Annotated in this window: 48 protein-coding genes, 1 pseudogene and 1 CRISPR repeat array (1 of these 50 running past the window's edge); of the genes and pseudogenes, 12 read left to right on the top strand and 37 right to left on the bottom strand. The window is 41.9% G+C overall.

What is annotated here, in order from left to right; genetic code table 11:
• Positions 1 to 894 carry the 3' portion of a 2-dehydropantoate 2-reductase gene (locus tag HWQ58_RS14000; RefSeq protein ID WP_292863221.1) on the top strand. It extends 84 nt beyond the left edge of the window, so only the last 894 of its 978 coding nucleotides appear in the window; the start codon falls outside the window, past its left edge; the stop codon is at positions 892 to 894.
• Positions 895 to 1,035: 141 nt separating this feature from the next.
• Here HWQ58_RS14000 and HWQ58_RS13995 read toward each other — a convergent pair whose 3' ends face one another.
• Positions 1,036 to 2,622, bottom strand: a complete 1,587-nt coding sequence (locus HWQ58_RS13995; protein WP_292863218.1) for an EAL domain-containing protein — start codon at positions 2,620 to 2,622, stop codon at positions 1,036 to 1,038.
• 629 nt (positions 2,623 to 3,251) lie between these two features.
• Here HWQ58_RS13995 and HWQ58_RS13990 point away from each other — a divergent pair.
• From HWQ58_RS13990 to HWQ58_RS13980, 3 genes and pseudogenes are all read left to right on the top strand, one after another.
• A pseudogene (locus tag HWQ58_RS13990) lies at positions 3,252 to 3,392 on the top strand (IS630 family transposase); the annotation flags it as partial.
• A 39-nt stretch (positions 3,393 to 3,431) separates the two neighbouring features.
• On the top strand, positions 3,432 to 4,922 hold the full coding sequence (locus tag HWQ58_RS13985; RefSeq protein WP_292863215.1) for an ABC transporter permease subunit: 1,491 nt from the start codon (positions 3,432 to 3,434) through the stop codon (positions 4,920 to 4,922).
• Positions 4,915 to 5,649 (top strand): amino acid ABC transporter ATP-binding protein, encoded by a 735-nt coding sequence (locus HWQ58_RS13980; protein WP_292863212.1) that lies wholly within the window; start codon positions 4,915 to 4,917, stop codon positions 5,647 to 5,649. Before HWQ58_RS13985 ends, HWQ58_RS13980 begins: the two co-directional genes overlap by 8 nt.
• On the opposite strand, the gene HWQ58_RS13975 is transcribed toward HWQ58_RS13980, so the two are convergent.
• Complete coding sequence (locus HWQ58_RS13975; protein ID WP_292863210.1) at positions 5,646 to 6,134, bottom strand: NUDIX domain-containing protein; 489 nt, start codon at positions 6,132 to 6,134, stop codon at positions 5,646 to 5,648. The genes HWQ58_RS13980 and HWQ58_RS13975 overlap by 4 nt on opposite strands.
• Positions 6,135 to 6,245: 111 nt before the next feature.
• Here HWQ58_RS13975 and HWQ58_RS13970 point away from each other — a divergent pair, with 111 nt between their 5' ends.
• Positions 6,246 to 6,830: an NAD(P)H-dependent oxidoreductase gene (locus HWQ58_RS13970; RefSeq protein WP_292863206.1), complete on the top strand. Its 585-nt coding sequence runs from the start codon at positions 6,246 to 6,248 to the stop codon at positions 6,828 to 6,830.
• Positions 6,831 to 6,873: 43 nt separating this feature from the next.
• A CRISPR array of direct repeats spans positions 6,874 to 8,492; the repeat unit is 37 nt; unit sequence GTTTCAATCCCTAATAGGGATTTTGATGAATTGCAAT.
• 268 nt (positions 8,493 to 8,760) lie between these two features.
• On the opposite strand, the gene cas2 is transcribed toward HWQ58_RS13970, so the two are convergent.
• The 5 genes from cas2 to HWQ58_RS13945 are packed head-to-tail and all read right to left on the bottom strand — an operon-like array spanning position 8,761 to position 12,204.
• The gene (gene cas2 / locus HWQ58_RS13965; RefSeq protein ID WP_069070563.1) at positions 8,761 to 9,048 is read right to left on the bottom strand and encodes a CRISPR-associated endonuclease Cas2; all 288 of its coding nucleotides are present in this window, start codon (positions 9,046 to 9,048) and stop codon (positions 8,761 to 8,763) included.
• Positions 9,049 to 9,061: 13 nt separating this feature from the next.
• Positions 9,062 to 10,066 (bottom strand): type I-D CRISPR-associated endonuclease Cas1d, encoded by a 1,005-nt coding sequence (gene cas1d / locus HWQ58_RS13960; protein WP_292863203.1) that lies wholly within the window; start codon positions 10,064 to 10,066, stop codon positions 9,062 to 9,064.
• Between the two features lie 57 nt (positions 10,067 to 10,123).
• Positions 10,124 to 10,717 carry a CRISPR-associated protein Cas4 gene (gene cas4, locus HWQ58_RS13955; protein WP_292863200.1) on the bottom strand — a complete coding sequence of 198 codons (594 nt, stop codon included), beginning with the start codon at positions 10,715 to 10,717 and terminating at the stop codon, positions 10,124 to 10,126.
• 31 nt (positions 10,718 to 10,748) lie between these two features.
• The gene (gene cas6 / locus HWQ58_RS13950; protein WP_292863197.1) at positions 10,749 to 11,594 is read right to left on the bottom strand and encodes a CRISPR-associated endoribonuclease Cas6; all 846 of its coding nucleotides are present in this window, start codon (positions 11,592 to 11,594) and stop codon (positions 10,749 to 10,751) included.
• On the bottom strand, positions 11,584 to 12,204 hold the full coding sequence (locus HWQ58_RS13945) for a 2OG-Fe(II) oxygenase (RefSeq protein ID WP_292863194.1): 621 nt from the start codon (positions 12,202 to 12,204) through the stop codon (positions 11,584 to 11,586). The genes cas6 and HWQ58_RS13945 overlap by 11 nt, the downstream gene beginning before the upstream one ends.
• 105 nt (positions 12,205 to 12,309) lie before the next feature.
• On the opposite strand from HWQ58_RS13945, the gene HWQ58_RS13940 reads away from it, so the two are divergent.
• Complete coding sequence (locus HWQ58_RS13940; protein ID WP_292863191.1) at positions 12,310 to 12,720, top strand: hypothetical protein; 411 nt, start codon at positions 12,310 to 12,312, stop codon at positions 12,718 to 12,720.
• Here the strand turns inward: HWQ58_RS13940 and cas5d are convergent, their stop codons facing one another.
• From cas5d to cas3, 6 genes are all read right to left on the bottom strand, one after another.
• Positions 12,721 to 13,428: a type I-D CRISPR-associated protein Cas5/Csc1 gene (cas5d, locus tag HWQ58_RS13935; RefSeq protein ID WP_292863188.1), complete on the bottom strand. Its 708-nt coding sequence runs from the start codon at positions 13,426 to 13,428 to the stop codon at positions 12,721 to 12,723.
• The gene (cas7d, locus tag HWQ58_RS13930) at positions 13,428 to 14,444 is read right to left on the bottom strand and encodes a type I-D CRISPR-associated protein Cas7/Csc2 (RefSeq protein WP_292863185.1); all 1,017 of its coding nucleotides are present in this window, start codon (positions 14,442 to 14,444) and stop codon (positions 13,428 to 13,430) included. Before cas7d ends, cas5d begins: the two co-directional genes overlap by 1 nt.
• A 66-nt stretch (positions 14,445 to 14,510) precedes the next feature.
• Complete coding sequence (cas10d, locus tag HWQ58_RS13925) at positions 14,511 to 17,795, bottom strand: type I-D CRISPR-associated protein Cas10d/Csc3 (RefSeq protein WP_292863182.1); 3,285 nt, start codon at positions 17,793 to 17,795, stop codon at positions 14,511 to 14,513.
• Between the two features lie 17 nt (positions 17,796 to 17,812).
• Entirely contained in the window at positions 17,813 to 18,841 is a 1,029-nt protein-coding gene (locus HWQ58_RS13920; RefSeq protein ID WP_292863179.1) for a PDDEXK nuclease domain-containing protein, read from the bottom strand.
• A 275-nt stretch (positions 18,842 to 19,116) separates the two neighbouring features.
• A complete protein-coding gene (locus HWQ58_RS13915; protein WP_292863176.1) occupies positions 19,117 to 19,314 on the bottom strand; it encodes a hypothetical protein in 198 nt (65 codons plus the stop codon).
• Positions 19,315 to 19,626: 312 nt separating this feature from the next.
• Positions 19,627 to 21,810: a type I-D CRISPR-associated helicase Cas3' gene (gene cas3 / locus HWQ58_RS13910; RefSeq protein ID WP_292863173.1), complete on the bottom strand. Its 2,184-nt coding sequence runs from the start codon at positions 21,808 to 21,810 to the stop codon at positions 19,627 to 19,629.
• A gap of 124 nt (positions 21,811 to 21,934) precedes the next feature.
• Between cas3 and HWQ58_RS13905 the strand changes: the two genes are divergently transcribed.
• Positions 21,935 to 22,801 carry a WYL domain-containing protein gene (locus tag HWQ58_RS13905; protein ID WP_292863170.1) on the top strand — a complete coding sequence of 289 codons (867 nt, stop codon included), beginning with the start codon at positions 21,935 to 21,937 and terminating at the stop codon, positions 22,799 to 22,801.
• Between the two features lie 165 nt (positions 22,802 to 22,966).
• Here the strand turns inward: HWQ58_RS13905 and HWQ58_RS13900 are convergent, their stop codons facing one another.
• From HWQ58_RS13900 to HWQ58_RS13880, 5 genes are all read right to left on the bottom strand, one after another.
• Positions 22,967 to 23,194 (bottom strand): DUF5615 family PIN-like protein, encoded by a 228-nt coding sequence (locus HWQ58_RS13900; protein WP_292863167.1) that lies wholly within the window; start codon positions 23,192 to 23,194, stop codon positions 22,967 to 22,969.
• A 25-nt stretch (positions 23,195 to 23,219) separates the two neighbouring features.
• Positions 23,220 to 23,546: a DUF433 domain-containing protein gene (locus tag HWQ58_RS13895; RefSeq protein ID WP_292863164.1), complete on the bottom strand. Its 327-nt coding sequence runs from the start codon at positions 23,544 to 23,546 to the stop codon at positions 23,220 to 23,222.
• A 20-nt stretch (positions 23,547 to 23,566) separates the two neighbouring features.
• A complete protein-coding gene (locus tag HWQ58_RS13890; protein WP_292863252.1) occupies positions 23,567 to 24,430 on the bottom strand; it encodes a fructosamine kinase family protein in 864 nt (287 codons plus the stop codon).
• Between the two features lie 324 nt (positions 24,431 to 24,754).
• Complete coding sequence (locus HWQ58_RS13885) at positions 24,755 to 26,083, bottom strand: pitrilysin family protein (protein WP_292863162.1); 1,329 nt, start codon at positions 26,081 to 26,083, stop codon at positions 24,755 to 24,757.
• 24 nt (positions 26,084 to 26,107) lie between these two features.
• The gene (locus HWQ58_RS13880; protein WP_292863159.1) at positions 26,108 to 27,328 is read right to left on the bottom strand and encodes a transposase; all 1,221 of its coding nucleotides are present in this window, start codon (positions 27,326 to 27,328) and stop codon (positions 26,108 to 26,110) included.
• 51 nt (positions 27,329 to 27,379) lie between these two features.
• On the opposite strand from HWQ58_RS13880, the gene tnpA reads away from it, so the two are divergent.
• Positions 27,380 to 27,769 carry an IS200/IS605 family transposase gene (gene tnpA, locus HWQ58_RS13875; RefSeq protein WP_292863156.1) on the top strand — a complete coding sequence of 130 codons (390 nt, stop codon included), beginning with the start codon at positions 27,380 to 27,382 and terminating at the stop codon, positions 27,767 to 27,769.
• On the opposite strand, the gene HWQ58_RS13870 is transcribed toward tnpA, so the two are convergent.
• The 17 genes from HWQ58_RS13870 to gvpN all read right to left on the bottom strand — a co-directional run bounded on the left by HWQ58_RS13870 (position 27,757) and on the right by gvpN (position 52,190).
• Positions 27,757 to 27,975, bottom strand: a complete 219-nt coding sequence (locus HWQ58_RS13870; RefSeq protein ID WP_292863153.1) for a hypothetical protein — start codon at positions 27,973 to 27,975, stop codon at positions 27,757 to 27,759. The two genes, tnpA and HWQ58_RS13870, sit on opposite strands and share 13 nt — an antisense overlap.
• A gap of 76 nt (positions 27,976 to 28,051) precedes the next feature.
• Complete coding sequence (locus HWQ58_RS13865; protein ID WP_292863150.1) at positions 28,052 to 30,292, bottom strand: hypothetical protein; 2,241 nt, start codon at positions 30,290 to 30,292, stop codon at positions 28,052 to 28,054.
• 38 nt (positions 30,293 to 30,330) lie between these two features.
• Positions 30,331 to 31,599, bottom strand: coding sequence for a GAF domain-containing protein (locus HWQ58_RS13860; RefSeq protein ID WP_292863147.1), 1,269 nt, complete (start codon positions 31,597 to 31,599; stop codon positions 30,331 to 30,333).
• A gap of 29 nt (positions 31,600 to 31,628) precedes the next feature.
• Entirely contained in the window at positions 31,629 to 32,657 is a 1,029-nt protein-coding gene (locus HWQ58_RS13855; protein ID WP_292863144.1) for a chemotaxis protein CheW, read from the bottom strand.
• Positions 32,658 to 32,756: 99 nt separating this feature from the next.
• Positions 32,757 to 35,915, bottom strand: a complete 3,159-nt coding sequence (locus HWQ58_RS13850; protein WP_292863141.1) for a hybrid sensor histidine kinase/response regulator — start codon at positions 35,913 to 35,915, stop codon at positions 32,757 to 32,759.
• Positions 35,916 to 35,930: 15 nt separating this feature from the next.
• The gene (locus HWQ58_RS13845) at positions 35,931 to 41,177 is read right to left on the bottom strand and encodes a GAF domain-containing protein (RefSeq protein WP_292863138.1); all 5,247 of its coding nucleotides are present in this window, start codon (positions 41,175 to 41,177) and stop codon (positions 35,931 to 35,933) included.
• Positions 41,178 to 41,806: 629 nt separating this feature from the next.
• Entirely contained in the window at positions 41,807 to 42,340 is a 534-nt protein-coding gene (locus HWQ58_RS13840) for a chemotaxis protein CheW (RefSeq protein WP_292863135.1), read from the bottom strand.
• Positions 42,341 to 42,354: 14 nt separating this feature from the next.
• The gene (locus tag HWQ58_RS13835; RefSeq protein ID WP_104905242.1) at positions 42,355 to 42,717 is read right to left on the bottom strand and encodes a response regulator; all 363 of its coding nucleotides are present in this window, start codon (positions 42,715 to 42,717) and stop codon (positions 42,355 to 42,357) included.
• A gap of 146 nt (positions 42,718 to 42,863) precedes the next feature.
• Positions 42,864 to 44,192: a response regulator gene (locus HWQ58_RS13830; RefSeq protein ID WP_292863130.1), complete on the bottom strand. Its 1,329-nt coding sequence runs from the start codon at positions 44,190 to 44,192 to the stop codon at positions 42,864 to 42,866.
• Positions 44,193 to 44,624: 432 nt separating this feature from the next.
• Entirely contained in the window at positions 44,625 to 45,332 is a 708-nt protein-coding gene (locus tag HWQ58_RS13825; protein WP_292863127.1) for a gas vesicle protein GvpC, read from the bottom strand.
• Between the two features lie 75 nt (positions 45,333 to 45,407).
• Entirely contained in the window at positions 45,408 to 45,629 is a 222-nt protein-coding gene (gene gvpA / locus HWQ58_RS13820; RefSeq protein ID WP_163931998.1) for a gas vesicle structural protein GvpA, read from the bottom strand.
• Positions 45,630 to 46,264: 635 nt separating this feature from the next.
• Entirely contained in the window at positions 46,265 to 46,954 is a 690-nt protein-coding gene (locus HWQ58_RS13815) for a GvpL/GvpF family gas vesicle protein (RefSeq protein ID WP_292863123.1), read from the bottom strand.
• 425 nt (positions 46,955 to 47,379) lie between these two features.
• Positions 47,380 to 49,215 (bottom strand): AAA family ATPase, encoded by a 1,836-nt coding sequence (locus HWQ58_RS13810; protein ID WP_292863120.1) that lies wholly within the window; start codon positions 49,213 to 49,215, stop codon positions 47,380 to 47,382.
• A 257-nt stretch (positions 49,216 to 49,472) separates the two neighbouring features.
• A complete protein-coding gene (locus HWQ58_RS13805) occupies positions 49,473 to 50,216 on the bottom strand; it encodes a GvpL/GvpF family gas vesicle protein (protein ID WP_292863117.1) in 744 nt (247 codons plus the stop codon).
• 36 nt (positions 50,217 to 50,252) lie between these two features.
• Positions 50,253 to 50,687: a gas vesicle protein K gene (locus HWQ58_RS13800; protein ID WP_292863114.1), complete on the bottom strand. Its 435-nt coding sequence runs from the start codon at positions 50,685 to 50,687 to the stop codon at positions 50,253 to 50,255.
• Positions 50,674 to 51,021, bottom strand: a complete 348-nt coding sequence (locus HWQ58_RS13795; RefSeq protein ID WP_292863112.1) for a gas vesicle protein — start codon at positions 51,019 to 51,021, stop codon at positions 50,674 to 50,676. Before HWQ58_RS13795 ends, HWQ58_RS13800 begins: the two co-directional genes overlap by 14 nt.
• The gene (gvpN, locus tag HWQ58_RS13790; RefSeq protein WP_292863109.1) at positions 51,018 to 52,190 is read right to left on the bottom strand and encodes a gas vesicle protein GvpN; all 1,173 of its coding nucleotides are present in this window, start codon (positions 52,188 to 52,190) and stop codon (positions 51,018 to 51,020) included. Before gvpN ends, HWQ58_RS13795 begins: the two co-directional genes overlap by 4 nt.
• Positions 52,191 to 52,402: 212 nt before the next feature.
• Here gvpN and HWQ58_RS13785 point away from each other — a divergent pair, with 212 nt between their 5' ends.
• The 4 genes from HWQ58_RS13785 to HWQ58_RS13770 all read left to right on the top strand — a co-directional run bounded on the left by HWQ58_RS13785 (position 52,403) and on the right by HWQ58_RS13770 (position 56,517).
• A complete protein-coding gene (locus tag HWQ58_RS13785) occupies positions 52,403 to 52,654 on the top strand; it encodes a gas vesicle protein GvpG (RefSeq protein ID WP_292863106.1) in 252 nt (83 codons plus the stop codon).
• A 311-nt stretch (positions 52,655 to 52,965) separates the two neighbouring features.
• A complete protein-coding gene (locus HWQ58_RS13780; RefSeq protein WP_292863103.1) occupies positions 52,966 to 54,984 on the top strand; it encodes a DNA methyltransferase in 2,019 nt (672 codons plus the stop codon).
• Positions 54,981 to 56,036, top strand: coding sequence for a DEAD/DEAH box helicase family protein (locus HWQ58_RS13775; protein ID WP_292863100.1), 1,056 nt, complete (start codon positions 54,981 to 54,983; stop codon positions 56,034 to 56,036). The genes HWQ58_RS13780 and HWQ58_RS13775 overlap by 4 nt, the downstream gene beginning before the upstream one ends.
• A gap of 40 nt (positions 56,037 to 56,076) precedes the next feature.
• Positions 56,077 to 56,517, top strand: coding sequence for a hypothetical protein (locus HWQ58_RS13770; RefSeq protein ID WP_292863097.1), 441 nt, complete (start codon positions 56,077 to 56,079; stop codon positions 56,515 to 56,517).
• 58 nt (positions 56,518 to 56,575) lie between these two features.
• On the opposite strand, the gene HWQ58_RS13765 is transcribed toward HWQ58_RS13770, so the two are convergent.
• Together HWQ58_RS13765 and HWQ58_RS13760 are read right to left on the bottom strand one after the other, a co-directional pair.
• Positions 56,576 to 56,860 carry a hypothetical protein gene (locus HWQ58_RS13765; protein ID WP_292863094.1) on the bottom strand — a complete coding sequence of 95 codons (285 nt, stop codon included), beginning with the start codon at positions 56,858 to 56,860 and terminating at the stop codon, positions 56,576 to 56,578.
• Between the two features lie 45 nt (positions 56,861 to 56,905).
• Entirely contained in the window at positions 56,906 to 57,616 is a 711-nt protein-coding gene (locus HWQ58_RS13760; RefSeq protein WP_292863249.1) for an ArsA-related P-loop ATPase, read from the bottom strand.
• Between the last annotated feature and the right edge of the window lie 55 nt (positions 57,617 to 57,671).

Below are 57,671 nucleotides of genomic sequence, written 5' to 3'. Positions count from 1 at the left end.
ATTGCTCGTGGTTCTCATTTGGAGGCAATTCAAAACAATGGGCTGAAGTTACTTATGGCAGACGGTTCCAGCCAAATTGTTACTCCGATGGCAACGAGTGATATTCAGTCAGCAGGGACACAGGATGTAGTAATTTTAACTGTGAAGGCTCACAGTGTATCTGCGATCGCACCTTTTCTCCCAGCACTCTACGATGCTCACACAATTGTGGTGACAGCCCAAAATGGCGTTCCTTGGTGGTACTTTCGCAAGTATGGCAGTGAGTATGAAGGTACGCGGATTCAATCTGTCGATCCAGATGGGATTATTGAAGCTAGTATCGGTGCTGAACGTGCTATCGGTTGTGTAGTTTACCCGGCAACTGAGATAATTGAACCAGGTGTGATTAAACATATTGAAGGCGATCGCTTTACTCTCGGTGAAATCGACGGTACTAAAACTGAACGCATCCAATTATTGGCGCAGACTTTAAAACAGGCAGGATTCAAAGCACCAATCCGCAATCAAATTCGCACGGAAATTTGGATCAAGTTGTGGGGTAATGTGGCGTTTAATCCCATCAGTGCCCTGACTGGTGCTACTCTAGAGGATATTTGCCGCTATCCCCTCACCCGTGAATTAGCACTGCAAATGATGACCGAAACTCAAGCGATTGCTGAAAATTTGGGTATTAAGTTTGGCATCACTTTGGAACAGCGAATTAATGGAGCAGAAAATGTTGGTGCCCATAAAACCTCAATGTTACAAGATATTGAAGCTGGACGCGCTACGGAGATAGACGCGATTGTTGGCGCGGTGGCAGAATTGGGAAAACTCACTCAAATTCCCACACCTTATATTGATGCTATTTATGCCAGCGTTAAGCTGCTGGAGGCGACTAAAGTCAGAATTTGACAGTGCTGAAGTTTTATATAGTAGGTAAAAATTTTGGTTAAAAAATTCCTCTTTACTCTGTGTACTCTGCATCTCTGTAGTCTTCTCAAAAAAAAGTTAGCGATCGCCAAGAATTAACTAACGGACTTCCAAATAAAAAAATTAGCGAGCTTGGGTCTGAAGAAATTGCTCAAACTCCGCAAACGGTAGGGCGCGAGAGAATAGCCACCCTTGACCATAACGAACCCTGCGCGTTTTGAGGTACTGATATTGTGATTCAGTTTCAATACCTTCGGCCACGATGGTTAAACCAACCCGATCTCCAAAATCGATCAGGCTATCTACAAGCTGGGGTATTTGATTGCCGTATTCTAGCCCCTTAATAAATAGTTGATCCAACTTCAGTTGATCGATGTTAAGACTTTGTAAATAGGCAATATTTGAGTATCCGGTTCCGAAGTCGTCAATTGCAAAACGCGCTCCCCACAATTTGAGCCGAGCAATTGCATCCTGCACGACTTGCAGCTGTTTCTCAACCAGTTTATTTTCGGTAATTTCAAATGTGATCTGGGCTTTCTCGTGATTGTTAGCTTCTTTGAGTATCTGAATCAGGCGGTCTACATCACCGATGTTGAGTTGAGTGGGTGAGAGATTCACAGAGGTGTACAGATATGGGAACAAGGGTTCTAGAATGGCCCGATCTTGAATCACCTTTTTAAGCAGCCATTCAGTCATCGGCACGATCAAACCCGTTTCCTCGGCAATGGGAATAAAAAGACCTGGGTTAATAAGTCCCCTTTGAGGGTGATGCCATCGCAGTAATGCTTCTGAGCCTACGCACTGCCTTGTGTCTAAATCTATAATGGGCTGGTAATAAATCTCAAACTCCTTTTGGGCAAGTCCTCGTCTTAACTCATAATCTAGTGTGTTGAGCTTACGTATTTGGCGGATAAGAAGATAGATTAAAACCCCACTAATGAAGACACTCAACGGAACACCAACAATCAATTGTTGTAACCAATATCGCAATACCCACTTACGACCGAGCTCCCCCACAATTGTAATCCTGCCATTCCGAGTCGATTGAGTGACTTGCAATGTCTTAAAAGATGGATTTTGCAAGCCAGAATAAATGTTTGGAGGTAAAGAACCAATTCCACTGAGAAGACGTTCATCGCTTGCTACATAGGCAATAAAGCCGTTTGATCCTAAATCTAGATCGGGGATCGCCTCCAGAAAGTTGGTGAGAATGACTGGATCGACAAGCAGATAAATACTGCTGATTTTTCCAGAACCCTGTAACATCAAAACAATGGATTTTTCCTGCATGATCTGGGTTCTACCCAGTCCTAATATTTGCAGATCGGGATTTCTAGGGTCAAATTGAGCCTTTATAGGAGATATAGGTACGGACGCATTCATAACTCCCAAACTGGACAGAGTCAATAATCCTTTTGTATTGATGATGCCTGCTTCTCGAAAGCGAAAATCATTATAGATTTGTCGTTGCAGAATCTTGACTGAGGTTTGAGTATCTGCATTCTGAAGATCTACTTTACTGCGATGTAAGATTGCATCCGCATCTTCTAATAGTCGATCGGTCTTAATCGTTGCTAGTTTGATGATGCCTTCTAAATTTCCCTTTGCATAGGCAATCGCCTGCAAATAAGAGACGATCAATAAAACAACGGTTGGCAATACACTAACGACGATTACCAATAGCATTGGTTTGCGATATATGCCAAGCATTATAATACCATTTTTGTTGTATATTATTATGGGTTAAATTACTATTGGTCATCGATCGATACGGTATCTATATCGTTTCCAGTAACTGGAGCAATTGTCAAGGCTGATAGGGTCGATAGGCTAGCTAAAGCAAAATATAACAATTTTCATTTGATTTTAGGAAGAAAAGGTTATTTTAAGTAAGTTAATAAATTATCCAGGGTTTTCTGAAACTTAATATACCATGATTTTATCGTACCGACTTACTTATCTAATCTAACAATCAATACCTTTGCCAAAATAAGAGCCGACAAAAATGTTAGCAAAATCGGCAAAATGACTCGTAAATAAGCGTTTAGCTTATAAGGTAGCTTGAACTCTCAAACCTTTGATACTACTGGCAATACGTTAAAAAACCTTGCGGGAAACCTTAAAGGAATTTTTAGGACTTATTGTTTTTGCCAAGCTGTGGATAAGGTACTTGCATCCGCTTTGCTCCCAGGGCGAACGCACGGTATTTCTGAAACTCTTGCTGGATAAGGATATTGACGAAAAAATAGGTTAAATTTTAAAACGCCAAAACCCTTGCTATTAAAGGATTCTTATACTTTAGATGCGTTTGCCCTGGCTTTACTCCTAATTACCTATCACAAAATCCAATTGAGGATATTTGGTTACAAGCTAAAACATGGGTACGGCGTTTCTATGCTTTGATTCCTTCGTTCTCTGATCTGAAGTGGATGTTTGAGTGGTTTATCCGACATACTACCTTTAATTTTGCCACTCTTTAAATGTACGGAACTTTTTCAGAAATCAAATATTAGTCCTATATGAAGAAAAAAAAAGTATGGCTATTAACGATACTGGTTCTAGCAGCAGTAGTAATCAGCATCATTATCGGACATAGTAATTCTCTAAAAGCTGCTTCATCTTTAGGGAAAGATACGCTGACGATGATTACTTCCCCAGATTATCCTCCTTATGAGTTTTATAATACTAAAGGAGGCGATCGCCAAATCGTTGGCTTTGATATAGATATTGCCAAAACCCTTGCTGAAAAACTAGGGTTTAAACTTCAGATAATGGAATCCGATTTTAATGGATTAATTCCTGCACTCCAAGCAAATCGCGCTGATTTTGTCATGGCTGGGATGACTCCAACTCCAGAACGTCAAAAAAATATTGATTTTTCAATTATTTATTACGAAGCTAAAGATACGATTGTCGCTCCTAAAGGTAGTAACCTAAAGCAGCCCCAAAACTTATCAGGAAAAAAGGTTGGGGTACAACTAGGAACCATACAAGAGCAAAATGCCCAGAAAATTGCGAAAAAAGTTGCAGGTATTCAGCTAAAGCAACTCAACAAAGTGCCGGAAGTAGTTCAAGAAATCAAATCTGGGCGAATTGATGCAGCAATTGTTGAGGATACTGTCGCTAAGGGATTTGCCCAAGCTAACCCAGATTTAGAATTTAATATTATTCCTTCAGAGGAAGCAAGTGGATCGGCGATCGCTTTTCCTAAAGGTTCTTCTTTTGTAGAACCGTTTAACAAAGTCCTTCAAAAAATGAAAGACGATGGCACATTGGCTAAACTAGTAACCAAGTGGTTTTCACAGAACATTAGCGCCAATCCTGCATCTTCAACTCCTGCCAAAGGCGGATTGAATCTCGACTTCACCAGAATTCTTCCAGACATTCCCTTTATTCTGCGGGGAATCCCTTTAACTTTGTTGTTCACGCTATTATCTGTAACCTTGGGGTTAATCTGGGGAACAATCCTGTCTCTATTAAAAATTATTGGCATCAATTCGCTTACCTGGATTGCTAACGCCTACACTTCTGTTTTCCGAGGCACACCTTTGCTATTACAGTTGGCGTTGGTTTACTACGCAACACCCCAGCTTACAGGCTATGACATTTCCGCATTGGAGGCAGGGGTGTTAACTTTTACCCTGAATTCTGGTGCTTATATGTCGGAAACCATCAGAGGTGGGATTCAGGCGGTGGATAAAGGGCAAAGTGAAGCGGCGATGTCTATGGGTGTTCCCTATTGGTTGATGATGTGGGATGTGATTTTACCCCAAGCATTGAAGAACATTCTCCCCGCATTGGTAAATGAAACTATTGGATTGCTCAAAGATTCCGCGCTGGTGTCAACCATTGGGGTGGTGGAAATATTACGCAGCGCCCAAATCGTTGGTGCAAACAAATATATTTATTTTGAACCACTGCTATTTGCAGGGTTAATCTACTATGTTTTGGTAATGGGTATGACCTTGGGTGCATCCGCTTTAGAAAGGAGGTTACGGGAAAGTGAATAATGTAGTAATTCGCACAGAATTCTTATGTAAATCTTTTGGTAAACTCGACGTACTCAAAGATATTTCCACCGAGTTTTATCAAGGAGAAGTGGTTGCTATATTAGGCCCTTCTGGTTCAGGTAAGTCTACCTTTTTACGATGCATAAACTTACTAGAACAACCCACCAGAGGAAGAATCTACTTTCACGAGCAAGAAATCACCAAGCCTAAAGCAAACATCGCTAAGGTGCGCCAGCATTTGGTGATGGTATTTCAACATTTTAATTTGTTTCCCCACATGAGTGTGCTGCAAAATGTCACCTATGCACCCATCAAAGTGAAAGGAATAAACAAGCAAAAAGCAGAAGAACATGGCTTAGAATTGCTTGCTAAGGTAGGTTTAGAGCCAAAAGCGTCTGTCTATCCATCCAAACTATCGGGGGGACAGAAACAGCGAGTAGCGATCGCTCGGGCATTAGCAATGGAACCAGAGATGATTTTGTTTGATGAACCCACTTCTGCCCTAGATCCAGAAATGGTTAAGGATGTGTTGGAAGTGATGAAAGCTTTAGCGCTATCTGGAATGACAATGGCGATCGTCACCCATGAAATGGGCTTTGCAAGAGAAGTTGCTAATCGGATTATGTTCCTCGACCAGGGAATTTTAGCAGAAGATACTACTCCTGGCGAGTTTTTCCAAAATCCTAAGTGCGATCGCGCTAAACAGTTCTTGGAAAAAATGCTTTAAAACAATTGAAATTCGCCGCTTTTTTTATATTCTTGAAACTTTTCTAAAACAGGGCGATCGTTTGACGTTAACGCAGGTAAGTCTGCCAAATCGAAAAATTCCAGTGCTAACGATTCTCCATCTAGGCAAGCAAGACTGCCTTCCCATTCAACAGATCGCAAAATCAAATTGAAGGTTTGGACGCGATCGCCGTTAGGATAAGTTACAGTTTCAAAGGCTGGGTTGGAAGAAAACCCCACAGCTGCAAAACGCTTAACCGTTAAACCAGTTTCTTCAAAAACCTCTCGTGCTGAACATTCTTCGGCAGATTCACCTACTTCTGGATAGCCACCAGGTAGCCCCCAAAGTTTAAAATCACTTCGTTTTTGCAACAGAACGCGCCCCAAGTTATCCTCGATAATCACGTATACGCTAAATAACAGAAGTAGGCGATCGCCTACAATTTGTCGTAACTTGCCGAGGTAAGAGTCTGACCAATTCGCCATAATCTGAGAGAAAGTTTGTAAAGAAAATCTAAAGGTAGCAAATAGCGATCGCCTGAAAACAGGATAATGCAGCTGAACAGGTTAATTCTTCTCATTCAACCTAGTAGAATTATGGCATCTACACCCAAAATCCTCGCCTTTGCCGGCAGCACCCGGATTGATTCTTACAACAAAAAATTGGTAAAAATCGCGGCAGATGGTGCTAAGGCAGCAGGCGCAGAAGTGACTTATCTAGACCTCCGCGATTTGCCTTTACCTCTGTATGATGAAGATTTGGAAGCTCAAGAAGGACTACCTGCCAACGCCCGCACGTTTAAGGACTTGATGATTTCTCATCAAGGATTGCTGATTGCTTCGCCGGAATATAACAGTTCACTCACAGCAGTTTTGAAGAATGCTATTGACTGGGCATCTCGTCCATATCCAAATGAAGCACCTTTGGCTTTGACTGCTTTTGTAGGGAAGGTTGCTAGTATTATGAGCGCTTCCCCAGGCGCTCTTGGTGGTTTGCGGGGGTTAGTTCACCTGCGGTCTATCTTGGGAAATATCAAAGTTTTGGTACTTCCCGACCAAGTAGCAGTACCCAAAGCTTATGAAGCCTTTAATGCTGATGGCACGTTAAAAAATCCCAAACAGCAAGAATCTATTGAGCGGTTAGGCGATGGCTTAACAAAGATATTGCTGAAGCTTAATTAAATTCTTCAGGTGTTCAGTAAATAACGAACACCTATAAGTAAATGTTTGAATTCCTAATAGGGATTTTGATGAATTGCAATCAAAAAGATCAGGTGAGTTATTAGTTAGATAATCGTTTCAATCCCTAATAGGGATTTTGATGAATTGCAATTGTATACGGTTGCCAGATTCCTTGCAATTAATTTGTTTCAATCCCTAATAGGGATTTTGATGAATTGCAATGATCCAAGCATGACCAAAGCAGTACCGCCAAACAAGTTTCAATCCCTAATAGGGATTTTGATGAATTGCAATCGATCAGATGCGATCGCAGTACGCCGACGTGCCAAACGTTTCAATACCTAATAGGGATTTTGATGAATTGCAATGCTTGATACTTGGATTCCAGTTTCTATTGCTGGGTTTCAATCCCTAATAGGGATTTTGATGAATTGCAATTTTTTTATCCGCACCACTGCTAACAAATCTAAGCAAGTTTCAATCCCTAATAGGGATTTTGATGAATTGCAATCCGGTTCAGTTAAAGTATGACCAGTCATTTGTTCAGTTTCAATCCCTAATAGGGATTTTGATGAATTGCAATTATATTGTAACTTGTAATTAAATTGTTATTCTATGTTTCAATCCCTAATAGGGATTTTGATGAATTGCAATTCATAGTCCTCTTCGGTTAGCCCGAAGTCATCTATGTTTCAATCCCTAATAGGGATTTTGATGAATTGCAATTCCTTATGGTACGAAGATTTAGAAGAGGCTTCGGTAGGTTTCAATCCCTAATAGGGATTTTGATGAATTGCAATACAGTTAGGGATTACCGCGTGTTTAGATGCATCTGTTTCAATCCCTAATAGGGATTTTGATGAATTGCAATTAAATCTTGTTTTGAGCAGTAATCAAAGCATTAAGTTTCAATCCCTAATAGGGATTTTGATGAATTGCAATGGGTACACAATGAATCTACTCAGGAGTTTACTTACGTTTCAATCCCTAATAGGGATTTTGATGAATTGCAATTAGGAATACGTTTGATGGTGGAAGACAAGGTAATAGTTTCAATCCCTAATAGGGATTTTGATGAATTGCAATAACTCTATTATCAGTTACACTTATATATGTGTATGGTTTCAATCCCTAATAGGGATTTTGATGAATTGCAATAAATTCTTTGTAATAGTCACATTTTTCTGGGCAGTTTCAATCCCTAATAGGGATTTTGATGAATTGCAATGCTGTAGGCACCGAGCTTATGGCGCAATTTTTTGTGTTTCAATCCCTAATAGGGATTTTGATGAATTGCAATCTTGCTATGGATACTTTGGGAAATCGATAGGCTTAAGTTTCAATCCCTAATAGGGATTTTGATGAATTGCAATAATGCAAATGCAACCGATGCTAATTGCTTAGTCCAGTTTCAATCCCTAATAGGGATTTTGATGAATTGCAATTGCTGATTACTGCGTTAAAATACAGTCAGATTTTGTTTCAATCCCTAATAGGGATTTTGATGAATTGCAATGCGGTGCATACTCTCCTCTCTCTTGTAATCTTTTTGTTTCAATCCCTAATAGGGATTTTGATGAATTGCAATTTGGCGAGTCAGTGGAAAGGGGTTTCAATCAAACTATGTTTCAATCCCTAATAGGGATTTTGATGAATTGCAATGGCGGGAGCCTGAAAGTCAAGCTGTATTTAGTTTTCAAGGTGCGGTTGCGCGATTCTGGAGCAATCATAGCATTAGAGAATTCGTTTGGAAAGAGCGCCAGGAAAATTTAAAGGCTGAAATCGTATTTTGATAAGCATTTCAGAGATTGCGCGGATGAGGATTAGGCGAATAATGGCTTGAAAGCCTTACTGGAGTTGGGATAGAAGCACTTTTTTATGGCTGTAAAATTTCTACACCTACCTTTTCGCGCATTTGATATACAGAAACCTAGCTAGAAGGAGACTCAGCAAAGAAAATTGTTTCGTCTCGTGGCTGTTCTCCGCCAATGCGTTCGACTTTTCGCTGACAACAGCCACAGAGAAAATAAAAACGAACGCTGTCAGTGTCGGGTTTAATCAATTTAGCCAAACGCGATCGCAGTTTAGCATACTGAGTGGGAGTGATATCGCACTCAAAGACACTCAGTTGCATCCATTGTCCGTAGGATTTCAGAATCGAATGGATTTTAGTCCGACGTTTATCTTCTGGAATGTCGTAGCTGACAACAATATACATGGGAGTGGGGGAATTATTTGAGAATTAAAGGAGGATATTTATCGATTTCGTTCATCAGGTATTTCGCCAGTAATCTCGCTTGAATTTCAAAGGATTCTTGGTAGGTGCATTTGTTTCCCATGACTGGATGCTTGAAACTCGATTGTTTCTTTTGTTCGTAAGCGCGAAGAAATGTATGCAATCCTTCTTTGGTTAAAGACACAGCACCACTGAGCGGTTCGGTGGTAAAGTCAGTTAGGGTTAGCGATCGCTTGTTAATCAGCGACAACACTACAGCATCTACTATTAAAGGACGAAATTCTTCCATCAAGTCTAAAGCTAGGGAAGGTCTACCATAACGCTCAACGTGTAAGTATCCTAGATAGGGATCGAAGCCAACAATATTTAAAGCACTTTGCACATCATGACGTAGCAATGAATACCCAAAACTCAGCAGGGCATTAACTGGATCGGTTGGTGGGCGGCGGCGTCTGGCTTCAAATTGAAATTCTGAGGTTTTAATTAGCTGTTGAAAGCAACCAAAATAAGCTGCACTACCAGCACCTTCTAAGCCTCTGAGGGAATCAATATTGTTTGTGTTTTCAATTGGTGCGATCGCCTGTTCCAATCGAGTGATGTTATTATTCAAATCAACATCAGGATGTTCTCGTTGAGTGCGAAGTAAGCTATGGCGGTAATTTTTTAATTTCCCCCGCACAAATCCTTTGACTAAGTGTATTGCTGATTGTGATTCTCCCACAGCTTGCCATTGGGCTTTACGAACAAAGATATTTTTGGTAACTTCTGGTTCTAAACGTCCTAAATATCGTCCGTTTTGTGTGAGAAAAGTTAAACAAATGTGACGTTCTAAAAGTTCACTGACAACGGAGGGGGAAACGGTAGCCCGTCCTAGTACTACAATTCCCTCTATTTTAATTAAAGGGATATCCAAAATTGTTTTTTGTTCAGCTTTGACGGTGAGACGTTCGTCAACTTTGCCGATAAAAGCATCGGCTTGTGTTACGTAAACTGTTCCCATTTTTGATTATTTCTAGTAATAATTGGTGCTGGGTAATAGAATTCGCCAGAGTATAATTTAATTGACTTCTTGATAACTTTTGACTTTATCGGTTGCTTTGGGTAAACATTGCGAATAAAGACTGCATCCTTGGCAGCGTTTGCTGTAAACTGGTTTTGGCATTATCCCTGTTTCTAGGAGATTTGTAACAGATTGAATAGTTGCGATCGCACTTTGCCGTAACTCTTGATTAATCTCTACTAATTGCCGTTGATGGGAGTGGGCATAATAGATATATCCAGTAGTAACAGCTTGTCCTGTCATCTCTTCTAAACATAAAGCTTGGGCACAAACTTGCAACTCATCGTTATCCCATTCGCCTTTGCGTCCTCGTTTGTATTCAACTGGATAAATTTGACCAGATTCTGCTTCAATTAAGTCAGATTTGCCGATGAGTTTGTATTGCTCAGACTTTAGCCAAATTGCTCGAATTTGCCAAGTTTCTCCTCGTTGTAAATCGCCTGTTGTGTGGACGCGATCGTGTAATGTAGTGCCTTCAATTGTATATTGATTATCGGTAAATTCGCCTGTACAAAACATTCGCCAGCAACGATGCGGACAATAGGCATATTGATTCAATGCCGCGATTGAAATATATTCGGTTTGATTCATAACTGAGGTGGTTTTTAAATGATTATTAGAATTATGGAGAATATAGCCGCCGTGTCATTCCCATTCCCATAGTTGTTTTGCGACCAATTCCTGCATACAAAGCAAAGTCAGCTAAGGCATTGATTTGCTTAATTTGTATAGGTTCAATTTCTCCCAAAATCTTATAGGTAACTTCGCCAATAATGCCAATGAATTTGCTGCGGGAGTCGGCTAATATTTCTGTGTGAATGTTGACAAAAGAAGGAAAGATTGACTCGATCGCAATCTGAGAAAATTCTATGCCACTGTATTTATTCCACCGCGAAAGTAGGGAATTAAACACAGATTCTCTGGTAGGAAGGGTAGTATCATACTGTCCTTGACGGAAGGCGGTAGGCGTGCAGAAGCTAAGGTTAATGGAAGAATTGCGCTCGCTAGCTTCTTCGTATAATTGAGCGTAAGTAGTGGCATTTGCCCAAGGTTGAATAGATTGGGGTGTGCCTTGAATGCTGGTAATATACAAGTCAGCCGGGCCAAGATGCCAAGGGCGATTGGGATTAAGATTTAGCCAGAGTTGAGTAAGTTTGCCAAATAAAGTGTCATCTAATAAAGAGATGCGCCACCAACAAGGAGTCCCGGCGGAGATGGGTTGTTGATGTGAATATTGCAACTTAGATCCCCCCCTACCTTCCTTCAATACGGGGGAGTTTGTATTACTAATTTGTAAAGGTGAAAGAGTGAAAGCTTTGTCAGCAGTGGAATCATGCAAGCGATCGCCCAATGTCGTATCTACTGAACTAACAAGGGTTAAAAATAGAGCGTGGAGATGTCTACCTGTAAGATACTGTGGTGGAATGGGCGATTGAGGTAGCAAATTCAACACTAAACTATGAGGCATACTTTCTCTTTTTGGTTGTAGACTGAGTGCTTCTTGACTCTACAGTAAACTCAGGGATTTCCTGGAGTTCAGCATCACTCAAACTATACTGTTCACAAACTAAACTTAAGCGATTTCCTGGGGTTTTGACAGCGTTAACCGAATGGGTTAAATCACCTTGAAAATAAACTAAAGTATTGAATTGGGGCTTAATTTGCCCAAGTTGGCGTTTGTGCGATCGCAATACCAGTTCTCCCCCTTCCATATCTGCTGGTACTCGCACATAAAGCACACTAACAACCGCAGGCGGTTCAATGGTTTTGCTGTAGGAACGTAAGGAGCGATCAATATGCGCATCGACGCGGGAGCCTTCCTTTAGCTGTAAAGGATTGAGGTAAAAAGCATTACAATTCGGCTGGAGAGCCAAATCAAGGTAAGGCTTGAAGTAGGGAAACTGCTGTTCTACTTTTGCTAATCCAGAACGCTGAAATACTACGGAAAATCCTTTAGTGGCGACAAAATCGCGGTTAAGGTTGTTGATCGCAAAATAAGGACAAGCTTGGATTTCTCCCCACAAGTTGTTTAGGTAATCGCTGGGGAAGGCGTTGGATTGTTGTTGATAGTGTTTCACGGGTGGGGAGCGATCGCTGAATGTGGTATCTAAAATTTTAAGGGCTGTCGAGTGATGATAGTAGTATTCTTTTAGGTGAGGAAAACTGCATAGGGAGAAAAACCAATGAGAATTGATGATTACAATGCAGCAAAGGCACTAACTGAAAAACTTAAAGAGAACTTACCCATTAAAGCACGAGCAGGGAAAGAGTTTTTAAAGACATTAAAGCAAAAAGGGGAAAACGCCGATCCAGACAGAGAGTTTGAAATTGATTTCGTTGGTTATTCAGGAGATGAAGGCGGGATTATGTGCGGACTAAAAGAGCCAAATAATCCCGAAAGTAAAGAAAAATATGTTTCTTCTATTACTCACCTAAAAATTGACTCTAATCATCCTCTAGCTGCTGAAGTGCAAGCTTACCAAAGCAAGCGAATACGTAAGTTAATATTGCAAGATTCCAAAGGTTTTAAAGCAGAGCTAATGACACTAGAGCCAGTAAAAAATAAAAACCGTGGTAAAGGTTTTGGGAAGTAATTAACTCCGAAACCGATATTCCATCCGTGCTGGAATTTTCAAGTTTTGAATGCCATCAAATTGATAGTATTGACCTCGCATTTGAACATTCTGAATTAAGCTGACTGGAGGCATATTCACAACATCATAGCTAATCACTTGATTGGTGAACATGACATCTAAAGGATTTAATGGATGGGTACAAGTGAATATACCTTCAACAATTTTAGGTTTCGGTAATTGTTCAACCGTCACTTCAGCCTTGCTCATCCATTTACCCAAGCGAATCCACCTTGATAGTTTGAGTTCTTTTTGAGATATGACAAAAAACTCAAATAGACTTTCTGCGGCTATTTCCTTTGCTCTGCCAAAACTAGGGATATTTTTTTGTGTTTTCTCCATTTCAACGTGGTAGTTGTTGTTAGCATACTTCCAGGTGTTGAGAATGGCAGAATGATTGAGCGATCGCGCCGGAGTTACATAAATTTGCTGTTGATTTAGTGGCGTTAAATGCTCCTCATATTTTGGCACTTGTTCAGGACAAAAATAGCGATAAGAATGTTCTTCAGCAACGGTAGTAAAGTAGATTTTGCTATCAACTAATCCCAGTGCATAACAGAGAGCGTAATTGTGAATTTTTGGCTCTGTTTCATACAATCGTCCGATTTCACGAGTTGCAAAATACAGGCTGTCATGCAACTCCAATTGACAGCGATAAATAAACACCATTACTCTTTCCCCACTTTAGCAGCAGTTTTCTTCTTACTGATATGCTTCTTGGCATAATCTTTAGCTTCTGCATCAGCCTTTTGCAAAATTGCCTGAATTCCTTTCTCACTTCCTGTTAAAGTTTTGACTTCATTAATGAGGGATACAAAAGTATCACCAACAAAATCTGTATGAACAATAAACTCATCAGCCATTAACGCCTCAATAGCATTTTTAGCAGCAGTGATTACATCATCTTCATCTAGCGGATCGGGAGGATTTAAAGTATTATTAGATTTCATTTGGTCATATATTGCCTGAGTCCAACGCAGGTTACTGGTGATTTCTCCATCAGCAAATACAACACCAATTAACTCGTTTCTAACGCGACCTGTACGGGTTGTTTGTGCTCCATAATGACGAGTTCGCAGAATGTTATTAAAAACGTAAAGAAAGCTAGCCTCGGTAGGGTCTTTTAAAGTAACAATACTAGGAAAGAAAACTTGCGGTCTAATGTGGTCTTGTTGATTAATTCGACTGGTAACTTCACCAGGTTTAGAATTATTTTCACCCTTGGAAGCCATCGTGCCATTTTCATAAGGAGCGTTGAGAGTGAATGTTTCGTGTGATTCATCAAAAGCTGTAATTGAAAATGCTGTGTCTACCACAACTTTTGATTTTTCCGATCCAGAGTCACCAATAGCAAATCCGTAAATGATGCAATCAGGGTTATCCATTGCGAAATTCACATTGTATTCGCATTCTTCAGCCGTCATTAAGCCATAGTTACGCAGTAATTCCCGACCGACTAAACGCTCTGGAGTAGACTGTTTGCGTTTGAACATTGACAAACGGCTAATTGTGGTTTTATCTTTAACTCCTGCTCTTACCCGTGCTTTATTCAGTTCTGCATCTGTCTGGAATAGTGGATAAGATTCTGTAATGCGGATGGTTAAAAAATGAACATATTTCCCCATTGGTTTATAAGGAATTTCAGCTTGAAAAAATTTTGGTTCAACAGTTTTTAAAAGTACCATGATTTATCTCCAAAGAATTATTCATTACTTGTTTACGTTTCCAGTAAAAATGGTTAGGGTAAATTCCTACTCATTCTCGTTATCTATTTCCGCAGATTTTTCATTTTTGCCTGCATTCTCTTTATCATCTTCAAGACGATAAAGAAACTCGCAGGTATCTCGAATTAAGTTGAGTTGACGGCCTGCCAAACGAGCGCGATCGCCTGCAAATGATTTATCAAATACCTCCACTACAAAATACTTGGCAAAATCTAGAACAGCTTGCCGTTCTTCTTCTCGTTTGCTCATGCTCCAACGTCCTTCAGCAGTAGAAGAATGAACACGATCCATGAGTTTAAAAACTTCTGCTGCAACAGCCGCAACTAATGTTTCTCCTTGAAACACACTTGACTCAGCTTTGAGTATAGTTTCAGCCGCAATATCAATTGGTTTTAACACAGCATTAGACTTGGGATTATAACGCTTATTAGCTCGGTAAAATCGGCGGTATAAATCTGTTAATTTCTTAGGATGATTCAGGCTTGATACTTCTCCCACAATTAATTGCTCCATATTAGTGTCATATTTTATATAAGGGTCAAAACAAGGATAAAAATGATAGGCATAAAGCCGGATTTTCTCGATTCGTGCTGTTTCCGAACCCTGGTTACGCACCCAGCGATTGAGATAAGAAAAGACGTACAGTGGACTGGTTTCAAAATCTTTAGCCAGTTCTGTAAATCTCCCCCAGTTGGCATCGTAACCAGACTTACCCTGCTTAGCATTCACATCTAAATGAATGGCATAAGCGGCGGTAAGCACATTTAAAGGTGCTGGGTATTGGATGCCGTTTTCGTTCCAACCTTCGAGGATGTAGTCAAGACGGAAGCGATCGCGCCTTACTAAAGCACGGAAAGCATGAGGCGCACTATCAAGGAAAACGCTTTCCTCAAACTCAGCACCATCATTAAAGGGTGGAATCGGTGACTCAGAGACTACAGTTTTAACATCTAAAATCATCGGGAAAGCAAACGCTAACCAAGTTGGCATTACCCAAGATTCTGTATCGGTGCTGTCTCTTCCTGGCGGGAGTGCCATGAAGTAAAATGTTAAAGGCTGGTCTTCAGGATAGGAAAGCTTAAAGGTGCGATCCTTGTCACGCTGGAGGTTTTCATCAATTAAGAAACTATCTACACTTTGGTAGCGATCGCGCCCCAAGTTAGCCTGTAAATCCTTACTGATAAAATGATTGCGAACGCTCGTATCAAAGCGAGTTTGAGCAATACCATTGTAAGCTTTCTGCAAAAACTTGTTCGTTTCTGGAGTAAAGTAATAAGTGGGATAAAAGTAGAGATAACGATATTTACCATCTTCAAATCGCTTACCTACAGCTTGAGTTTGATTCATCAAGATTTGCCTTAGCATCATCTCCACACTTGCAATACTGGAGATATTACGTTTAGCGTTAGAACCTCCTAACATTTGCTTGTTTGTATAAACTTGAGGTGTAAATAAAACTGCTGATTCCATTTGCTCAGTAACCGTGTAAGCAGAATGAGATATTGAGCAGATTAATTGTTTCCCTCGCCCTGCTTTTTTAGCAGCATTGTAATTACTTAACTCATTTAGGAATGTTTCAACTTGAGTTTTAACAGATAACTCTTGATTAGTGCCTGGTAACATCACCACTCGTTTTACCCAAAGCCTTAAATCATCCCAACCATCAGGCAATTCATACTGAGAAATTATCGGGAAAATTAAGGTTGTCAAATAGTCAATGACTTGCTGACAAGGTTCGCGTACATCTTCAATTCCTGGATGATGTTCTAAATATTTAGCTGCCAGATAATACCATTCATAAGGTACTCCTCCAGTATTCCCCTTTAACTTGTTTTCTTTGAGACTTTCATTAATGCGTTGAATTTCTCTAATTTGGGGTAAACATTCTGCTAAATTCCAAAATTCTGCAACTTTGTGAGTTAAATCAAAATCGGGAACTGCTGGCAGCTTTTTATCTTTTTTACGAGCAGAATCAACCCGATTAACTGTTTCTTCCCAAATCTTCCGGCTAACTAAATCACCAAATTCTGCTATTTGGTCAATGCGAATATCGTCTTCAAATTGAAAGTCATAATCAGCAGATAAAACATTTTGTTGCTGAAACTTATTCAGATTTTCGCTGCGACTTTTAGCGACAGAGCCTTTATTAGGGTTTAAGATGCGTAATGTAGCATTTAAGGCTACTTTCATCAAGTTTATATCATCAAAAAATAAGTTGTAATATTCGGCATATTTCATGCCTTTGCCATCTCTACCAAATCCTGTTTGTCTGAGGCGTAATTGACCTGCACAAAGCGATTTAATACTGTTAACTACACGGTCTGGTAAATCTTCTGGCGAGATAGCTGGAGCATTGCGCGAAGCCAAGTATATTACGCCTATTGGCAGATATAACAAAGGTTCATAGTAGGTATGCTCATCAGTATTGAGACTAGTATGAGCCTGAATTAAAGCATTATTCACCACATTAGTTAAAACACCACGATTCTCAGCAATGCTGTGATAGGTAAATTTTAATTGTCCATCACTGAGGCTGTGGATGATTTCTTTGAGTCTAGGATGTTCTGCATCCTGGGGATGTTTAACAATTGAGGCGAGAGAATCAGCTAAACAAGTTAAATCAGATAAACTGCGAAGGGTACGGTCTTTGAGAAGAGGATTCAACCCAAACTCCGAAAAATTCCAGTTAGTATCCCAGCGACGTTGAGCATTATAAGCCATGCACAATAAATCATCTAGATACTCTCGATAAGCTTCAGGATTTTCTGGATTTATAAAGTTATCTAGTCCTAACTGGTGAACTTTTTTATCAATAATTTCACGATGTTCTGCTAACGGTAGCTTGCGACAGTTTTCAGGTACATCAGGAAACTTTTCAAAATCATGTAAAATAAATCCAGCGATTACTAATCTACGCTCTCGCTCTTTCACCACTCGCTGCACTGTGGTATTGAGTTTTTCTAAACGTTTCTCAATTAAATTAGCGGGGAATAAACCATTGAGTAAGTGAGTATTCAGTGATTGATCAGCCGCGTTATCTCGTCTGACTTTAGTTTTTCCTTCAGCTTCTCGCTGTTGGTCAATTTCATCAAAAAACTTACCGCCTTTCGCTGTTACACCAATCGCTATTCGCAACAGATTTGGTAAAACATACTCACTAAAGTCTGCCATTACCTTATCATCAGGATTTTGAGATTGAATTGCTTCTCGTAATAACTTGAGTGTTAGTAACTCACCTTCAGTTTCAATAGTGCGGTCTGAAGAATCACCATCAAAACCAAAATCACCTGATAACCAATCATCATTAGACATTTTTAAACTCCATTTTTTTACTCCACGCCTTCTAGCAACTTGGCAACTTGCTCTGGAGCGGGAAGCTGATTTTTTAATTCTTGAGGCAATGTTGAAACCACTTGATAAGTTCCTACACCAATTGGTTTATTAGATTCCTTCAGGGCATATTCAACAATCGTTCTCTGCTTAGACTTGCAAAGAATAATTCCAATGGAAGGATTTTCATCAGTTAGCTTTACCGTGTCATCTAAAACAGCTAAATAAAACTGCATCTTGCCAACATATTCAGGTAAAAACTTACCTATTTTAAGTTCTATCGCTACCAAACACTTTAAGCGGCGATGATATAATAAAATATCTATGAAATATTCCTCTTCATCAATTTCTAGCCGATATTGACTACCGATAAAAGCAAATATCCCGCCCATTTCTTGTAAAAATGGTTCAACTCTTGCCAAAATCGCCTGTTCTAGCTGTCGTTCACTGTGTTCATCTGCTAGTTCCAAGAAATCAAAAGTATATTCATCTTTGACAGCTAGTTTTAATTGGTTACGGATTTCTGCTGGAACAGTTTTATCAAAGTTAGTCTGATTCAACAGAGTCTTTTCATAGGTTTGATTTTCAATTTGGTGAATCAAAACATTCTTTGTCCAGCCAAATTTACGAGTCATTCTGATATAAAATTCTCGTTCTAGGTCATCTTTGCATTTCTCTACAATGACCAAATTGTGACTCCATCCAATTTCTCGCACCATTGGTGCGAGTTTTTCATTGTTGACATAGGATTCATAAAAAAGCCTCATCCGCCAGAGGTTAGCAGCAGAAAATCCGCTAATTCCTGGAAACTCTGCTTGTAAGTCTTTTGCTAACTGTTCTACTTCAGATTTGCCCCAACTTGCTTTTTGTTGCTGAGTAGCAATCATTTTTCCAATATTCCAATAGAGTGCGATAATTTTTTTGTTCACTGCTTGCAGCGCCTCATACTGGGCAGTGCGAATTTGCTGCTTAACTTCAACTAGCAGATATTTGTAATCGTCTGAAAAATTTTTCTGCTGGCCCGTCATAGAGGGGGACTCCGGTAGAAACTACCTTAATCCAGCTCTGTGTTTGGTTTAACAAGTAACTTACTTAACCAGCCGTTAGCGAAAAGTCTAATTTTTTAGCTTCAGGGGGTTGAGATGACTTATGTTTGGACTTAATGCCGCAAGCTAAAAAAGTGTAAAAACACCGCAAGCAGATAGAATCCTGTAACCTCACACAAAGCTCTCTAGCTAGTACCCCTCTTTAACAGAGAATTTGTCTAATTAGAGGTAAGTCCTTATGAGATCGCTAGAATTAGTCAATCTTTCAGCATCCGATATCTGTGTTTAAGCCCAAGCCGCTCTCTAATGATTGGATAGCCTCTTTCCCTAGCTTTGTCAACAGGATCTCCAAAACGCCAGCCTACTTTTACTGCCAACTCGTCACCCCAATGCCACTCGCCATCCGATAAAACTTCTAGTAATAGATCAACCTTAGTTCTTTTTAGGTTTCGCATCTTTGTATTCTCAATAACAACTTTTACATCCAATCTCTACAGGCTGTTTGCTTGTTTACTTGCCTTAGTGATCGTTTAGTCAGACGCTATCGCAAACGATAGCCAATGTAAAGCCATTAAGTTAAGAGTTATTTGACTAGTTAAATATGTCCGTAACTTAATGATGCTAAAATCAAACTAGACGGAGTACAGTTCTTTCCAAAGAATAGTGAAACTGAATCCCTACCAGGGATTGAAATAAATACGTCTGAACTTACTGGCGTAAGCTTTTCTCCGTCACATTAACTAAAATCCCTATCAGGGATTGAAACCTCAAACAACCCATATCTCATCTCCTTTGCTTTTAAACGTGTAAGCAAGCGTATCCAGCAGCAGCGCAGAGTGACCAAAAGCGATCGCATAGGGCGCAGTAGCATCATGAAAGCTATACTGATCGCTGATGCCATAAATCTGAAAATTCATCGGTAGTCTTAGCCGCATCCGCACTTCAGCAAGAGGACGGCGAATCACGTAACAGACCAAACCCTTTTTTTTGAGTTGTTTGCTAATTTCTCTAAGTCCTGGCAAGGGGTTGTCAGCCTGCCAAATTTCCACACCAGTCAAAACCTGAACTTTCCAAGCGTCAGCAATTGGCTGCAAGTTACCAGAATAGGTAAACTTCCAATTCAGCCGTTCCTCTCGGTAGTCACGCAATTTCATAAATGCTAGACAATGAGCAAATCTACCTTTGGCAATGGGTTGTCCTGTGCGTTCTGCGGTTTCTGTCAAACTTCGCATAAACGCTTCTTTAGTCCACATTTCAATTTCTAAGTTGCCCAAAATTCCAGGTAAATCATAAGTTTTAAATCTATCTGCCTTATTTTCTTCCTGTTCATCGTATAAACCACATTGCAGAGGACTTGAACCTCGAAAACTAGCAGCATCCTCAGCAATAGGATTTGCTGATTTACCTGAAAGCGCTTGCCAATCTTTGGCCCAGCCTTGAATACGTCCAGCTTGTGACTTCAGACTAGTTTCAAATACTTCCTCACAGGCTGCTTGAAACTTGTCTCGGCTTTGTGCATACTGTTGTTTAATTGTGCGATCGCTCAGTTGGTAATATAGCCAAAATGATTGCACAGCCCCCCATCGACGATAATAACCACGAAAATCATTGATTTGTCGATAATTCTCAGTAATTGTATTGTGAAAAGAGGGGCGATCGCAAATACTATTCATTTCTAACGGTGGAGTATCCCCTTTAAACAAACGCTCTACTAAAAAGTTAGGAACTAGAGAAAAAGCTGTGAAGTTCTCAAACTTAATTTTTTGACCATCTTTTTCATATTCATCATGCCTTCCTAAGCGTCCTAAACGTTGAATAAAGTTACCTGCATCGGATGATTCAAAAATTAGGAAATTGATTTTGAAATCAACTCCAACATCAATTGTGCTAGTACCAATAACCAAATCAGCAGCAAGACTCCGCTCCTTTTCTCCTTTTCCCGATAGCCCTGTATTCTCTCCAACTTTTAATCCGTAAGGCTGTAATATTTCCCGAAAAATTTGAGTTAGGCGTTTGACTGCTGCGATTGAGTTAAGGATGATTGCGCCTTTACTTCCTGGATACTGCTGAAACTGAGCCAAAATTAACTCACTATTTTCTTTTAGCCAGGTTTCCGAAGCTTTAAATGACGATTCCAAAGGAATAAAATTCAACAAAATTGTCCGTGCTACCTGCCGCCATCCCTGTGTTTGCAGTTGCTGTTGTTGTTCTGATGTATCGGCAAATTGATATTTATTTTGTTTTAGAGGATCAATTTCTTTACAACGAAATCCTGCTTTTTCTAATCGCCCAATTAAGTTTGTATTAGGTGTGGCTGAGAGAAACAGAAATTTTTTGCGGCGATTTGTGCAGCGAATTAACAACATTGTGTTAATCACACTAGCAATTTGGGGAGCAGCAAAAACATGAAATTCATCAAAAATAAATAAGTCGAAATCTTTATCAATTCTGCCCCATAACTTATCTGGACTATCGCCACGAATTATGTAAGCACCTCTATGCAAGTAGTGAAAAATATCAGGGTTGGTTAATAATGCTTCTCTCTGGTTAGTGAGAGTTGCGATCGCAGCTCCTTTTTTCAATCCTTCATTTTCAGCATAAATCTCTAAATCAGCCCCACTCAGGCGCACTACACGCGGCTGATTTTCTGGCTGGAATTTCTCAACATATCCTCTAATCTGCGTTTCTTGATCGCGGGCGAGTTCATTGGTTGGGTAAAGTCCAATCGCAGAAAATTCTCCCTGAAGCACCTCTAGATAAGCCGCTAGACTTTTACCATCGCCAGTCATCGCAGTGTTGAACACGACATCAATATTTGGATCGCGCAACGCTTCTAAAGTTGCGGCTTGATGCCAAGAAAGCGACCAATCTTTAGGTAATTTCACCCCGTCAAGTGTAGGGACGGTTTGGGAGTAAACAGGTTTGAGAGTAATGCGATATTTAAACTCCATAATTCTGTCCGTATGGAAATTTTATTTATCCGTATTAGACTTATTTACCTAATATTGCAGACAAAATAAAAAATGACAAGGGCAAAAGATAAAATTGTCCGTGTAGGAGGCAAAAGGAGTGCTAATGAGCCGCAAAGGTCAGTCCATTACTTTGTCTATTTCTGACGAAGACAAATCTCAGCTTGAAGCGATCGCTCGTGAGTTAGGTGTGATGCGGGGTGAGCGGCCGAATATTTCTGCATTGGTAGAAGCGATCGCTCGTCAGCAATTTCTAGTTGCCCCAAATAACAACTGGTCAGAAAACCGTATTCGAGTATTAGCCCAGGCTATCCAAACCTTAACGGATACAGGACAGCTTGAAGAGGCCCAAGTCATTGCTAGTTTGCTCTTAGAACGTAGTGAAGTTTCTCTTCCTCTACGAAAACAAATAGAACGTTTCTTAAAAACTCCGCCTCCACCTTGGCAGATGGAAATTGAGCGTTATATCCTTCGCCAGCAACCCTTTCAGATTTCCTACCACGACGCTGCTGATCGCTTTTGGAGCTTCAGTATTCGTTATGCTCAAATTACTTTGCACGAGCGACGACAATATTTAGACTGTTGGTGTGATGAGACGGAAGGTAATCAGGACTTACCAGAACTGATTCATAATTGGTGCTTACGTCTAGACCGCATCCCTGAAGCAGCAATCGTACCAATTGAGGGGGAGTGGCACTCAAATTTAGATCGGATCGAAGTCGAGATGCACTTATTTGCTGGCTTGGCTTTTGCCTATCAAGCTAAACCAGAAGACAATATTAATGAATGGCTACCAGATAAAGCGCGAGTCCGGCGAGTTGTCAGGCGAGTATCTAGTACATTTTGGTTTAGCCGCGAAGTCATGCAGTATGCGCCAGATTGTGTAGTGATATTACCTGAAAATGTGCGCGATCGCCTCAAACAAAAACTCCTCACCTTATGCCAGTTATACGATATCGAAACTAGGAGTTAAGTCTTGTGGGGTAGGTCGAAAAGCCTGCTCTGTTAATTATCTAGTTAATATTCCTGAATGACGAAAACTTGCTGGCTAGATTTGGGCTGATTCTGCTTTTTAACTTGAATGAGGCGATTTTTCAAGTCCTCTGTTTGTTGCAGATGGGCGTAGAGAGCGTGTGTTTCATCCTGTGTAGTCTCTATCAGTTTTACAAACGATTATGCCTTGGTGAGAAATCCCGCTACGGTGTAGGGCGATAAAGTCCTCACGATTGAGGGTGATAACGACTCGCTGGTTTTGGGTTGCAAAGGTAAGAACATATTCATCTGGGATTCCTTGATTAGCTTGTCCGGCTTCTTGGGAGGTGAGGACATCATAACCACGCTGGCGGAGTTCTAGCACCATATCCATTGGAAAGTTCTCATTGGAGTAAAGCTTAAGCATTATCGTCCTCATTGATAACAGCCAGCACACGATTTAATTCTTCCTCGTGCTGTGCGTAGTATGCCCATGCTGTTGTTAAATCATCATTGGTGAGGGTGGGATAATTACGCAGCAATTCTGCATCATCTGCTCCTTGCTGGCGAAAAGCTACTAGTGTCCACACAGGAATGCGGGTGTTGCGAATGCGTGGTTGCCCACCACAAACATCTGGAGTTAATTGAATTGCCAAACTGTTGAGCCGTTCTTGCAGTAAAAGACGTTCTTCCAGAGTGAGGGAGGTGATGATTTGCAGCAGTGAATCAACTAATCGTGTGTTCATGTGTTTCTGCAATCTTCTACTTAGCGCAAAATCTGGTCAATCATCCGGTTGGCTTGCGAACCATAACCGCCGCCAAATAAATTGAAGTGATTCAGAATGTGATACAGGTTATAGAGCGTTTTTCTCTGCTCATAGCCTGCATCTAACGGCAATACCTCGTTGTAACCTTTATAAAATGCTGCTGGGAAACCACCAAATAATTCTGTCATGGCGATATCAACTTCTCTATCTGCAAAATAAGTTGCTGGATCGAATATCACTGGTTCTCCCGACGCAGTACACCCAGCATTTCCGCCCCATAAATCGCCATGTACCAAGGAAGGTTGCACTTGACGATTTGCCAACAATTCAGGAATCGCCGCTAATAACTTATCTTCTTTAGGGAAATTACCTCCCCGCCGCCTTGCTAATTGAAATTGATAACCCAGGCGATGTTTAACATAAAATTCCACCCAGTCTGCTGTCCAAGTATTGATTTGGGGTGTGGAACCAATGGTATTGTTAATTTTCCAACCAAAACCTTGACTGCTGGGAGATTTGTGCATTGCTGCCAATTTGCGCCCCATTTCTTCCCAGGATTTAGTATTACTGCTACCAAGTTCTAACCATTCCAGGATGATGTAGCTAGAATTATCAGCAGTACCCCAGCAAATTGGTTTGGGAACGCGAATACTAGCTGTTGCTAGCATTTGCTCTAAACCCAACGCCTCAGCTTCAAACATCGCAACTTGGGATGCCTGGTTTAGCTTGAGGAAGTAGGTTATCTCACCATTGGAAACAGCATAACCTTGGTTGATACACCCGCCACCAACCGATCGCCGTTGCTGACTTTGAAATTTTTCGCCAGTCACCTGGCTAATATGGGTGTCGATTTGAGTCCACATCATGCAATTTTGGATTTTGGATTTTAGATTAGTAACTGGGCATTGGGTATTGGTTATTAATAGAACTTACGCAAAATTATGAAAAAACGAACCGCAAAAGACGCAAAGGACACGTTCGTGTAGCGTCTCGCAGAGAAGTAATAAAAATTCTAGAGAGTTTTTGCGTAAGTCCGAATTAATTATTTTCCTCTTCTCCATGCCCCATGCCCCATGCCCTTCAGGAGTGCCTCGGCTTAGAGTGCTGAGTGGGGAATCTCACTTCTTTACTCGCTTGCCGAGGAACTCGAAACTCGGAACTGTTTTGCCCCATTCCCCATACTTAATTTACGGCTTGACGAAAACTACACCATAAGCATCTGGAGATAGATACTCTTTGGCTGCTTGCATCAAGTTTGTTGCATCTTGGCTCTGAATAATCGCTGGGTAGTTAAAAGCGGGTTCCAAATCTCCCACCAAAGATTGATAATAACCATACAACCCAGAGCGATCGCTTGGTGTTTCGTTACTAAATATAAATCTGTTGGCTACTCGTCGCTGCACGCGAGCTATTTCTGATTCTGTTACCAACTCTGTTTGTATTTTGCCAATGTGTTGAGCGATCGCATCCTCTACAGCAGCTAAATTTTCTACAGCACATTTAGCTGAAATATAAAATATCCCTTGCAGTTCGTTGCTCATGTTGCTCACAGAAATCGAAGAAACTAATCCCCGTTCTTCTCGTAAATCCCTCACTAATCTTGATGTCCGTCCGTGGCCCAAAATTCCGGCTAAAATATCCAATCCATAGGTGCGATCTAACTGAGTCATTCCTGGAACCCGCCAAACCATTACTAGCCTTGCTTGTTGCAGACTTTCATCGATAAATTTTCGACGAACAATTTCTGTAAATGCTGATTCAGGATTCAGTGGGGAGTGGGCAGAGACACGATTAATCGCGTCTGTACTGGAGAGTGGGGAAGGTGGCGTCCCCTCTGGGGATAAGGGGTAATGGGGAATGACTTTTGTAAATCCTTCTGCAACAGTTGCAATTAATTCTTCTACGGGCAAATTGCCCACAGCTACGGCAGTAATTGACTGGGGTTGATACCAATTAGTATGAAAATCTCGCATCTGCTGAGGTTTAAGTTCGGCAATCACCGATTCTGGTCCCAATACTGCACGGCGATAGGGTAGATAATCAAAGGCCGTCTCCATCGCCCGCCGAAATGTCCGCCGTTGGGGATTATCCTCTGAACGCCTAATTTCTTCCAAAACTACCAATCGCTCACGTTCAAAGGCATCATTAGGAATACTCGCATTTGATACTACATCTATTTGTAGTGGCGCAAGCTCGGCAAAATCTTTGGGGGCAGTAGTTATATAGTAATGAGTATAGTCCTGGCTAGTAGCAGCATTGGTGACAGCACCCCGCTCTTCAATTCGACGTTCAAATTCGCCGCTAGCTAGTTGTTCTGTTCCCTTAAAAATCATGTGTTCTAAAAAGTGAGCCATGCCGTTAATGGCATCAGGTTCGACAGCAGAACCAACTTTTATCCATAAGTTGAGGTTTACGGCTTCAACTGGCATTTGCTCAGCAATGATTGTCAAACCATTGGGCAACTTGTGCAGCGTCGGAGCATTGAGACGAGGAAATTTCTGCAGGGTTGAGGTCATTGCTACTTGTGTGTGAGGAGCATGTTACTCTCTTATCTTATCTACGACTTTGACATACTCACCGACCTTGAAGGTCGGAGAAACACTTGACAGTTCACAGTAACTCGCTGTCGAAACAGTCTTATAGTCACTCCCTGTCCGTTTAAGATCGTGGCGATGCCCCATCCCGACCATCTCTATGTTTTTGGAAGCATTTTCATCTCTTTCTTGCTCAGTACCGCAACTCAAGCAAAGTATTGAGCGAACAGATAGGTCAATTTTCCCCCAACGAAAACCACAGCATGAGCATATTTGGCTTGTTGGTTGCCATCTGTCTATTACTCGGAAATCACGGGTAAACTTTTCTGATTTGGCCGCGCATTGGATTCTAAATTCTCGCCATCCTTGCAAACTAATCACCCTAGATAGCCTACGATTTTTTACCATTCCTGATACGTTTAAATCTTCCAAAACAATTACTTGGTTATCGTTAATTATCTTGGTTGACAGCTTATGTAAAAAGTCTTTTCTAGTATCGGAAATTTGGTTGTGTATTTTAGCAATTCTTACACGAGTTCTATTTCTTCTTTTTGAGCCTTTATGTTGACGCGCTAGTTTTCGCTGTAATTTACGAATTTTGCGGTCACACTTTGAATAGTTAGGGCTGAGAGCCTTTTCTCCGTTGCTTATTACAGCAAAAGTTTTTAATCCCAAATCAATACCGATACTTTGGTTTTTAGCAGCAGCAAGAATAGGTTGAACCTCTACCACAAAACTCAAAAAATAGCGATTAGCGCAATCCTTAATTACTGTGACTGAACTAGGTTCAGATGGTAATTCTCTTGACCAAATTGGCTTCATTGCTCCAATTTTAGCGAGATATACCTCTCCTTCTGTGATGGAAAACGCTGCTTTAGTAAACTCAGCAGACTGCGAGTTAGTTTTCTTCTTAAATCTTGGTGCGCCAATTTTACCACCCTTTTTTTTCCCATTACGAGAATTGAAAAAGTTTTTGTAAGCAACATCTAAATGCCTAAGAGACTGCTGTAATGGCACTGAAGAAACATCAGATAGCCATTTTCTCTCATCAGTCTTTTTCGCTTGAGTGAGTATTGCCGAGAGTTTGTTGTATCCCGGTAATTTTTCAGACTGCTTGCAAAAAGCTAAAGCATCATTCCAGACGACCCGAACACAACCAAACAACTGAGCTAAACTCTGTCCTTGTTGGTCTGTTGGGTAAAATCTATACTGATACCTAGTTTTCATTCCTTGTGCTAAAATTGGTTTGCTAAAATATTCTATATTGGTCAGTCAAAAATGACAAGTAGTTTAAGACATGAAAGGCATAGTGTTTCAGACCTAAAAATACATTTGGTCTGCATCACTAAGTATAGAAGGAAGATTTTTACTGCTGAAAGCCTTGAACTAATCCACACGTCATTTATAGAAGTGTCAAAAAAGATGAATTTTAATGTACTTGAATTTAACGGAGAATCTGACCACATTCACGCATTAATTGAGTTTCCGCCCAAGCTCTCAATATCTCAAATTGTTAATGCACTAAAAGGGGTATCTAGTCGTAGGTACGGTCAAGCCGGATACCCAAAACCCTATAGCAAACAAGCCCTGTGGAGTCCTAGCTACTTCGTGTCTTCTGTTGGTGGTGCGCCACTCGAAGTTCTTAAAAAATATATTCAAGGATCTTGAAAAGCCGCTCCTTTAGGACGGGGTTTTAAACCCAAAATTTCGATAAGCACTGCGATCGCTTCTCCTGTCAGAGACGTTTTAGAATCTACCGCTCTAGCGTAAGCCAAAATGTCATCTTTGAGCGCAATAGGTACGCGGATCGGTGTTGTCTTGCCACTGTTCTGGCGCGGTTGCCAAGGAATGCCGAAGCCCCTCTTTTTGCTCACGTCTATTACTTGGGAGTGCGTGTTACAAGCACAATCTCACAGGACTTGTGACGATCGCCGGTTTTACGTGGCTAGTTCAAGTGAGAGATTTTGTGAGAAGGCGACCATCCAAAACCAGGCTAAGTTGCCCATTGGCAAGAATGCTAGTTCCTTGGATATAAGCAGCAACTGGGATTGCTTCCCCCAGAGGATGGATCGTAGAGAATTGCTTGCCGATGATGCAATCTAATTCTAAAGCACATCGTTTGTCTAAGTAACGAAATACTAATAAAGGCTTATCCTGTTTGAAAGCATTTAGTGTATCTGTGCTGTAAGTAGTAACTGAGGTGGGAAGGTGGTTAGGACAAGTCAGCACATCAGTCAATAAGTGGATAGGGACGAGCATTTCTGTTGTTAGATGCTCATGAGCACAACCAAGGAAGCCACTGGATCTGCCAGAAGACTGCAAAAATAACATGCGTCCCGCTTGAGTTTGGATAATTTGTTCCGACTGGGATAGACAAATCTGCTCTACAGAATCGGCAATAAATGCATAGACTCTGGAGTTAGCTTGACAGACGATAAGTTGAGCAATTTTTTGATCGAGGGGAATTTGGAGCGAGAAGGCTGTACCATGTCCAGCTTTAGACTTCAATACTATTCTTCCCTGAATAGCTGTTAATTGCTTGCAAACTTCAGTTAATTCTACTCCTAACTCTAAGGCAGCACGATCGCATAAAACAGATGAAACCTCTGGTTCAAGTACTAGTTCTTGTAAGATATCCTCTGGTTTTGTCAGGACGAGTCCTTGGGCTGAAGCTTGTTGATAAATTTGAGATAAGTTAAGTCCTGCACCATCATCACAGCCATCAATAATCAGTTGATTTCCCTGCTGGTAAACTTGAATTTCAATAATACCGTTGCTATTTTTACCTAGCTGTTGGCGTGTTTGGCAAGACTCAATACTTTGCTCTAGTAAATAGCAACTTATATGCAACAAAAGAGCATGGAGGCGATCGCTAAATACCCGAGCAACTTGGATATCGCTAATTTGTAAATGTAGTCTAGCAGACTTATCTTGTAGAGCTTGTAACTCAGACCAAAGCCGATGCAACGGTTCTAAGGCTACTTTTAAAGGAATAGTTGTAACTGTTTTGACTAAATTGGAAGAATGGTTAAGCAACTTTTCCTGCTGTATCAGTTCTTGTTTGAGTTGATGATGATTGTTATTGAGGGAATGAACAGTTGATGCCACCTGAGACGCTTGGGCCAAAACAGATTGAAAAGTACTGTATAATTGCTGAGAGCTAGAAGCAGCTAGCGGAGAAAGGGTATCTGAAATTGCTGCTAAACGTCCTGACCATTCCTGTAGATTATCCAGCAGGTGTTGTAATCGTTTAACTTGTCGGAGCAACCGCCCGATCGTCTGTTGTTGTTGTTCTTCCTGACAGGCTTGCTGATTATATGTAGTTAATAATGTTGCAACTAGCGTGTTTAGTTGTTCGAGATGCTTAATATTGATGGGTGTAGCGGTTGGAATACTTGTTGCAACAATGGTAGAAATGGATTCTTGCAAAGAGAGTGGATGGCGATCAGGAAAAGATTTAACTAGGGATGCAACAGAAGTTTCAGTAGGCAGGGAAAAATCCCCCAACCAAGCATGAAAATCTCCTTCCCCATACTCCTTCGGGTTTGCTAGTTCCCCTACCTTGGCAAGAAGCTGCTCGGTATCTACGTAACAAAGGCTGCCAGCTTCACTTATTAGTTCTCTGTTCGGGTTTTCCTTATCTTTAACCATAACTTGCTCTGGTAGAGATGCAGAAGATTCTACCTCGGTCAAGCGATCGCCAAACTGAATAACTGGTTGATATTCCTGCGGTTGCTCTATCGATGTTTCAAGGTTTGTTTCCTGGGGGATAACGCTTTGTTGGCGATCGCCAAACTCTGCTTGTAGACGAGCAACAATGGCAGACATCCGCTCCAGAATTTCTACTTCGTCAATTTGCGAGGCTGTTAAAAATGCCATCAGCAGCATCTGTAGGCAATCTAATCCTTCCGACAACAGGGAGGCGATTGAGGCGTTGACAGTTGCCCGATACTGATGTAAAAGCTGAAAAATCTCTTCTAATGCAGCCGCAACTATGGCAATGGCATCTAGCTCGGCTGCTATGGCAATCGAATGCAGAGAGCGAGCAGCTTCCATGAGAGCCAAAGCTGTACCAGGGTTACTGTCTTTCGTATAGTTAGGCAACTCCTGCTCCAAGAACAGTAACAGATCGATCGCTTCTTCTACAAAGCGATCGTCGTTCTGCGGTTGGGGGACAAAATCGGTACTCATGAAAACAACTCTCAGTTTCTATGGGGTTTGTGACAATTCTATGGCTTCGATATTGATTTGAGGGTACAAGCAGCGATGTCGGCGATCGCTCTGAATTGCTCCTGGATTTGCGCGATTGACTCCAGCCCAGCACTGATTTGGCGATCGCACGGTTCGATAGCAGAAGCAACGTCTGTTGCTCCCACCTGGAGTTCTTGGAACCATTCCTCTATATTTAGGGTGCTATCGCGGGCTTGACGGGCGAGAATTTCCACTTGTTCGGCAGCAGCTAGCAAACCTCGTTCCTGGTCGCTAGCTTTTGTTGCTTCGATAGTTGTATTCAGAGACAAAATCTGAATTTTGGTACTCAAGCCTTCCACAAGGCGAACAAAGCCAGAAGCTTGCTGGCAAAATTCACCAAGGTATTGCAGCTGTTTATTAGTAATAGCAACAGTATCTTGAATAGACATTAAATGCTCGCGCTCCTGCTCGGCGATTCTGGCTCCTGCTTGTACAGCCTGGCTCACCTGCTGAAATGGCACTAGTAACTGTGACCGATCACAGGATTCAGCCTTTTGGGGAGGCGATGACAGCTGTTGAGCAGGTGGAGTTACTATTTCAGCCCAGTGCAAGTTAATTGTCAACATCATTCCTACTTGTTGCAGCAAACTGCGCTCTGCTTCCTGCGATTGTCGGGGTTGAAGGCAATGATGAATAACTAAAAAACCCCAAGGCTGTTGTTTGACAATCAAGGGCAAGCACAGACTAGCTTGCACCTGAAAGCGTTGCCAAAATTGCTGTTGGCGTGGAGTTAATTCTAATACTTCAGTTAGGTTGTTGAGCGAGTGTTGTCCGTCGCCAACATCGGTAGTAACAAACAAATTTATCGGAAGGGATTGGTTGAGCAAGGATGTCCAACCCGGTTGTATGGCTTCAGCGATCGCTCGAGAGCGATTATCTTCCTCAAAACGATAAATCAAGACGCGATCGGCGTTGAGAGCATCTCGCAGGGCGGTGACTGTAACCTCCAAAAGTGCGGTTTGACCTTTTGTTTGCTGCATTTGTCGCTCGATCGCCGCAAGTTGTTCTCGCTGGAGCTGAAAAGCCCCTCGAACATTTTCATCATTGTCACTGGGCGAATCCTTAGCCAAAGCTTGGATAAAAGTTTCGATTTGACTTACTTTCTGCTGCAATTGAGCGACCTTTGGCCCCTTAGCAGATTGAAAGACTGCTTTGATTACAGCCACATTAGCCAAAATTACTTCTATCTGGATTTCATTTTCAACAGGCTGGGTTTCAGAATTAGGGTCTAAGGTTGCGATTGTCACAGAAAACTCCTTGGCAGCATCAAGTTAAATCAGTGGGTTTGCCATTGCAATGTCTGGGCGATCGCTCTGGTGTCTAAAATCCAGCGATCGCCTGGCAGAATACCTCGAACAAAATTTAGCAGTTTGTTTGGGGAAAAGTCGGTTGGTGCCGATTGTGCTTGCTGTAAATCCTGCCACTCTACATCGTAGACATGAGCCACCAAAAACCCGACTACCTGATTTTGCAGTTCGAGAACCAGAACCATTGGCTTTTCTGGTCGTGACTGCCGCTTCAAAAGTGGCGCATAACCAAGCAAATGTTCCAAGTCAACCAGCCGCAGCATCTGTCCTTGCCAATTATAGAAACCTAAAATCCAACTTGGTAAGGCCGGGGCTGGGGAAATTTCTTGGCTAGCGAGATGAATAATGTCCACTAATGAGTGGAATGGTAGCAATCCACTTCCTTGATTCCCCAAGGAAAAACGGAGAAATCTTTGCCGTTGTTCGCCTGATGTCAGCCCAGGAGCCAAGGTTGGGGTTGTTCCGGGCAACCCCAACTTATCAGCCAATATCTGGCTCATGCCTAAAAGAAGTACTTTGAGTGGTTCCTCGTTTGGTGCTACAGACAAAACAGCCATGTGGCTAACACAGCTTAACTCCGCTACTTGCCGATAAGACCACGGCACCGGACGCACTGCTGACAAAGGAATATCAATTAAGGCAGGGGGCTTATCCACAGGAATGCCACAAATTTCCCCAGTCCGGGTTTGAGTCAGAAGTAAAAAGCGCCCGGAAGTGTCAACCGCAGAGAGAACTTGGTGCGCCTGTTGGGCTTGTACTTGCGGAATGAACTTCTGGCGCAAGTCCACAATCGTAATGGTTTGCGTTCCCAAATCAACCATCCCGATACCACTTTCAACCGTACTGCTGCTAATAGGGGGACAAGCCATCACCTTGAGAACTGCACCAACTGGCAGGGCAAATAAATAGTCTGCGATCGCAAAAACAAGGACTCGCAGTGAGTCGCGTTCGCTCACAGCGCCAGATAATCGCTTAAACGGAAAGGGAGTGTTAAGCATAAATACCAATTCGCAATTCGTAATTCGTAATTCGCAATTCGTAATTCGTAATTAAGAAAGTCAGATATGGCATGGCTTTCGGGGTTTGAATGTGTTGCCTCATTTTAGAGAATTGGTATTAGGGGTATTAACCAGTTCGGCGATCGTGGCTAGGAAGTTCTGTTCTGAATAGGGTTTGGTCAGGTAAGCTTTCGCTCCTAGAGCTAAAGCTAATTGGCGGTGCTTCTGTCCACTACGGGTAGTCAGCATCACCACAGGAATCCCGGACAAACGCTCGTCTTGGCGACGGTGTTCTAAAAACTCAAATCCATTCATCTGCGGCATTTCAATGTCACAAATCACTAAATCAACATCACCGTGTTGCAGCATTTGCGCGATCGCCTCTCGACCATCGCCTGCTTGCAACACTTGATAATCGGCTTTCTGGAGCGTCTGCACCAAACTTTGCCTTTGTACAACCGAATCTTCCACCACTAACACCATCAGTCGGTTAGGTTGAGTAACGGCTGTATTGACTTCCATCGGCTGTTGTTGCGGTTGCGTTATCGTTAGCTCGGATTGCTGCCCCTTTAGAGCAAGAACAGGCTCAGGCGCAGGCAATAGTGCAAGACTTGATGTCGGGGAAGTCGGCATCATATCTGTCTCCCAAGTTTGCCGAACTAACTCCAACGGGTCAACGATTAGGGTAAGACTCCCATTTCCCAACACGCTGTAGCCTTGGATGTAACTAGGTAAAGTCAGGACTCTGCCGAGGGATTTAATTACTAATTCCTGCTCGACTAAAATCTGCTCGACTTGCAAACACAGGTATTGATGCTCTGTTTCCAACAGCAGCAGAGGTTCGACGGTGTTCCGTTGTTTGACTGGAAAAGGACTTAGGGTTAAATTCTGGTCTTGGGTGAATAAAGGATATTTGTAATCCAGCAAATTGGCAAGCGATCGGATGGGAACTAGTTGCTGACTTTGCCCTTCTCCCCACTGCCAGAATTTTTGGCTGCCTTGTCCGTGTAAAGATTGCTGGACTTGAATCTGCTCTGGCTGCGGTAATAAAACCTGGCTAATTCCTTCAGACAGCAAGCCATAAGTAATACCTTGAGATTGACAAACAAGCAAGCGTGCCGTTGTCAAGCTCAGAGGCAATTGCAGGATGAAGGTGGTTCCTTGCCCTGAAATCGATCGCACCACAATTGAACCTTGTAAAGTTTGCAATTGAGTGCGAACGACATCTAAGCCGATACCACGGCCAGATAACTCACCAATCTGGTTGGCGGTAGAAAAGCCTGGTTCAAATAATAATTCTGCCAGTTGGTCTTGTGAAGCGTCAGCGGCTTGTTCGGGAGTCAGCAGGCGTTTTTCTATAGCTCGCTGACGAATGGATTCCCAGTTAAAGCCTCGACCATCATCCCGTACCTCAATAGTAGTGCGGTTGCCTTGATGATAGGCTTGAATTGTAATTGTTCCGGTTTCTGGTTTACCCTGCAGGCGGCGGGTTTCTACCGGTTCAATGCCGTGATCGAAGGCATTGCGAATCATGTGCAGCAAGGGATCGTACAGCTGCTCAGAAATGGCTTTATCCACCAGTACCTTCGTACCGCCAAGCTTGAGTTCAACAGGCTTATGATAAGTTGCTACCATCTGTTGCAGCAGCCGGGGAAATCGATTCAATACTGTTCCCAGTGGAACCATTCTGGCTTGCAGCAAATCTTCTTGCGCTCCTGAAAGCAGTTGCTTGCGCTTTCCGAGACTAAAGCGAGATTGCTGAACTAAGCCATTAAAAGCCTCAATCCGTTCTCCTAATTGCACCATGTCTTCTGTAAGATTTTGCAGGAGAATGTGCAACTCGCTATAGGTATCCATTTCTAAGGCATCAAAATTGGATTTTGCCTCAGCAGTTGGAACTGAGCCTGGAGATCCATGCATCTGTCGCTGCTTGCGTTCGGGAAGCAGCAGATGTCGATCCGACCAAGTAGAAACTTTACTAAGTTGTTGTTGACAGTACAAAAACTGTAGTAGAGTGTCTCGAGCGGCTTTGTGGATGTGGTTAGATTGCAGGTTTTGTTGGTTTTCGTTGATTAGCAATTCCCCAATCGTGTGGCTGAGGCGATCGAGCTGTTCTATCGCTACTCGGATAGTGGGAAGTGATGGTGATGACTGACCTTGGAAGCTTGGCGCTGGTGGAGAGGCTGGCCGATCTGAGTCTGAGTAGCGGTAACATGTCTTGGGATCTCCGATCCAGATTGACTGTAAAATCCGATCTATGGCCGAGGGGACTACCACCGAATCCTGAGAAATAGGTTCCAGTACCTCCGGTGCTTTCGGTACGGAGTTATCAGTCCGCTTCGGGAAAAATGACCAAATTGATTCCGCTTCGCTCGCACTGAGGAGGGGGGATGGCTGATTCTCAGTTGTAGTCGTTTGTGTTGGTTGGGCAGCTATCGAAACTGGCTGCTGTTGCGGTTCTGGGACAGGAGTAGTTAGCCCTGCCCATTCTTGCAATTGTGGAGATATCTCTCCCCCTTGAGTGCGATCGCCTGCAAGTACTGCTGCTTGAGCCGCTTTAAAATTTTCTAAAGCCACCTGAGCGATTTGCAATACTTTGTCTGGATGCTGATTCAGTGCGTTTAGGGTTGCCTGGGCAATTTCTTCCAATCCAGATAAGCCATAAGATGCTGCTAGTTCGGCAAAAAATTCTGCTTGGGAGTTGAGTGTTGTTTGAATTTGTTGCGGATCTTGGCTTTGAATGTCAGTTTCCAGGTGTTGCAAATCCTGGAGTACACTCCCGGAAAAGATTGACTCTACCACATCAAAGCCAAGTTCTTCCGAACTGGGAAGCAAAGCCTCACGACCAAAAAAGTCGCCTAGTTTATGTTGGAGTTGGGCGAAGATTGAGGCAGTTCGATCGAGTATTTCTGCCTCATTGCAGGATAAGCCCATCAAGGTTGCACTCAATGGAGTTCGCAGGCACTCATAAGCATCTAGAAGCAAAGCTCCCAATTCTGGATCGATTTCCAGTTCTGGAGCATATAACGCCTGGAATACATCTTCCACATGATGGGCAATTGTCTGAATAGTTTCCTGCCCAACACTGGCAGCACTCCCTTTGATAGTATGGGCGCTTCGCATCAAGGCATGAACTTTTTCTATTGTTTTTTCATCAAGTAGACCGATCAGATTCTGCTCAATGGTTTGCAACAACTCTGCCGCTTCCGCAAGAAAAGCCTGCTCTACCTGCTCTTGATTACCGGGATCGAGGTTCATAACAGTTTTGGGAGATTAGTCAACTTTGAACTGGCTAACGCTGGTTTCCAATTGTTGTGAAGTCATCAGCAGTTCCTCAAAAGACTCGGAAATGTGGATGGCACTTTCTGAAGTCTTACGGGCGATCGCCGAAACATCCGTCATCGCCTCTGTCAATATCTGAGATTGCTGACTTTGATGGGAAACTGCTTGGGTAATTCCTTGTACCAGTCCACCAATTTCGTTGGTAGCTGCCACGATCGCACTCAGGGAATGACGAGTCTCATCGATCAAGTTCGAGCCTTGGACAACTTGGCTAATCCCTACTTCCATTGCTTGGGTAACTTCGTTGGTGCCATTTTGAATTTCTTCCACGAGTCGCTCAATTTCTGTGGTGGCACTAGCCGACTGATAAGCCAAGGAACGAACTTCATCTGCAACCACCGCAAAGCCTTTGCCATACTCTCCAGCACGGGTAGCCTCGATCGCAGCATTGAGTGCCAGCAAATTAGTTTGAGTGGCAAAGTTTTCAATCAGACTCACTACTTTCGAGATTTTCTGAGAAGCTTCACCGAGGCGTTTAATCTTCTTCGCTGTTTCGGACACGGTTTCCCGAATCTCCAAAATGCCATCTACGGTTCTTTCCATCAAGGAATCACCAGCTTGGACGGTGTTATTAGCTCTTTGAACCGCCTGTCCTACTTTCTGAGCATCAGCAGCGACTACCTGGGTGGAAGTTACCATCATTTGTAATTGTTCCAGAGCGTGTTCAAGCCGTTCTGCCTGCTGTTGAGCTTGGTCAGATAGTTTTACTACTGAGGTAGTGTTATTGCTGGAAGTTTCACTCACTCTACCAGCAGCAATCTGCACTTGTCGGACTAAATCGCGCAAACTTTGGATCGTAGTGTTGTAACCATCGGCAATTGTACCAATTTCATCTTCAGATAGGGGAGCGCGAACCGTGAGATCGCCCCGGAAGGATGGTTCCAAAGCCATGAGAACGCGGATAGCTCCTTGTTGCAGTTTTTCTCGGGCGGTGCGTTCGCGCTCTGCTGCTTCTGCTAATTGCTGCTCTTGGATACGCATCTGTTGTAGGTACTCTGCAAGATTCAGGGCAACACCAATCTGGACGCTAGTTTGGTTAAGAACATCCTCCTCAGATTGCTCCCACTGACGCGGTGCGCTATTTTGATAGACTCCCATCAGCCCCCATAGCCGATTTTCTTGAAAAATCGGAGAAATCATGTAGGCTTTAGTTCCCCACATTTCTAACAATTGGATGTGACATTCGTCATGACCGACAGTATATATATTGTCAACCCGCAAACTTTCTTTGCGGACATAACGCCCTCCTTGGTTGTACTGGAGATAGGTATCTCTAACTTTGGCAAGGCTAGTTCCCACAAGCTTAGGCCAATCCCCACTCACAGACTCAACGACAAATTCTCCAGACCAATCAGGCTCAAAACGGTAAACTCCAACTCGATCTACTTTGAGTAGCTGGCGAAGTTCGTGGCTGGCAAACTGGACAAATTCCAGAACATTACCATGACTTTGGGCCATCTCTGTCAACCGACTTGGCAGGCGATAAGAAAATCGGGCGTTTGCTACTTCCCGTTCTGCCAGTTTTATCAGTTCCTCATTCTTACTTAGGGTTTGTTGTAAGTATTGCGATTGCTGGACGGCAACCCCAAACTGCGTGCCGATTTTCGTTACCAAGTTGACTTCATTATCTTGCCATTGCCGCGGCCCGCTATTCTGATATGCTCCTAACAAACCCCAGAGCTTGTTTCCGGCAATAATCGGGGTGATGATATAGGCTCTAATCTGGAATTGCTCGAGAATTTTCAAGTGGCACTGGGCATGACCAGCAGTGTGAATATCATTAATCACAAAGGTCTCGTTGTTGCGATAGCGTCCACCTTGGGTTTGTTGTAGGTGTTCGTCTTCCCATACAGTCTTAATATCGGGGCCAACCAAAGCCACCCATTCACGACTTACGGATTCGGCAATAAACTCCCCACCCCAATCTGGATTGAAGCGATACACTGCTAGGCGATCGCATTCCAAATGCGATCGCAATTCTGGTAGGGCATTGCGGAAAATCGTATCTAGCTCAAGAGCTTGGCGAATTTTTTCTGCCAGCCGTGTCAGCGCTCGTTCTCCTTCTGCGGTTCGTGCTAACTCTGCATTCTTCTTTTTAAGTTGTTCGATATACTCAACCTGTTGCAAGCCTATACCCATTTGCACAGCGAGTTTTCTCAACAGTTGCACATCCTTGGATTTCCACTGCCGAGGTCCAGTATTTTGGTATGCTCCTAAAAAGCCCCAGAGTTTGCTTCCAATAAAGATAGGAGCGATGGTGTAAGCCTTAGCCTGAATTTTTTCTAATATTTCTAGGTAGCACTGAACATGACCGATAGTGTAGATATCATCGACAACAAAGGTTTCATAATTGCGATAGCGTCCACCCTGAGTTTGTTGTAAGTGATCGTCCATCCAAATCGTTTTCATGTCGGAACCAGCTAAAGACAGCCATTGATCTTTTACGGATTCGGCAATAAACTCCACACCCCAGTCGGGATTAAAGCGAAATACTGCGAGGCGATCGCACTGTAGTTGTTTGCGTAAACTTGGCAGCACATTCTGAAAAATAGTGTCTACATCCTGCGCTTGACGGATTTTTTCCACCATCCCTGTCAGCAACTGTTCCTCTTCTGCTGCTTGCGCCAACTCAGCATTTTTCGTTCTCAGTTGTTCGATGTACTCGGCTTGCTGCACGCTTAACCCCAACTGAATGCCCAATTTGGTCAGTAATCGCACCTCCTCGGAATTCCACTGACGCGGCCCGCTATTCTGATAAGCTCCTAACAAACCCCAAAGTTTGTTTCCAGCAAAAATCGGGGCGATGGTGTAAGCTTTAACCTGGAACTGCTCCAACAGGTCGATGTGGCACTGAGCATGACCAACATTATAGATGTCATTGACGACAAAAGTTTCATTGTTGCTATAGTGCCCGCCTTGGGTTTGCTGTAGGTGTTCGTCTTCCCATACGGTTCTGATATCGGGGCCAACCAGAGGCACCCAATCATTTCCTACAGATTCAGCAATAAATTCACCACTCCAGTCAGAGTTGAAGCGATATATTGCTAGGCGATCGCATTTGAACAACTGCCGCAATTCTACCAAGGTAGTGCGGTAGATATTTTCTGGCTGTTGGGAATGACGCACTCTATCCGCCATTCGTGCGAGCGCGTTTTCGATTTCAGCTACTTGTGTCATTTCTATATTTTTTAACCGTAGCTGTTCGATATATTCAGCTTGCTGGAGGGCAATACTCAACGGTTCGGCGATCTGCAACAAAGCACCGGCCTCTTCCTCAGTCCATTTGCGGACATCAGAATTTTGATAGGCTGCTAACAAACCCCAAAGATTACCGCCGCGGAAGATGGGAACATTGATGTATGCTTTGGCTTGGAACTTCTCTAATGTTTCTAAATAGCAAGGTGAAAAACCAGCTGCATAAATATCGCTGACTTTGCGAAAGCGTGTTCCTTTGGTGTATATTCCACCCTGCGTTTCCTTCAGATAGGTATCGGCATCAAGTTTAACAGGGGAGCCATAATCCTTAACATGGCAACGCTCTGAAGATATCAGACCTGTTTTTAAAATGCCGTCTTGTTCTTGCATCTCCAACAGTGACGACCAACCAGCAGCCACAGATTCAGCGATAATTTCTCCACTCCAGTCTGGATAAAATTGATAAACGACAACGCGATCGCATTTTAAAAATCGCCGCAACTCTTGGGTTGCAGTGCGGAAAAGGGTGCGTAGATCCGTTGCTTGCCCAATCTTTTCAATGATGCCGAAAACAGTACGTTCTCGTTCAACAAGTTTGGCTGACTCCTCAGAGCGGTTATAAAGTTGTTGCTGATATTGCAACTGTTGAATAGCAATACTAGACACAGATGCAACCTGCACCATCAGTCGAACTTCACTATCTTTCCACTGACGAGGCTGAGAATTTTGATAGACTGCGAACAAGCCCCACAACTGTTCTCCCTGGAAGATGGCAACAATAATGTATGCTTTAGCTTGATACGTTTCTAAAACTTTGAGATAGCAGTCAGAAAAACCAGCACTGTAGATATCATTAGTGACTCGATAGATTTGTCCGCGATGGAAAGTTTTGCCTTGGGTGTGCTGAATATAGCTATCCGCACTGTGCGATCGCCCTGTTGTCCCAGCTAGTCCTCCTTCGTCTGCAAGGTTCCTAACACTACAATAGTTAACGTTCTTGACAATTGCTGGGTTGTTTCGCTGTTCTTCTAACAGAGAAACCCACTCAGATCCGACAGATTCAGCAACAAATTCCCCACTCCAATCTGGGTTGAAACGATAGATTGCTACGCGATCGCATTTTAGTGACTGTCGCACTTCTTGGGTGGCAACGCGAAAGATGGTATCCAAATCTTTGGACTGGAGAATTTTATTTGTTACACCGACAAGGATTTGGTCTTTTTCCACTTCTTGTTGCAAAGTAGCTTGAATCACGGCAACTTGCAGTTGCACTTCTAATTCCTGCTCGATTAATTTTAGTAACCGAATTTCAGCATTCTGCCACTGGCGAGCAGCAGTGCATTGCTGTACTACCAACAAACCCCAAACCCGATCTTTTGCTAAGATCGGCAAACTCAAACAAGCTCTGATCTGAAACCGATCCACGAGCTGCTTTTGGTAAGGGGACAAGCTAGCAGTATAGGTATCCGCGATCGCTGCTAATTTTTCTTGTTGATAAAGCTTGGCAGAACCTAACCCAAAAGTGACGGCAGGCAGTTTTTCCTTCAGCATTGGGGTAAAGCCATCCCTCATCGCCTCCGCAGCAACTATCCCCAGCGTCGGATTCGTAAACTCATACACTACCACGCGATCGGCTTGCAGTGAGCTTTGTACCTCCATGACAACAGTGGCCAGCAAGGTATCTAGATCGGAAAATTGGCGGATTTTGCTGGCGATCGCCTGTACTTGCTCTACCTCTAATCCATCTCCTCCGTCTTGATATGGCAACACACTTACCAGTTCTTTTAACTTGCGGATTCTCTCTCGCAATGGCCCTGTTTCCACCCAATCAGCTTGATCCAGTTCAGTTCGCAATTCTTCTAGAGTGAAGGTGATTTGCTGTTTTGCTGGTACATCAACGGTATGCCCGTTATCAGTTTCCTTATAACCGTTGCTGGGATTTGAGTGAGGTTGGCTGGGTGTAAGATTGTGTTGCGTTACCATAATCTTTCTTGCTATGAAGGTTATCGGAGTTAATAAATAGAATGCAGAGCGTGGGCTACTTATACCAATTCAAAATTCACGCATTCAAAATTCATGCATTAAGAAAGGCAGACAGAACAAGGCTTTGGAAGCGTGTATCTGGAGCATTCTTTTTTGAAATTGGTATTACTTTTTTAGAACGGCTTGGGCGCACAGAAGCCTTTGTGCGTCCGCCCTTGGCTTTGTATAGGAAGCTCTGAACTTTAACGTATCGCGCAAGTCCCCACCTTCAATGTCATAAGGTGGGGATTGTGAGTGGGGGATGAGGATTGTATCTAGAATTGATTTTTTACAAAGTAAAAACAAATTCTGGATGGATGACGAATCCCCAGAATTTTCTGGTAGGATAGCTGATATCTTGACCATCAATGCCATAAGCGAAAACCAAGCTAATAGGTATATGTTGCAAGAAAACCCTTCTCTGCGAGACGCTCCGCGAAGGACTACGCTCAGGGTAAAAGATTTGGGTCTTGGGAACCAGGACTCCTGCCCTTGGAGGGAATGTAAGACCAAAAAAACTACGGAGTTTTTGAGGCTATTCCCGATGAATTGGGAGCGATCAACTTCAGCCGTAGGCAAGTCTAAGTAGTTCACAGAGGCTGAAGGGCTTGAATCACAACATGGGTGTCAATTAACATCAAAGGGCTACCTTGAGAATCCACAAAGTAACCCTGCAAGAACGAGCCTAGTCGGGCAGGTAACATCGATGTCGAAACCGCTAACCGCTCTTGGGAGTCATAAACTTCAATGGTATTGACTTGCTCCACCAAAAGCCCAACGGTTTGATTCTGGACTTGAACAAGCATCGCCATGCCAGAGTTACGCAAACTTTCTTGCCGACACCAGTGTGTTGCTCCCAACAAACCTGCTAAATCAAGAATCCAGATAGCTTCTCCCCGCCAATTCATTATGCCTAACAAGAATTCTGCTACCTGCGGTACTGGTAAAATCTCGGTGAGTGCAACCTGAATTACTCCCCGCAAATCAGCTAGTGGGAGTAACCCATTTACCTTTCCATTCAATGGAAATCTTAAAAACCTCTGGTTGTTTCCTTGGGGAGAGTTTTCAAGTCGAAATTGGCTATTAATGGGTAGCGAAGAAAAACTATCATTGCCCTGTATCATTGCCCCAGTTTCCTTTAGCGAATAAATTTATTAACAGTCTGGAGCAAGGTATTTTCATCTACAGGTTTGACTAAATAGCCATCGGCACCACTCATAGTGCCCCAAGTTTTATCAACATCTGTGTTTTTAGTTGAGCAAATCACTACCGGGATTGCTTTTGTTATCGGATCGGCTTTCAACTTGCGGCAGAATTCAAATCCACTTTGGCCTGGCAAAATCAAATCCAGTAAGATCAAGTCAGGTTTTTGTTGTTTCAACCTGAGTTGAGCCTCTTCACCACTGCGAACTTCATAAACTGAATATCCTCCTTGCTCTAGGTAACGTGTCATCTTTTCGGATTCTGTAAGGCTATCTTCAACTAAAAGAACTTTTTTCATTTTTTTCCTAACTATTTAATTCAGAATTTGAAAAATAATTGCGACAAATGAATTAATACAAAGCCAGATTAAGAGAGTAATTTCCCATCCAAAATCGGTTTTAAAAATGGATCTAGGGGAGCCATCGGCATGACTGTCGCTTCAACCTAAACGGTTAAATACTTGTGAAGCACATTGAGTACTTTGTCTTGTTCTACGGGTTTACCCAAAAAGTCAGTTGCCCCGACTAATTTTGCTCGCATCCGATCTACTATTCCATCTTTCCCCGTTAAGATCACAACCGGCACATCTTTGAGACTTGGAGTTTTACGGATTTGAGAACAAATTTCATAGCCATTCACTTTTGGCATTAAAAGATCCAAAAAAATGAAGTCAGGCTTGCTTTTAATTAGCTTTAAAACTGCCGTCAAGGACTCTTGAATGCCAACAAAGCGATAACCTTGATGGGTGAGAATTTCCTCCAAACTGCGACAGATAGTCGGACTATCATCCACACAGGCTACTAAAGGTCTTGAGACATCAATAATTGCTTTGCTAGCTGCTGGGAGGGCAACTTGTATAACAGTGTCTTCTTCTCTCTTGAGTGAAGAATTAGAATTATTAACTGCACTAGACGAACTGACAATTTCTTTACTAGTCGCTGGGGGAGCAACTTTTTTAAAATCGGGCGCAAGTATAACAGTTTCCTCTTCTCTCTTCAGTGAAGAATTGGAATTATTAACTGCACTGGACGGGTTGCCAGTTTCTTGAATAATCCCAACCTTCCTGAGGTTTGGGGTGGGTGAAAAAGCGATCGCCCCTGCTTTTACTAATGGCATCAAGAACCGGGTCAAAGCTAAGACATCCCGACCACTTTTTTGCCCTAGACCTCGTAAAGTTTTTGTTCCATCAACTAGAGAAATAATCTGTTTAGAGGATGCTTGTCCTTGGAGTAGCTCAAGTTGTTGAATGACAGGAAATAAATTGGGCGAGTAACTTGCCAGTCCTGCATCTCGCCATTCTTGCCAGGCTTGTGTAGCCTGTTTCAAGACTTCCTCAGTTGGTATTACAGTTAGGAGAAACCCAGGAACTTCACCAACAACGATAGTATGTGACAACTGCCCTGCTGGATTGTCGCCATTTCTTTTGGCTTCAATGTACTGCATTATATCAAACAGGACTTCAGCTATTAAGCTTGTAATCAGATTAACAAGTTGTTGTTGTTCGATTAATTTTTGTTCTCGCAACTTAGCAAGAATGCAATACTCGCGATAATTTTCCTGGGGAGAGACAAGCCGCTCCAACTGTGTCACATCCAGATTAGAACAGTACTGCGACAAGTATCGTCGCCATCGCTCATTGGCATTATAACCGCCAGCCTGCCAAATTAATCGTCCTAAACGAAAATATAGCGTCCAAGCCGACCCATCTCTGGCTTCAAGATTCAGCCTGCCTGTGAATAATTTAGTTTGAAGTTGCTCGATCAATTGATTCACAATGGATCGCACCTCTTTATATATCTTGAGTTTTGCATTTACATTAGAATTTCTCAAACAATCCAGCTTACTAACTTCATCGTGCGATCGCCAATAGCACAGTTCAAAACCTCGATTGAGCTACCCCAGCTTGTTATATCCCTTTCCAATCCGAACATTTTTAAAGTTCAAAGCCGGAAGCTTGAACAAAGATTTAAGCCCTTTTTCTAAGTATTAGTAGGTTAACTATATTACTTTTTTATGTCACATCTACTGAGCAAATTGCTTGTATAGATGTAGTTGCAATACAGACCTTAATAAAAATGGAAATGTTGAATACTACAAAGCATAGACCAGCTTTAATGCTTATCGATTGTGTACTATGCTGCTTAAGGCGATAGACACAAACGATCGCCCAATTGCTAGTCTGCAAATACAAAAAATGAGCTTGAATTAAGTTTGTGAAGAAATTGCTGGTTGCCGAATAAAGTATTGGCGATCGCGTTGTTCTAGTACCCCTTGCTTGATCGAGGAGCGCAGGATATCTATCGTTTGCACCCGACTTAAGCCTATCACCTCTTCAATTTCTATCAGAGTAGCTCCTTCAGCTTGCTGAATGTATTGCAGCACTTTAGATTTAACAGAATCTGCATTCAAGGCAGGCACTTTCTTAGTCATGGTATTGACGGAAGGACGAATACCAGTAGCTTTAATTGCAGAACGGGAGATTGACCATTTTGGAACTGTTACAACTAATTTCTCTTCTTTAGCAGGAGTCGAGGAAACAGCTTGTTCATCACTGTAATCGCCCCAAACACTGTTATGTAAGATTGCCCGAAAATTTTGCAAGTTTTGGAATAATGCCTGAGCCTTTGCTGCCCGCTGTTGGCGGTATTCTTGCTGGCGTTGCCAGACATCTGTTTTTATTTGTAATATTTCCAATTGCCGCTCTACAATCTCTTGCTGAAATTGCTGCTGTTGTAACTTTCTGTTGTTGTCAAGGCTGGTAACAAAACTGCTCAAGTCTTGATGAAGCAAATCTGCTTGCAGCTGAAGTTCTTGTTGAGTTAGCTGTTTCCACTGGTTAACTTGTTGACGGCGTTCAGCAGTTATTTGCAATCGCTGCGATCGCTCTTGTTCCCATAAATTCTTGAGAGCCATCAGATGGAATATCCTATTTTGTAAACTAAAAATATTAAATAGGAGCCATGAAGACTCCCTTTTTCTAATGTGCTGTTAAGCAGCAGATGGAACAGCAGCCTGAGATGTTAAACCAACTGCCTCGGCATATCTTAAGTAAGTTTCAACTGAAGCAATCACAATCCGAGCTTCTATTGATAGCAGTTCAATACCAACTAAAGAAACACGTACCCAAGCATCAACTACAATTCCTTTGTCCAAAATGCGGTCAATAACTTCAGCCAGACTTGAAGATGAGTTAACTTTTTCAACAGCCATTTTCTTTTGCTCTCACAATTCTAATTATTGATTTCATCCTGCTCTGATTGAGCAATAGGTAAAATTTACACAATGTGTTTTATTCTTCCTGGGTTTAGTGTTCCCAAAAATATCAGATAAATATAAGAAAATAAAAAAATCCTAAAAAGTTAACAATATTTTTTGTAACTGCCCAGGTAAGAAGGTAAAGATGATTCCTATCAAGGAAAAAATATGGTAGGTGTAAGCAGAAAATTTCCGGTGGCTTTGGCTGATTCAATTTTGCGGTTTCATTCGCCAATATCCGTTTTTTTGTCTCTACTGCTTCTAATACCGTTTCTTTGTAAAGCTGCGCCAAATTCTAGCTTTTTTTCAACGCAAAGGTACGCAGAGGTTAGCGCAAAGGTACACAGAGGTTTTCTGAAGATAATTCGCTATGTCCCAAAATAATTAGGCGCATCTTCGTAGAGAATTGGTATAAGCATGGTCTGAATCTCTTGGAAGTTATTACTGAGGCTTTACAAGGTAATGTCTCTGGTTTCCTTTCTTCAAATACTACCAGCTAGGCAGTTACTATTTTTTTAGAAAAAATTAAAGAAAAAATCAGCTCACCTTTATTTTTTCTGGGAAAGTTTTAAATCTTATTTTTTATGAATTTATATGAGAGTATTTTTGAGAAAATGATAGGGTGGTAGAGGTTCGCTCAGTGCCAACTGCCAGTGCGAGCATTGTACTTGCCAGAGGGAAAATTGCTGCGTACTGAGCGTTGAATCGTTGCGCTGTGCCAAAAAGTGGATTTGCCGCACATCTGGCTGTCGAGTCTCACAGATAACATTTGTATATGTTTTGAGAATTAACTGGTTCAAGAGTTCCCACTGTTCGCATTGTTGTGTTTGAAATGCTTGCTGTGTTTGGTAGCGTTGTTTTTTAGCTAATAAATAGGCTTTTCCCCTAGCATCAATAGTGTCAGAATCGTCATGCAAATCACAGGGTGTAGCTTTTAAAGTGAACTCAACTTTGTCTGCTAGCTGAGTTAGGGTTTCTAGATATTGCTCTTGGTGCTGTTCTAGATGATTCAGCAGTTTTTCTACAGAGGTAAAACCGCTCCCAAAGCGTAGAGGAAGCAGGGGAGTTTGTTGAAAAAGTTCTCGAATTACGCGATCGTGGTTTAATACAGCTTGAAGCAAACGCTCATCCTTTGCCTGTATTGCCTCCAATGAGATTTCCGCTTCTACGATCGCGCCCAAACCAGAAGAGTAAACGAGTTCAATATTCCTTTCCATCCCTAAAGGTAGAACCAGTGGTGATGCGGTCGGTACTAAAAGAGCATAAGCGTATATTGACATAAGTAGGTCGGCGTGAATATTTGTAGTTGGGATGAGGCACGATACAGAAGGCAGAAGGTAAGAGGCACAAGAGAAGAGGGTTTTAGTTAAATTTACTTTTAGTTACATAGTTCTGTTTATTTGCACCGTTCTACTTAAATAGCTTCCGCTCTGAACTTCTGCGTTTTTTCAAGTAAGCTATTCATGCCTAGTTTTGGCACAATCAAGCATGAAAATTCTTACCTCTTCCTTCTGCCTTCTGCCGACGCTCTCTACGAGACGCTGCGCGTAGCTTGCAACTCTTACAGAGTACGCGGACTCGCTCTAAGCGAAGCCATGCCGTTGGCGTTCACGTTAGCGTCTCTGAAAGAGAAGCCTCTCGTTCGCGTTAGCGTCTCTGAAAGAGAAGAGAAGGCTTTACGCTGTGCTATCCTGCCTTCTGCCTTCTATTGAGATTGATGCTGATTAGCAAGCATTTGGTATGTAACTTGGAAATCATCATTTGTAATCTGAATCAGGCTGGAGTCACTCAATTCCTGGGCGCGGTATCGACGAATTGCGCTTAAAGCAGCTTGATTGCTCAACAAAGCCAAGTCTGCCCCATTCCAATCCTCGGTAACTGTCGCCCAGATTTCTAAATCGACATCAACCAGGGGACGATCTAGATTGTGAACTTGTAAAATCGCTAATCGGCTGGCTCGATCTGGTAGATCGATTTTTATTTGTAAGTCCAATCTTCCCGCTCTGAGCAAGGCAGGATCGAGCGTTTCTGGACGATTGGTTGCTCCTACTAACAGTACTTTCGGGCATTCATGCAACCCATCCAGTTCCGTGAGCAGTTGACCAACAACGCGATCGCTAACTCCAGAATCACCACTGAATCGTCCCCGTGCTGGTGCCAAGGTATCAATTTCATCTACAAACACAACGCAAGGAGCTGCTTGCCGAGCTTTGCGAAAGAGTTCTCTGACTGCCTGTTCTGCGGCACCTACCCATCGGCTTAGTAATTCCGGGCCATTCACCGCAATAAAGTTGGCTCTAGCCTGGGAAGCGATCGCTTTTGCAAGTAATGTTTTTCCCGTTCCTGGCGGCCCCCACAACAGAATTCCACGAGGAGGCTTGGCTTTGGTTTGCTCGTATAGTTCGGGATAGAGGAGTGCGCCTTCAACAGATTCTTGAAGTTTTTGTTTAACGTTATCCAAACCACCAATGTCATCCCAACTGACACTTGGTGCTTCAATTGCTACAGCCCTAAGAACTGAGGGTTTTATCTCCTTAATTGCTTCGAGAAAATCCTGCTGGATGATAGTCATGTTCTCAGGAACGGGACTGTTGAGCGAGGGGACTTGACGACGAAGGGCAATGTAGGCTGCTTTTTGACAAAGAGCTTTGATATCGGCACCGACAAATCCGACTGCTAAATCAGCGATCGCTCCTAAATTCACTGAAGTCTCCAAGGGCATAGCACTTGTCAAAATCGTGAGAATTTCCAATCGTCCATCGCGATCGGGAACCCGAAAATGAACTTCGCGATCGAAGCGTCCCGGACGACGCAGCGCCGGATCGAGATAATCGGGACGATTTGTTGCCGCTAATACAAGTACGCCCTCCGTTTTGGCAAACCCATCCATTAACCCAAGCAATTGTGCCACTAGTCTTTTTTCAACTTCACCTTCTACTTGGCTGCGATCTGGGGCCAGACTGTCAATTTCATCTATAAATATCAGACAGGGAGCAGAACGAGTTGCTTTCTCAAAAATGCTTCGTAAACGAGCTTCTGCTTCCCCGTAATACTTGCTCATCACCTCTGGGCCATTGATGGCAATGTAGTTTAACTCTAACTCTTCTGCCAAAACACGGGCTGTTAAAGTTTTTCCCGTACCGGGCGGGCCTACTAGCAAAACTCCACGCAGAGGCTCTAACCCTAATTTCACCAATAAATCTGGACGTTTAAGGGGAATTTCGACTAACTCTCTGATTTCTTTGAGAATATCAGCCAAGCCGCCGACATGTTGCCAAGAAGCTTTTGAGTTCGTTCGAGCTGATGGTGGGGTGACATCAGCATCATCCGTTGGTGTAGATGTATTGGTGGTGCCAACGGTGGAATTGGATTGGACTCGGCTGGAACTACTTTTTCTGGGAATATTGCCTTGCCGGGGAATACTACTGAGATGATGAGACTGAATTTGAATAGAAGTTTTTAACTCCCCTTTCTCTACTTTTTCTTCTAAAGCTTTAGCAATTTCTAATAGCTGTTCAAATCCTTTAAATATATCGTCCATTGATTTTACTTAAATAAAAGACAGAGAAAAATTTAATTTCTAATTTAATTTTCAAAAAAAATTAAAAGTTTTAATAATTTTTGATTTTCAATTTTCAGGACTTACGCACAGGTAACGGAAAAACGTAGACGCAAAGCGCCTTGCCGAAGGGTACCACAGAGTACACAGAGTACACAGAGGACACAGAGTAATGAGGGGTTGAGAGGTTTTTTGCGTAAGTTTTATTTTTATTGCTGTTCAACAGGGAGAGGAATTAATCAATTGGAACTGAATAATTGCAGACGAGCAAAGTTATACGGGGCAGTGAAATTGTTGTAGCGAATTCGCAAACGTTCTTCAAATTTACGATCGAGTGCTTCAACGTATTCGCTAAATTGTGATTCTGCTTCCCAAGGAATTAGGTAGGCTGAATTGTAGATCATTGTGTCCATTTGGGGAGTATTTTCCACCACATCGATCGCAATCGAGTTGAGCGTGCCTTGAAATACATCTATGATGCCTTGCTTGCGATCGTTCATTCCCTGTTCGATGGCTTGCCCTATTTGGATCGCTTGTTCCATACTCAGGGGTTGACCCATTAGCTTATCCCTTTCGGTTTTGAGGTCTGGGTGTTCTGCCAACAGTCCCTGAATTTCTACATCGGTATCCCAAAAAACTTTGACACTCACTTCTCGGCAACCCGATAACTTCGCAAGCAATTGCGTCAATTCTTCTTGATGAGGACGAATTAATTGCTGTGAAACAGTTTCCCAGCTGGAAACCAAAAGTCCAAATTGCACTGGGAGTAAATTGCGATCGCCTGCTTGCATGATTTCCTCAAGGACTTTCTCATGACTTAGCAGGTTACGACGGCTTGCCAAATAACGCTCTTGCTGGGCTTCGGAGTAGATCACTGCAAAACCATTCAAAATTTTAATTTGCACGGGTTGCCCATCTAAGCCCTGTAAATTTAAGTTTTCTGGAGCAGGCAAGGTCAAAATTCCATAAATGTAAAAACTCATATAAATGTCTTACCAAGAAGAATGTAGATAAAAAAGTTACAGGGGTTTAGAAGTGAGTACTAATCTTAACTTGGCATGAACTAAGCTTAACTGAGCCAGTCCTAAGTCCAAGTCACCTTCAACCACAACACCCGTATTTAATAGGCGATCAAGGAGTTCTAGGATAGAGGGTTGACTAGAGGTTTCACCGGGGTAGTATCCTCCAGATTGGGGAAGTAAAGTTCCCATTTCACCCAAGTTAATATTTAGATCGGCTGGGTCAATATCAAATATCTCGCAAAGCTGAATAATCTGTTGTTCTAGCTGTTGCAGGCTTTCAGCAGCCCGATCTAGCTCATTGTCGTTGAGGGTGCCAGCATCCATTCGCCGAATCACCTGAGCTTCCATGAGTTGGCGTATCAGCTCAACAACCGTCAATAACAACGGTGCTAAACCGGAATCGGAACCTTTTGATTTGCTAATCGCCTGCATTCTGATGACTAATAGGATTGAGTGCTTGGAGTGATCGCAGTTCTGTTTCTAGACTGGCAACACGCTCTTGAAGTTGTTGATTAGTTGTTAATAAGCTGCGAGTTTGACTATTAAGATAGGGGTCGCTCTCCCACCAGTTAATTCCAATCTCTTTGGCTTTATCAACAGAAGAAATCAACAAACGAATCCGAATGTTGAGCAATTCTGTGGAGCCGACGGAAATAGAAATATCTCCTGCGATAACAATGCCTTTATCCAGAACCCGTTCTAGAATATCTGCCAAGCTAGAACCCTGAGTTGCTGTGATCACTCCTCGGTTAGTATTAGTACTCATTTGTTTATTAAATGGCCAGAATCAAAAGCAACTGTCTGTGATACGTTCGGCAGATCGGCATTGCCCTGCATTTGTACTAATACTCCCTGCTCTCTGAGAGACTTGAGTGCAGCCACAATTTGACTGCGATCGATCCCTAATTCTGCTGCCAAATCAGAGAAAGGCCTTCCCGGAGAATTACATAGGTAGTTGTAGACTTCATGCTCGTAAGGTACTCGTTGTTCCAATACAATCTGATTTTGGTTGTTTGGTATTATCTCTGACGACTTAGATTGAGTATTTATACTATGATATAATTCACTCAAAACCTCTTCCAGTAGCCGAGTTGCTTCCATGAGAGGTTGATTCGTGCGAGAAAGCAGGATATCGGCACAAATATCTTGGAAGCAAGGATCTCCAGGGTTTACGGAAATTTCGTGTTCGTGGCAGATTTTGGCAATCATCAGACAGGAACGCAATCCACCGCCCAGCCCAGAGCCAGATCGACTCCAAAACGTCCGTACTAAGCGCACAATTACTTCTGCTTTCTCGGAATCTATGCCTGTTTTATGAACTACAATTTCCTGCTGACTCAGTTCATCAGGTGTAGGCATATCGATGGTAATAACACGATCCATCAAAGCATCCTGAGTTGCATGGACTCCACAATACTCTTGAGGATTTGATGTTAATATTGCCCGAAACTGAGGATGAACCCGAATATACTCTGCTCGATGTTGGTTCATTGGTAATACTAACAACCTCTCTTCTAGTACGGAGAGTAAAACGTTATTTACCTCCGGGTGCGATCGATTGAATTCGTCGTAAACCAGCGTAAATCCTTCTTTACAAGCTAGGGTTAATCGTGCATCAACCCAGTGTTGTCGGAGTTCATCTTCAACTTTAACAACGCTATGAATGAAGTTATCAACAACCTTTTTGCGGGTGTAACCTAATTGATTACCGATCAAGTCTGAGGTTTTAAACTCATCATCTCCAAATAAGAGGATGATAGGCTGGTTGAGCAAATCAGCTAGATGCATTGCCAGAGTAGTTTTTCCGACTCCGGCAGAACCACGTAAATGTACTGAAAAACCTGAGTGTAGATAGCGCAAAGCACGTTGAGCGATGCGTTGAACAGCAGGTGTATTGACAAATCGCTGCGGAGATGCATTTAATACAGTTGTCAAACTATAAGTTCCTCCTAAATAGTAATATTATGCAAAAGTAATTTTTTTTACATCATAAATATCAAATACAGATGTCAATCAGCCTTAACTGGACTCAAATCCAACGCATTTTGGCATCAACACAAGACTAGTAATGTTTAATATCTATGTCATCAGCATAATTACGGTCTTGCGAGGACAGTTTTCATAAATCCACACAAGTGTAAAGCAATATGGTTCTGCGCTTCTTACTATTACCGATTACGGGCCCATTAATGGGGGTAACGTGGCTTGGGGAAAAAATTTTAGAACAGGCGAATACTGAAATTGATGATAAAGAAAATCTCAGCAAGCAACTTCTTGCACTCCAACTTGCTTTTGATATGGGAGAAATTCCTGAAGAAGAGTTTGAAATTCAAGAAGAAGCTCTTTTGTTAGCGATTCTGGAAGCAGAACAGCAGGAACGCGATCGGACACAAGATTAGGGAACAGGGAACAGGGAATACGGAATAGGAAAAGAAATATTTTCATGCCCTGGTTGTGCGATCGATCACATGAGCGTCTAGCTTGTGTGATTTTTTGCTTTCTACTTGGAAAATAAGGCAGGAGCCAGAGGGCAGATTGCTGGCATAGTCGGAATTATACGATTTTATTTAATTGTTATTTTATGCACATTAAATGTGTAATAAATTATCATCACCAGCAATCCCCGAATTGAGCAACGATATCTGTATTCCAAAGGTACACTACTCTAGGATGATGTATTAACAACAATTCAAATACGGGTGATTACCCAATGTCAAAGCCGAATACTAAAGCGAAAAAGGCTCAAATCATAGAAGTTATAGCACGGGATTATCTGCCGATGATTCCTCAACTTCAGAGAAATTGGACACCAGAACAACATGAAAAAAATTGTTTGAGTCGTTCTTTGGCTGCATTTGCGATCGCTAATGTTGCTAATATTACTCCTGCTCAAGCTGCTCACTCGATCATCAATGGTGAAAATGATAACGGGATTGATGCAGTTTATTTTGATCGGAATAAAAACTTGCTTTGGTTGGTGCAAGCTAAAGCGGGGAATGCTCCAAACATGGGAGATAATAAAAAATTCTGTGATGGGATCAGGGATCTTGTCAAGGCTAAAAAGCAGAGACTTGAACTTACATGGATTGGTAAAGAAATTCGCCCTAAATTAGAGCCACGAATTTTATTAGAAGATGCTGAGAAATCTTACCATGCTGCACATCAGGTTAGTGAAAATGATATCTTTGATAATCGTTTAATTTTTGGTGATAACTTGTTAGTTCTCAAGGCTTTAGAACAGGAATTTATAGGCAAAATTAAATGTATTTTTATTGATATTCCATATAATACAGGTTCTGTTTTTGAACATTATGATGATGGGGTTGAGCATTCTATATGGCTTTCTTTAATGAGAGATAGTTTAGAAATTTTGCGTAATTTATTGTCTGAAGACGGTTCTTTATGGATCACAATTGATGATAATGAAGCTCATTATTTAAAAGTAATGTGTGATGAGATTTTTGGACGTGCAAATTTCGTCGCTAATGTAGTTTGGCAAAAGAAATATGCAGTTGCTAATGATCACAAGACTATTGCACCAATGCACGATCATATTCTGGTTTATAGAAAAAGCGAATCTTGGCAACGTAACCTTTTAAAAAGAACTGAAGAAAAGAATCGTCAGTACCGATATTCAGATGAAAAAGGAGTTTTTCGTATTGATAACTATACTTGCAATAAAAGCTCTGAAGAAAGACCTAATCTTTATTATCCAATAACTCAACCTAATACTGGTGAGAAGATTTGGCCAAGCCCTACTAGAGTTTGGGCTTATTCTCAGGAAACACACAAACAACATCTTCAGGATGATTTAATTTACTGGGGAAAGGAGGGACTTTCTAAAACTCCTTCTTTCAAACGTTATAAAGATAAACTTAAAAATCAAGGTATTATACCCCAAACTTTTTGGAGTCACGAATACGCAAGTCATACTGATACTGCTAGAAAAGAAATTCGTGCTGTATTAGGTAGTTCTTCTCTTGCAGATGACTTTATTACACCCAAACCAGAAGGATTAATCCAGCGAGTTCTAGAAATTGCAACAAATTCAGGTGATCTAGTATTAGATTCCTTTGCAGGTTCAGGAACAACAGGCGCAGTAGCACACAAAATGGGAAGACGCTGGATCATGATTGAACTAGGTGAACATTGTCATACCCATATCATTCCCCGACTCAAAAAAGTGATTGATGGTGAAGATAAAGGTGGGATTACTCAAGCAGTTAACTGGAAAGATGGTGGAGGGTTTCGTTACTATCGCCTTGCACAATCACTTTTAGAAAAAGATAAATGGGGTAACTGGATTATTAACAAAGAATATAATCCCGCCATGTTAGCCGAAGCACTATGCAAAATTGAAGGCTTCACTTATGCACCATCAGATACATTTTATTGGCAGCATGGTTATTCTACGGAACGGGATTTTATTTATGTCACTACTCAAAATCTCAATCACGAACAATTATCTAAACTTGCTGATGAAGTAGGAGAAGAACGCACTCTACTTGTTTTATGTAGTGCCTTTCGTGGCCAAGCCGATATATTCTCAAATCTGACAATCAAAAAAATTCCTCAACAAATACTTTCACGTTGTGAATGGGGACAGGATGATTACAGCCTGAAAATTGAAAATCTGCCTAAAGCACCCCCAACAGTTGAACAAATATCACCACCAAAATCACTACAAATACCATTACAACAATCGCTATTTGACATGAATAAATTATGATAAATAAATTTGTAAATAACATTGCTAATCGCCTCAGTCTGCGCCCACCTCAAAGACGATCGTTAGAAATTATAAATCGAATTTGTGAAATTTTGTCTATCAATGAACAATTTGATATAGAAACAAGTTTAACAAGAATCAATACAGAGTTTCCATCTGTTACAAATTTCGAGCGTGAATTTCCTTCACTATGTTTTGCATTAGCGACAGGTGTGGGTAAAACCCGACTAATGGGTGCTTTTATCAGTTATCTAAACCTAGCACATGGAATAAAGAACTTCTTTGTGTTAGCACCCAACCTCACTATTTATAACAAACTAATTAATGATTTCACACCCAATACACCAAAGTATGTATTTACAGGTATATCTGAATTCGCTATTCAGTCACCAGTTATTATCACAGGTGACAACTATGAAACCAATGCAAGAACAATTTTAGATCCACTAATTCCATGTAAAATAAATATTTTCAATATATCAAAAATTAACTCAGAAGTGCGCGGTGGCAGAAGCCCTAAAATAAAACGATTATCTGAATATATTGGTGAAAGCTATTTTGATTATCTTTCTCAGCTAAAAGACTTAGTAATTTTAATGGATGAATCCCACCGATATCGAGCTACAGCAGGCCTTCGCGCTATTAATGAGTTAAAACCATTAATGGGTTTAGAACTCACCGCTACACCATCTGTAGAAACCAGCAGAAAACCATTATATTTTAAAAATGTTATCTATGAATACTCTCTAGGAAAAGCAATTATAGATGGCTTTGTTAAAGACCCTGCTGTTGTCACTCGTAAAGACTTTAACCCTGCCAGTTTCTCACCAGAAGCAATTGAACGAATCAAATTAGAAGATGGAATTTATTTACACGAAAATATTAAAGCTGAATTAAAAATTTATGCTCTCCAAACAGGAAAGCCAATTGTTAAGCCATTTATGCTTGTTATTGCCCGTGATACTTACCATGCTACACAACTTTTAGAACTTATTAAATCTGATAAATTTGCCAAAGGGTATTACACAGATAAAGTCATTCAAGTTGATTAATTTTTTAGATTATAGAATCTCACCTCCAGATAAAAGCAATATGTCCAAATATGTGTTTACAGGTTTTTCTAAATGCCTTTATAGAGAACAAAAATTTAAGTCAGAAGCGGAGAGAGTATTATCTATAATTTTGGAAGGAGATGCAATTAAGTGGTTTAAACCAGCAAGAGGACAATTTCAGATTTATTACAAATGGAATGGAGATTATTTAGAATATCAACCGGATTTTGTTGCAGAAACAGAAGACATTATCTATATGCTTGAACCTAAAAATAGAGATGAAATAAATCATCCTCAAGTGCTTGCTAAGAAGGATGTAGCGGTTCAATGGTGTCAATATGCTTCTGAATATATGTTAAAGCATAATGGGAAGCCTTGGATTTATGTGTTGATACCCCATGATGCGATCGCCCAAAATATAACAGTCCAAGGACTAGGCGATCGCTTTAAGACTAACGGTTATTCTACAAAAAACAACTAGGTGGATGCCTGTAGTATTATTTCTACAATCATTTGATTTAGAGGTCAATTGAGGTCAATTAGTATTCCAATGTTAAGGTTTTGAATTTTGGTGTATTGTCCTCCAAGTCTGTATTTGCTTGCTGATGGGTCATGTCCTCTTCAGCAATTGTTTGACTATTTAAAATAGCAAGACGCTGCTGAATCTGATGTAGGCGTGCTTCGAGTTTCTCTAGTTCCTGTTCTAAACGCTCCTTCTCTAACATCATTTTGTAAGCATTTAAGTAAACTCTTGCTTGAGAACGTTGAGGAGGCATGGAGCTAAGTTTGGCTTGAATTTGTCTGCGGTTTGGAGTGCGATGCATAATAAATTTCTCTTTGGGTATGAAAGTATTTAGTCTAATTAGCCGTTAAAATAAACAGGCGCCTGCTACTTGGATGCGTTCTAAAGGCTGAACTGAGCGAGGAAGCATAGGTAAGCGAACCATTGTCAAACCTGGAAAATTTGTCTTGCAGCCATCCCTGCTCGCACGATCGCAATTAATGGTTGCTGTAGAATTAAAGCGGTTGAGAACAAGGTAATTCTGGCTCACACCTATTTCTTGGAGAGATTTGAACAGGCGTTGTTGTTCGGCAAGTACACTAGCCTGGTTAAGTGTAACCCCAATGAACTCTGCTTGTTGTGGGTCTTTTAGCACTTTTTGGGCTTTGACCACGCGCTGTCGCAAAATTCGTAAACGTCCCATAAACTCTGTACGACCAAGGACATTCTGATACTTGATCCAGAGTTTGAAAATCCAAGCTAGCCAGTCTGCTAGTGCAGTTGGCATTTCTAGAAAACGCAGAAAATGACCTGTAGGAGCAGTGTCTAAAATAATCAAGTCTTCTTCTTGTTGCTCTAGCAATTCTATTACTGTTAACAGGGAAAGCATTTCATCGATCCCTGGTAAAGCTTGATCGACAATTTTGCGCCAGGCAACAGGAGCATAGGCAATTTCAATAGCTTCGGTTGTTTGGGTTTCGCCACTCATCATTTCGGCCAGTTCCCATAGGTAATCGGCTCTGAATTGATTGAGAATGCGATCGCTATCTACTTCCTGACCTCGAAGATTGGCAGTTATTCCCTGACTATCTAATTAGTATTTAAGAGCTTGAGACTCAAGCACAGCGAGAAGT

Origin of the sequence: Nostoc sp. LPT (assembly GCF_017115165.1) — a bacterium.
GTDB lineage: Bacteria > Cyanobacteriota > Cyanobacteriia > Cyanobacteriales > Nostocaceae > Nostoc.
The sequence above is the reverse complement of the archived record's forward strand: the minus strand, read 5'-3'. Positions and strand labels throughout refer to the sequence as shown.

What these genes read in the sequence shown, in the direction of transcription:
- HWQ58_RS13835 (WP_104905242.1), bottom strand. Translation starts at nt 42,717, where the DNA reads ATGAAAAAAGTTCTTTTAGTTGAAGATAGCCTTACAGAATCCGAAAAG.
- HWQ58_RS13825 (WP_292863127.1), bottom strand. Translation starts at nt 45,332, where the DNA reads ATGGCTCTCAAGAATTTATGGGAACAAGAGCGATCGCAGCGATTGCAA.
- HWQ58_RS13850 (WP_292863141.1), bottom strand. Translation starts at nt 35,915, where the DNA reads ATGAACCTCGATCCCGGTAATCAAGAGCAGGTAGAGCAGGCTTTTCTT.
- cas4 (WP_292863200.1), bottom strand. Translation starts at nt 10,717, where the DNA reads ATGAATCAAACCGAATATATTTCAATCGCGGCATTGAATCAATATGCC.
- HWQ58_RS13995 (WP_292863218.1), bottom strand. Translation starts at nt 2,622, where the DNA reads ATGCTTGGCATATATCGCAAACCAATGCTATTGGTAATCGTCGTTAGT.
- HWQ58_RS13905 (WP_292863170.1), top strand. Translation starts at nt 21,935, where the DNA reads ATGAGCCGCAAAGGTCAGTCCATTACTTTGTCTATTTCTGACGAAGAC.
- HWQ58_RS13985 (WP_292863215.1), top strand. Translation starts at nt 3,432, where the DNA reads ATGAAGAAAAAAAAAGTATGGCTATTAACGATACTGGTTCTAGCAGCA.
- HWQ58_RS13865 (WP_292863150.1), bottom strand. Translation starts at nt 30,292, where the DNA reads ATGAGTACCGATTTTGTCCCCCAACCGCAGAACGACGATCGCTTTGTA.
- HWQ58_RS13780 (WP_292863103.1), top strand. Translation starts at nt 52,966, where the DNA reads ATGTCAAAGCCGAATACTAAAGCGAAAAAGGCTCAAATCATAGAAGTT.
- cas1d (WP_292863203.1), bottom strand. Translation starts at nt 10,066, where the DNA reads ATGGGAACAGTTTACGTAACACAAGCCGATGCTTTTATCGGCAAAGTT.
- HWQ58_RS13970 (WP_292863206.1), top strand. Translation starts at nt 6,246, where the DNA reads ATGGCATCTACACCCAAAATCCTCGCCTTTGCCGGCAGCACCCGGATT.
- HWQ58_RS13885 (WP_292863162.1), bottom strand. Translation starts at nt 26,083, where the DNA reads ATGACCTCAACCCTGCAGAAATTTCCTCGTCTCAATGCTCCGACGCTG.
- cas6 (WP_292863197.1), bottom strand. Translation starts at nt 11,594, where the DNA reads ATGCCTCATAGTTTAGTGTTGAATTTGCTACCTCAATCGCCCATTCCA.
- HWQ58_RS13785 (WP_292863106.1), top strand. Translation starts at nt 52,403, where the DNA reads ATGGTTCTGCGCTTCTTACTATTACCGATTACGGGCCCATTAATGGGG.
- cas3 (WP_292863173.1), bottom strand. Translation starts at nt 21,810, where the DNA reads ATGGAGTTTAAATATCGCATTACTCTCAAACCTGTTTACTCCCAAACC.
- HWQ58_RS13815 (WP_292863123.1), bottom strand. Translation starts at nt 46,954, where the DNA reads ATGTCAATATACGCTTATGCTCTTTTAGTACCGACCGCATCACCACTG.
- HWQ58_RS13915 (WP_292863176.1), bottom strand. Translation starts at nt 19,314, where the DNA reads ATGCGAAACCTAAAAAGAACTAAGGTTGATCTATTACTAGAAGTTTTA.
- HWQ58_RS13775 (WP_292863100.1), top strand. Translation starts at nt 54,981, where the DNA reads ATGATAAATAAATTTGTAAATAACATTGCTAATCGCCTCAGTCTGCGC.
- cas7d (WP_292863185.1), bottom strand. Translation starts at nt 14,444, where the DNA reads ATGGTACTTTTAAAAACTGTTGAACCAAAATTTTTTCAAGCTGAAATT.
- HWQ58_RS13920 (WP_292863179.1), bottom strand. Translation starts at nt 18,841, where the DNA reads ATGACGGGCCAGCAGAAAAATTTTTCAGACGATTACAAATATCTGCTA.
- HWQ58_RS13855 (WP_292863144.1), bottom strand. Translation starts at nt 32,657, where the DNA reads ATGCTTAACACTCCCTTTCCGTTTAAGCGATTATCTGGCGCTGTGAGC.
- cas2 (WP_069070563.1), bottom strand. Translation starts at nt 9,048, where the DNA reads ATGTATATTGTTGTCAGCTACGACATTCCAGAAGATAAACGTCGGACT.
- HWQ58_RS13770 (WP_292863097.1), top strand. Translation starts at nt 56,077, where the DNA reads ATGTCCAAATATGTGTTTACAGGTTTTTCTAAATGCCTTTATAGAGAA.
- HWQ58_RS13840 (WP_292863135.1), bottom strand. Translation starts at nt 42,340, where the DNA reads ATGATACAGGGCAATGATAGTTTTTCTTCGCTACCCATTAATAGCCAA.
- HWQ58_RS13845 (WP_292863138.1), bottom strand. Translation starts at nt 41,177, where the DNA reads ATGGTAACGCAACACAATCTTACACCCAGCCAACCTCACTCAAATCCC.
- gvpA (WP_163931998.1), bottom strand. Translation starts at nt 45,629, where the DNA reads ATGGCTGTTGAAAAAGTTAACTCATCTTCAAGTCTGGCTGAAGTTATT.
- HWQ58_RS13900 (WP_292863167.1), bottom strand. Translation starts at nt 23,194, where the DNA reads ATGGATATGGTGCTAGAACTCCGCCAGCGTGGTTATGATGTCCTCACC.
- HWQ58_RS13800 (WP_292863114.1), bottom strand. Translation starts at nt 50,687, where the DNA reads ATGCAGGCGATTAGCAAATCAAAAGGTTCCGATTCCGGTTTAGCACCG.
- HWQ58_RS13895 (WP_292863164.1), bottom strand. Translation starts at nt 23,546, where the DNA reads ATGAACACACGATTAGTTGATTCACTGCTGCAAATCATCACCTCCCTC.
- tnpA (WP_292863156.1), top strand. Translation starts at nt 27,380, where the DNA reads ATGACAAGTAGTTTAAGACATGAAAGGCATAGTGTTTCAGACCTAAAA.
- HWQ58_RS13975 (WP_292863210.1), bottom strand. Translation starts at nt 6,134, where the DNA reads ATGGCGAATTGGTCAGACTCTTACCTCGGCAAGTTACGACAAATTGTA.
- cas5d (WP_292863188.1), bottom strand. Translation starts at nt 13,428, where the DNA reads ATGGTGTTTATTTATCGCTGTCAATTGGAGTTGCATGACAGCCTGTAT.
- HWQ58_RS13795 (WP_292863112.1), bottom strand. Translation starts at nt 51,021, where the DNA reads ATGAGTACTAATACTAACCGAGGAGTGATCACAGCAACTCAGGGTTCT.
- HWQ58_RS13810 (WP_292863120.1), bottom strand. Translation starts at nt 49,215, where the DNA reads ATGGACGATATATTTAAAGGATTTGAACAGCTATTAGAAATTGCTAAA.
- HWQ58_RS13880 (WP_292863159.1), bottom strand. Translation starts at nt 27,328, where the DNA reads ATGAAAACTAGGTATCAGTATAGATTTTACCCAACAGACCAACAAGGA.
- HWQ58_RS13805 (WP_292863117.1), bottom strand. Translation starts at nt 50,216, where the DNA reads ATGAGTTTTTACATTTATGGAATTTTGACCTTGCCTGCTCCAGAAAAC.
- HWQ58_RS13890 (WP_292863252.1), bottom strand. Translation starts at nt 24,430, where the DNA reads ATGTGGACTCAAATCGACACCCATATTAGCCAGGTGACTGGCGAAAAA.
- cas10d (WP_292863182.1), bottom strand. Translation starts at nt 17,795, where the DNA reads ATGTCTAATGATGATTGGTTATCAGGTGATTTTGGTTTTGATGGTGAT.
- HWQ58_RS13765 (WP_292863094.1), bottom strand. Translation starts at nt 56,860, where the DNA reads ATGCATCGCACTCCAAACCGCAGACAAATTCAAGCCAAACTTAGCTCC.
- HWQ58_RS13940 (WP_292863191.1), top strand. Translation starts at nt 12,310, where the DNA reads ATGAGAATTGATGATTACAATGCAGCAAAGGCACTAACTGAAAAACTT.